61 protein-coding genes and 1 tRNA gene (1 of these 62 running past the window's edge) are annotated in these 54,986 nt (G+C 75.1%); 28 read left to right on the top strand and 34 right to left on the bottom strand.

The window, feature by feature from the left end:
- A protein-coding gene (locus ACYVI6_RS03250; RefSeq protein ID WP_460444993.1) for a VOC family protein crosses the window boundary here: on the bottom strand, positions 1-279 show its 5' portion. It extends 105 nt beyond the left edge of the window; only the first 279 of its 384 coding nucleotides appear in the window; it begins with the start codon at positions 277-279; its stop codon lies beyond the left edge, outside the window.
- Complete coding sequence (locus ACYVI6_RS03245) at positions 276-560, bottom strand: ArsR/SmtB family transcription factor (RefSeq protein ID WP_460444992.1); 285 nt, start codon at positions 558-560, stop codon at positions 276-278. Before ACYVI6_RS03245 ends, ACYVI6_RS03250 begins: the two co-directional genes overlap by 4 nt.
- A gap of 73 nt (positions 561-633) precedes the next feature.
- On the opposite strand from ACYVI6_RS03245, the gene ACYVI6_RS03240 reads away from it, so the two are divergent.
- Positions 634-1,227, top strand: a complete 594-nt coding sequence (locus tag ACYVI6_RS03240; protein WP_460444991.1) for a TetR/AcrR family transcriptional regulator — start codon at positions 634-636, stop codon at positions 1,225-1,227.
- Positions 1,228-1,272: 45 nt separating this feature from the next.
- On the opposite strand, the gene paaK is transcribed toward ACYVI6_RS03240, so the two are convergent.
- Both paaK and pcaF read right to left on the bottom strand, forming a co-directional pair.
- Positions 1,273-2,580, bottom strand: coding sequence for a phenylacetate--CoA ligase PaaK (gene paaK / locus ACYVI6_RS03235; RefSeq protein WP_460444990.1), 1,308 nt, complete (start codon positions 2,578-2,580; stop codon positions 1,273-1,275).
- Entirely contained in the window at positions 2,580-3,785 is a 1,206-nt protein-coding gene (gene pcaF, locus ACYVI6_RS03230; protein ID WP_460444989.1) for a 3-oxoadipyl-CoA thiolase, read from the bottom strand. The genes paaK and pcaF overlap by 1 nt, the downstream gene beginning before the upstream one ends.
- A gap of 76 nt (positions 3,786-3,861) precedes the next feature.
- Between pcaF and paaA the strand changes: the two genes are divergently transcribed.
- The 5 genes from paaA to paaE are packed head-to-tail and all read left to right on the top strand — an operon-like array spanning position 3,862 to position 7,708.
- A complete protein-coding gene (gene paaA, locus ACYVI6_RS03225) occupies positions 3,862-4,818 on the top strand; it encodes a 1,2-phenylacetyl-CoA epoxidase subunit PaaA (RefSeq protein WP_460444988.1) in 957 nt (318 codons plus the stop codon).
- A complete protein-coding gene (gene paaB, locus ACYVI6_RS03220; protein ID WP_460444987.1) occupies positions 4,811-5,173 on the top strand; it encodes a 1,2-phenylacetyl-CoA epoxidase subunit PaaB in 363 nt (120 codons plus the stop codon). Before paaA ends, paaB begins: the two co-directional genes overlap by 8 nt.
- A gap of 14 nt (positions 5,174-5,187) precedes the next feature.
- Positions 5,188-6,099 carry a 1,2-phenylacetyl-CoA epoxidase subunit PaaC gene (gene paaC / locus ACYVI6_RS03215; protein WP_460444986.1) on the top strand — a complete coding sequence of 304 codons (912 nt, stop codon included), beginning with the start codon at positions 5,188-5,190 and terminating at the stop codon, positions 6,097-6,099.
- A complete protein-coding gene (paaD, locus tag ACYVI6_RS03210) occupies positions 6,093-6,620 on the top strand; it encodes a 1,2-phenylacetyl-CoA epoxidase subunit PaaD (protein WP_460445017.1) in 528 nt (175 codons plus the stop codon). Before paaC ends, paaD begins: the two co-directional genes overlap by 7 nt.
- An 11-nt stretch (positions 6,621-6,631) precedes the next feature.
- Positions 6,632-7,708 carry a 1,2-phenylacetyl-CoA epoxidase subunit PaaE gene (gene paaE, locus ACYVI6_RS03205; RefSeq protein ID WP_460445016.1) on the top strand — a complete coding sequence of 359 codons (1,077 nt, stop codon included), beginning with the start codon at positions 6,632-6,634 and terminating at the stop codon, positions 7,706-7,708.
- Here paaE and ACYVI6_RS03200 read toward each other — a convergent pair.
- Both ACYVI6_RS03200 and ACYVI6_RS03195 read right to left on the bottom strand, forming a co-directional pair.
- Complete coding sequence (locus tag ACYVI6_RS03200) at positions 7,696-8,736, bottom strand: GGDEF domain-containing protein (protein ID WP_460444985.1); 1,041 nt, start codon at positions 8,734-8,736, stop codon at positions 7,696-7,698. The genes paaE and ACYVI6_RS03200 overlap by 13 nt on opposite strands.
- Positions 8,737-8,788: 52 nt before the next feature.
- Positions 8,789-10,075 (bottom strand): GAF domain-containing protein, encoded by a 1,287-nt coding sequence (locus ACYVI6_RS03195; protein WP_460444984.1) that lies wholly within the window; start codon positions 10,073-10,075, stop codon positions 8,789-8,791.
- 136 nt (positions 10,076-10,211) lie between these two features.
- Here ACYVI6_RS03195 and ACYVI6_RS03190 point away from each other — a divergent pair, with 136 nt between their 5' ends.
- Positions 10,212-10,733 carry a DinB family protein gene (locus tag ACYVI6_RS03190; RefSeq protein ID WP_460444983.1) on the top strand — a complete coding sequence of 174 codons (522 nt, stop codon included), beginning with the start codon at positions 10,212-10,214 and terminating at the stop codon, positions 10,731-10,733.
- A 56-nt stretch (positions 10,734-10,789) separates the two neighbouring features.
- Here the strand turns inward: ACYVI6_RS03190 and ACYVI6_RS03185 are convergent.
- A tRNA-Pro gene (locus ACYVI6_RS03185) sits at positions 10,790-10,863 on the bottom strand.
- Positions 10,864-10,958: 95 nt separating this feature from the next.
- On the opposite strand from ACYVI6_RS03185, the gene ACYVI6_RS03180 reads away from it, so the two are divergent.
- Positions 10,959-11,555 carry a GNAT family N-acetyltransferase gene (locus ACYVI6_RS03180; protein WP_460444982.1) on the top strand — a complete coding sequence of 199 codons (597 nt, stop codon included), beginning with the start codon at positions 10,959-10,961 and terminating at the stop codon, positions 11,553-11,555.
- On the opposite strand, the gene ACYVI6_RS03175 is transcribed toward ACYVI6_RS03180, so the two are convergent.
- Positions 11,471-12,211, bottom strand: coding sequence for a hypothetical protein (locus ACYVI6_RS03175; RefSeq protein WP_460444981.1), 741 nt, complete (start codon positions 12,209-12,211; stop codon positions 11,471-11,473). The genes ACYVI6_RS03180 and ACYVI6_RS03175 overlap by 85 nt on opposite strands.
- Position 12,212: 1 nt before the next feature.
- Complete coding sequence (locus tag ACYVI6_RS03170) at positions 12,213-13,148, bottom strand: metallophosphoesterase (RefSeq protein ID WP_460444980.1); 936 nt, start codon at positions 13,146-13,148, stop codon at positions 12,213-12,215.
- Positions 13,149-13,185: 37 nt separating this feature from the next.
- On the opposite strand from ACYVI6_RS03170, the gene ACYVI6_RS03165 reads away from it, so the two are divergent.
- Positions 13,186-13,644 (top strand): GatB/YqeY domain-containing protein, encoded by a 459-nt coding sequence (locus ACYVI6_RS03165; protein ID WP_460444979.1) that lies wholly within the window; start codon positions 13,186-13,188, stop codon positions 13,642-13,644.
- 12 nt (positions 13,645-13,656) lie between these two features.
- Here ACYVI6_RS03165 and ACYVI6_RS03160 read toward each other — a convergent pair whose 3' ends face one another.
- Entirely contained in the window at positions 13,657-16,143 is a 2,487-nt protein-coding gene (locus tag ACYVI6_RS03160) for a transglycosylase domain-containing protein (protein ID WP_460444978.1), read from the bottom strand.
- Positions 16,144-16,445: 302 nt separating this feature from the next.
- Between ACYVI6_RS03160 and ACYVI6_RS03155 the strand changes: the two genes are divergently transcribed.
- Entirely contained in the window at positions 16,446-16,772 is a 327-nt protein-coding gene (locus ACYVI6_RS03155) for a WhiB family transcriptional regulator (RefSeq protein ID WP_460444977.1), read from the top strand.
- Between the two features lie 65 nt (positions 16,773-16,837).
- Here ACYVI6_RS03155 and ACYVI6_RS03150 read toward each other — a convergent pair whose 3' ends face one another.
- Genes ACYVI6_RS03150 through ACYVI6_RS03125 form a run of 6 tightly spaced genes read right to left on the bottom strand, consistent with a single transcriptional unit; the run spans position 16,838 to position 22,918 of the window.
- On the bottom strand, positions 16,838-17,851 hold the full coding sequence (locus ACYVI6_RS03150; protein ID WP_460444976.1) for an SDR family oxidoreductase: 1,014 nt from the start codon (positions 17,849-17,851) through the stop codon (positions 16,838-16,840).
- 49 nt (positions 17,852-17,900) lie between these two features.
- A complete protein-coding gene (locus tag ACYVI6_RS03145) occupies positions 17,901-19,067 on the bottom strand; it encodes an ArsA family ATPase (protein ID WP_460444975.1) in 1,167 nt (388 codons plus the stop codon).
- Complete coding sequence (locus ACYVI6_RS03140) at positions 19,064-20,077, bottom strand: ArsA-related P-loop ATPase (RefSeq protein WP_460444974.1); 1,014 nt, start codon at positions 20,075-20,077, stop codon at positions 19,064-19,066. The genes ACYVI6_RS03145 and ACYVI6_RS03140 overlap by 4 nt, the downstream gene beginning before the upstream one ends.
- A 10-nt stretch (positions 20,078-20,087) precedes the next feature.
- On the bottom strand, positions 20,088-20,879 hold the full coding sequence (locus ACYVI6_RS03135; protein WP_460444973.1) for an alpha/beta hydrolase family protein: 792 nt from the start codon (positions 20,877-20,879) through the stop codon (positions 20,088-20,090).
- A gap of 27 nt (positions 20,880-20,906) precedes the next feature.
- Positions 20,907-22,331 (bottom strand): alpha/beta-hydrolase family protein, encoded by a 1,425-nt coding sequence (locus ACYVI6_RS03130; RefSeq protein ID WP_460444972.1) that lies wholly within the window; start codon positions 22,329-22,331, stop codon positions 20,907-20,909.
- Positions 22,328-22,918, bottom strand: a complete 591-nt coding sequence (locus tag ACYVI6_RS03125) for a phospholipase A2 (protein ID WP_460444971.1) — start codon at positions 22,916-22,918, stop codon at positions 22,328-22,330. The genes ACYVI6_RS03130 and ACYVI6_RS03125 overlap by 4 nt, the downstream gene beginning before the upstream one ends.
- A 205-nt stretch (positions 22,919-23,123) precedes the next feature.
- Between ACYVI6_RS03125 and ACYVI6_RS03120 the strand changes: the two genes are divergently transcribed.
- Genes ACYVI6_RS03120 through ACYVI6_RS03105 form a run of 4 tightly spaced genes read left to right on the top strand, consistent with a single transcriptional unit; the run spans position 23,124 to position 25,629 of the window.
- The gene (locus ACYVI6_RS03120; protein WP_460444970.1) at positions 23,124-24,338 is read left to right on the top strand and encodes a sensor histidine kinase; all 1,215 of its coding nucleotides are present in this window, start codon (positions 23,124-23,126) and stop codon (positions 24,336-24,338) included.
- On the top strand, positions 24,335-24,997 hold the full coding sequence (locus ACYVI6_RS03115) for a response regulator (protein WP_460444969.1): 663 nt from the start codon (positions 24,335-24,337) through the stop codon (positions 24,995-24,997). Before ACYVI6_RS03120 ends, ACYVI6_RS03115 begins: the two co-directional genes overlap by 4 nt.
- 9 nt (positions 24,998-25,006) lie before the next feature.
- Positions 25,007-25,162 (top strand): DUF4177 domain-containing protein, encoded by a 156-nt coding sequence (locus tag ACYVI6_RS03110; RefSeq protein ID WP_460444968.1) that lies wholly within the window; start codon positions 25,007-25,009, stop codon positions 25,160-25,162.
- Positions 25,159-25,629, top strand: a complete 471-nt coding sequence (locus ACYVI6_RS03105; RefSeq protein WP_460444967.1) for a RidA family protein — start codon at positions 25,159-25,161, stop codon at positions 25,627-25,629. Before ACYVI6_RS03110 ends, ACYVI6_RS03105 begins: the two co-directional genes overlap by 4 nt.
- Before the next feature lie 21 nt (positions 25,630-25,650).
- On the opposite strand, the gene ACYVI6_RS03100 is transcribed toward ACYVI6_RS03105, so the two are convergent.
- Positions 25,651-26,292: a MerR family transcriptional regulator gene (locus tag ACYVI6_RS03100; protein ID WP_460444966.1), complete on the bottom strand. Its 642-nt coding sequence runs from the start codon at positions 26,290-26,292 to the stop codon at positions 25,651-25,653.
- 203 nt (positions 26,293-26,495) lie between these two features.
- On the opposite strand from ACYVI6_RS03100, the gene ACYVI6_RS03095 reads away from it, so the two are divergent.
- The gene (locus tag ACYVI6_RS03095) at positions 26,496-27,272 is read left to right on the top strand and encodes an NUDIX hydrolase (protein WP_460444965.1); all 777 of its coding nucleotides are present in this window, start codon (positions 26,496-26,498) and stop codon (positions 27,270-27,272) included.
- Complete coding sequence (locus ACYVI6_RS03090; protein ID WP_460444964.1) at positions 27,269-28,063, top strand: MBL fold metallo-hydrolase; 795 nt, start codon at positions 27,269-27,271, stop codon at positions 28,061-28,063. The genes ACYVI6_RS03095 and ACYVI6_RS03090 overlap by 4 nt, the downstream gene beginning before the upstream one ends.
- A gap of 79 nt (positions 28,064-28,142) precedes the next feature.
- On the opposite strand, the gene ACYVI6_RS03085 is transcribed toward ACYVI6_RS03090, so the two are convergent.
- Positions 28,143-28,820 (bottom strand): Crp/Fnr family transcriptional regulator, encoded by a 678-nt coding sequence (locus tag ACYVI6_RS03085; protein WP_460444963.1) that lies wholly within the window; start codon positions 28,818-28,820, stop codon positions 28,143-28,145.
- A gap of 46 nt (positions 28,821-28,866) precedes the next feature.
- Positions 28,867-29,226, bottom strand: a complete 360-nt coding sequence (locus tag ACYVI6_RS03080; protein WP_460444962.1) for a hypothetical protein — start codon at positions 29,224-29,226, stop codon at positions 28,867-28,869.
- Positions 29,227-29,343: 117 nt separating this feature from the next.
- Between ACYVI6_RS03080 and nth the strand changes: the two genes are divergently transcribed.
- From nth to ACYVI6_RS03065, 3 genes are read left to right on the top strand one after another with little or no spacing between them, the layout of a single operon-like run.
- The gene (gene nth, locus ACYVI6_RS03075; RefSeq protein WP_460445015.1) at positions 29,344-30,081 is read left to right on the top strand and encodes an endonuclease III; all 738 of its coding nucleotides are present in this window, start codon (positions 29,344-29,346) and stop codon (positions 30,079-30,081) included.
- Positions 30,078-30,746 (top strand): NUDIX hydrolase, encoded by a 669-nt coding sequence (locus ACYVI6_RS03070; protein WP_460444961.1) that lies wholly within the window; start codon positions 30,078-30,080, stop codon positions 30,744-30,746. Before nth ends, ACYVI6_RS03070 begins: the two co-directional genes overlap by 4 nt.
- Complete coding sequence (locus ACYVI6_RS03065) at positions 30,743-31,936, top strand: MarP family serine protease (protein WP_460444960.1); 1,194 nt, start codon at positions 30,743-30,745, stop codon at positions 31,934-31,936. The genes ACYVI6_RS03070 and ACYVI6_RS03065 overlap by 4 nt, the downstream gene beginning before the upstream one ends.
- A 117-nt stretch (positions 31,937-32,053) precedes the next feature.
- Here the strand turns inward: ACYVI6_RS03065 and gndA are convergent, their stop codons facing one another.
- The 7 genes from gndA to ACYVI6_RS03030 all read right to left on the bottom strand — a co-directional run bounded on the left by gndA (position 32,054) and on the right by ACYVI6_RS03030 (position 37,475).
- The gene (gndA, locus tag ACYVI6_RS03060) at positions 32,054-33,520 is read right to left on the bottom strand and encodes an NADP-dependent phosphogluconate dehydrogenase (RefSeq protein WP_460444959.1); all 1,467 of its coding nucleotides are present in this window, start codon (positions 33,518-33,520) and stop codon (positions 32,054-32,056) included.
- An 86-nt stretch (positions 33,521-33,606) separates the two neighbouring features.
- Positions 33,607-34,527: an alpha/beta fold hydrolase gene (locus ACYVI6_RS03055; RefSeq protein WP_460444958.1), complete on the bottom strand. Its 921-nt coding sequence runs from the start codon at positions 34,525-34,527 to the stop codon at positions 33,607-33,609.
- Between the two features lie 25 nt (positions 34,528-34,552).
- Positions 34,553-35,011: a phage holin family protein gene (locus ACYVI6_RS03050; RefSeq protein WP_460444957.1), complete on the bottom strand. Its 459-nt coding sequence runs from the start codon at positions 35,009-35,011 to the stop codon at positions 34,553-34,555.
- 63 nt (positions 35,012-35,074) lie between these two features.
- Positions 35,075-36,349 carry a Na+/H+ antiporter NhaA gene (gene nhaA, locus ACYVI6_RS03045; protein ID WP_460444956.1) on the bottom strand — a complete coding sequence of 425 codons (1,275 nt, stop codon included), beginning with the start codon at positions 36,347-36,349 and terminating at the stop codon, positions 35,075-35,077.
- Positions 36,350-36,451: 102 nt separating this feature from the next.
- Positions 36,452-36,631 (bottom strand): hypothetical protein, encoded by a 180-nt coding sequence (locus tag ACYVI6_RS03040; protein ID WP_460444955.1) that lies wholly within the window; start codon positions 36,629-36,631, stop codon positions 36,452-36,454.
- 38 nt (positions 36,632-36,669) lie between these two features.
- Positions 36,670-37,164, bottom strand: a complete 495-nt coding sequence (locus tag ACYVI6_RS03035; protein WP_460444954.1) for a hypothetical protein — start codon at positions 37,162-37,164, stop codon at positions 36,670-36,672.
- Positions 37,161-37,475, bottom strand: coding sequence for an STAS domain-containing protein (locus tag ACYVI6_RS03030; RefSeq protein ID WP_460444953.1), 315 nt, complete (start codon positions 37,473-37,475; stop codon positions 37,161-37,163). The genes ACYVI6_RS03035 and ACYVI6_RS03030 overlap by 4 nt, the downstream gene beginning before the upstream one ends.
- A gap of 182 nt (positions 37,476-37,657) precedes the next feature.
- Here ACYVI6_RS03030 and ACYVI6_RS03025 point away from each other — a divergent pair, with 182 nt between their 5' ends.
- From ACYVI6_RS03025 to ACYVI6_RS03015, 3 genes are read left to right on the top strand one after another with little or no spacing between them, the layout of a single operon-like run.
- Positions 37,658-38,374, top strand: a complete 717-nt coding sequence (locus ACYVI6_RS03025) for a winged helix-turn-helix domain-containing protein (RefSeq protein ID WP_460444952.1) — start codon at positions 37,658-37,660, stop codon at positions 38,372-38,374.
- A complete protein-coding gene (locus ACYVI6_RS03020; RefSeq protein WP_460444951.1) occupies positions 38,371-39,753 on the top strand; it encodes a HAMP domain-containing sensor histidine kinase in 1,383 nt (460 codons plus the stop codon). The genes ACYVI6_RS03025 and ACYVI6_RS03020 overlap by 4 nt, the downstream gene beginning before the upstream one ends.
- On the top strand, positions 39,750-40,379 hold the full coding sequence (locus ACYVI6_RS03015) for a GerMN domain-containing protein (RefSeq protein WP_460444950.1): 630 nt from the start codon (positions 39,750-39,752) through the stop codon (positions 40,377-40,379). The genes ACYVI6_RS03020 and ACYVI6_RS03015 overlap by 4 nt, the downstream gene beginning before the upstream one ends.
- 7 nt (positions 40,380-40,386) lie before the next feature.
- On the opposite strand, the gene glpK is transcribed toward ACYVI6_RS03015, so the two are convergent.
- Positions 40,387-41,898, bottom strand: a complete 1,512-nt coding sequence (gene glpK, locus ACYVI6_RS03010; RefSeq protein WP_460444949.1) for a glycerol kinase GlpK — start codon at positions 41,896-41,898, stop codon at positions 40,387-40,389.
- A 103-nt stretch (positions 41,899-42,001) separates the two neighbouring features.
- Here glpK and ACYVI6_RS03005 point away from each other — a divergent pair, with 103 nt between their 5' ends.
- Together ACYVI6_RS03005 and ACYVI6_RS03000 are read left to right on the top strand one after the other, a co-directional pair.
- Positions 42,002-43,732: a glycerol-3-phosphate dehydrogenase/oxidase gene (locus ACYVI6_RS03005; RefSeq protein WP_460444948.1), complete on the top strand. Its 1,731-nt coding sequence runs from the start codon at positions 42,002-42,004 to the stop codon at positions 43,730-43,732.
- Positions 43,729-44,487, top strand: coding sequence for a YqjF family protein (locus ACYVI6_RS03000; RefSeq protein ID WP_460444947.1), 759 nt, complete (start codon positions 43,729-43,731; stop codon positions 44,485-44,487). The genes ACYVI6_RS03005 and ACYVI6_RS03000 overlap by 4 nt, the downstream gene beginning before the upstream one ends.
- 171 nt (positions 44,488-44,658) lie before the next feature.
- On the opposite strand, the gene ACYVI6_RS02995 is transcribed toward ACYVI6_RS03000, so the two are convergent.
- Together ACYVI6_RS02995 and ACYVI6_RS02990 are read right to left on the bottom strand one after the other, a co-directional pair.
- On the bottom strand, positions 44,659-46,329 hold the full coding sequence (locus tag ACYVI6_RS02995) for a RecQ family ATP-dependent DNA helicase (RefSeq protein ID WP_460444946.1): 1,671 nt from the start codon (positions 46,327-46,329) through the stop codon (positions 44,659-44,661).
- Positions 46,326-47,321: an aldo/keto reductase gene (locus tag ACYVI6_RS02990; protein WP_460444945.1), complete on the bottom strand. Its 996-nt coding sequence runs from the start codon at positions 47,319-47,321 to the stop codon at positions 46,326-46,328. The genes ACYVI6_RS02995 and ACYVI6_RS02990 overlap by 4 nt, the downstream gene beginning before the upstream one ends.
- Positions 47,322-47,418: 97 nt before the next feature.
- On the opposite strand from ACYVI6_RS02990, the gene ACYVI6_RS02985 reads away from it, so the two are divergent.
- Positions 47,419-48,027, top strand: a complete 609-nt coding sequence (locus ACYVI6_RS02985) for a hypothetical protein (protein WP_460444944.1) — start codon at positions 47,419-47,421, stop codon at positions 48,025-48,027.
- Positions 48,028-48,036: 9 nt separating this feature from the next.
- Entirely contained in the window at positions 48,037-48,453 is a 417-nt protein-coding gene (locus ACYVI6_RS02980) for a molybdopterin-dependent oxidoreductase (RefSeq protein WP_460444943.1), read from the top strand.
- Here ACYVI6_RS02980 and ACYVI6_RS02975 read toward each other — a convergent pair.
- Positions 48,446-48,949, bottom strand: coding sequence for a GNAT family N-acetyltransferase (locus ACYVI6_RS02975; RefSeq protein WP_460444942.1), 504 nt, complete (start codon positions 48,947-48,949; stop codon positions 48,446-48,448). The two genes, ACYVI6_RS02980 and ACYVI6_RS02975, sit on opposite strands and share 8 nt — an antisense overlap.
- A 99-nt stretch (positions 48,950-49,048) precedes the next feature.
- Here ACYVI6_RS02975 and ACYVI6_RS02970 point away from each other — a divergent pair, with 99 nt between their 5' ends.
- Positions 49,049-49,327, top strand: a complete 279-nt coding sequence (locus ACYVI6_RS02970) for a YtxH domain-containing protein (protein WP_460444941.1) — start codon at positions 49,049-49,051, stop codon at positions 49,325-49,327.
- Positions 49,328-49,379: 52 nt separating this feature from the next.
- Here the strand turns inward: ACYVI6_RS02970 and acs are convergent, their stop codons facing one another.
- Positions 49,380-51,356 (bottom strand): acetate--CoA ligase, encoded by a 1,977-nt coding sequence (gene acs, locus ACYVI6_RS02965; protein ID WP_460444940.1) that lies wholly within the window; start codon positions 51,354-51,356, stop codon positions 49,380-49,382.
- Between the two features lie 108 nt (positions 51,357-51,464).
- On the opposite strand from acs, the gene ACYVI6_RS02960 reads away from it, so the two are divergent.
- Entirely contained in the window at positions 51,465-52,079 is a 615-nt protein-coding gene (locus ACYVI6_RS02960; RefSeq protein WP_284288490.1) for a DedA family protein, read from the top strand.
- On the opposite strand, the gene ACYVI6_RS02955 is transcribed toward ACYVI6_RS02960, so the two are convergent.
- The 3 genes from ACYVI6_RS02955 to ACYVI6_RS02945 all read right to left on the bottom strand — a co-directional run bounded on the left by ACYVI6_RS02955 (position 52,076) and on the right by ACYVI6_RS02945 (position 54,885).
- The gene (locus ACYVI6_RS02955) at positions 52,076-53,716 is read right to left on the bottom strand and encodes a solute symporter family protein (RefSeq protein ID WP_460444939.1); all 1,641 of its coding nucleotides are present in this window, start codon (positions 53,714-53,716) and stop codon (positions 52,076-52,078) included. The genes ACYVI6_RS02960 and ACYVI6_RS02955 overlap by 4 nt on opposite strands.
- The gene (locus ACYVI6_RS02950; RefSeq protein ID WP_460444938.1) at positions 53,713-54,093 is read right to left on the bottom strand and encodes a DUF485 domain-containing protein; all 381 of its coding nucleotides are present in this window, start codon (positions 54,091-54,093) and stop codon (positions 53,713-53,715) included. The genes ACYVI6_RS02955 and ACYVI6_RS02950 overlap by 4 nt, the downstream gene beginning before the upstream one ends.
- Before the next feature lie 120 nt (positions 54,094-54,213).
- Positions 54,214-54,885 carry a hypothetical protein gene (locus tag ACYVI6_RS02945; RefSeq protein ID WP_460444937.1) on the bottom strand — a complete coding sequence of 224 codons (672 nt, stop codon included), beginning with the start codon at positions 54,883-54,885 and terminating at the stop codon, positions 54,214-54,216.
- Between the last annotated feature and the right edge of the window lie 101 nt (positions 54,886-54,986).

Raw genomic sequence — 54,986 nt, 5'->3', positions numbered from 1 at the left:
GCGCAGCCGCTCGAACTCGGCGCGCACGTCGGGCACCTCGAAGGACGTGAACGGGACGCCGTCGGCGACGAGCGCCGCCTTGAACGGCCGCGCCGCGGGGTGCTCGTCCGGCTCCAGCACCAGCTCCACGCCGTCGGGGTCCTCCGGTGACACGACGGTGAGCCAGCTGTGCTCGCCCATCGGCACCTCGGTCTTCTTCGTGAACCCGAGCACCTCGGTGTAGAACCGCAGCGCCTTGCGCTGGTCGTCGACCAGCACGCTCGTGACGGTGATCCTCATGCCCTCTCCTCCGGGTCGGTCAGCCATCGGTCGACGGCCGCACGCAACGGCGACGCGTCGAGGAAGTGCAGCTTCGTGCGGCCCTCGCGGCGGGTCGTGACCAGGCCGGCGCGCTCGAGCACGTCGAGGTGCTGCGAGACGGCCTGCCGCGTCGAACCGAGCCCGTGCCGCGTGATCAGCCGGCCGCACAGCTCGAACAGGGTCTGGCCGTCGCGCTCGTGCAGCTCGTCGAGCAGCGCGCGCCGGGTCGGGTCCGCGAGGGCCTTGTACACGTCGCCCACGGCCACACCATAGGCAAGCACGCGCTTGCCTGACAAGAGCCGGGTGCCGACGGGGCGTGGGATGATCGACGGCGTGAGCCTGCTGCCGTCCGGCGAACCCCGTCCGCGGTACGACCTCGAACGGTTGCTGGCCGTGGCGGTGCAGGTGTTCATCGAGCGCGGCTACGACGCGACGAGCATGCACGACGTCTCCGCGGCGTCCGGGCTGTCGAAGTCCTCGCTCTACCACCACGTCACCAGCAAGGAGCAGCTGCTGCGGCTGGCGCTCGAGCGCGCCCTCGAGCCGCTGCTCGCCAGCACCGAGGAACCCGAGGCGCTGCACGGCCGGGCGATCGACCGCCTGCGGCACCTGGTGCGGCGCGACGTGCAGGTGCTGGCCGAGCAGCTGCCCTACGTCACCCTGCTGCTGCGCGTGCACGGCAACACCGAGACCGAGCGCTGGGCCCTCGACCAGCGCCGCCGCTTCGACCGCATCGTCGCCGGCCTGGTGCAGCAGGCCGTCGACGAGGGCGACGTGCGCCCCGACGTCGACGCCCGCACCACCGCGCGCCTCGTCTTCGGCGTCGTCAACTCGCTCGTCGAGTGGTACCGCCCGGGCAGCGACCGAACCCCCGCCCAGCTCGCCGACCAGGTCGAGCAGCTCGTGCTGCGCGGCATCACCGCCTGACCGTCGCCCCTCGAAGGGTGCGTGCGCCACACGAAGCGGCCGGCCCTACCGCTTCGGGCGGTGGTCGACGATGCGGCGCATCTTGCCGAGCGAGCGCTCGACGCCGTCGGGGGCGACGACGTCGACGGCGACGGTGACGCCGATGCTGCTCTTCACCAGCTGGCGCAGCCGGGCGCCGGCGGCGTGGCCGGCCTCCGCCGAGACCCCCTCGCGACGCTCGACGAGCACGGTCATCGCATCGAGGACGCCCTCGCGGTCGAGCACGCACTGGAAGAACGGCGACAGCTCGGGGGTGCGCAGGATCAGCTCCTCGACCTGCGTCGGGAAGAGGTTCACGCCGCGCAGGATGATCATGTCGTCGGTGCGGCCGGTGATCTTCTCGATGCGGCGCATCGTGCGGGCGGTGCCGGGCAGCAGACGGGTCAGGTCGCGGGTGCGGTAGCGCAGCACCGGCATCGCCTGCTTGGTGAGCGAGGTGAGCACGAGCTCGCCCTCCTCGCCGTCCGGCAGCACCTCGCCGGTGAGCGGGTCGACGACCTCCGGGTAGAAGTGGTCCTCCCAGACGTGCAGGCCGTCCTTCGTCTCGACGCACTCGCAGGCCACGCCGGGGCCGATCACCTCCGACAGCCCGTAGACGTCGACGGCGTGCATGTCGAGCAGCTGCTCCATCTCGTGACGCATGTCGTTGGTCCACGGTTCGGCACCGAACACGCCGACCTGCAACGAGGTGGACGCCGGGTCGATGCCCTGCCGCTGCATCTCCTCGACGATCGCGAGCATGTACGAGGGCGTCACCATGATGACGTCGGGCCGGAAGTCCTGGATGAGCTGCACCTGGCGCTCGGTCATGCCGCCCGACACCGGCACCACGGTGCAGCCGAGCCGCTCGGCGCCGTAGTGCGCACCCAGACCACCGGTGAACAGTCCGTACCCGTAGGCGTTGTGCAGCACCATGCCCGCGCGACCGCCGGCGGCCCGGATCGAGCGCGCCATGACGTCGGCCCAGGTGTCGAGGTCGGCCTTGGTGTAGCCGACCACCGTCGGGCGACCGGTGGTGCCGGACGACGCGTGCACCCGCGACACCTGCTCGCGCGGCACGGCGAACATGCCGAACGGGTAGTTGTCGCGCAGGTCGGCCTTCGTCGTGAACGGCAGGCGCGCCAGGTCGCTCAGCTCGCGGACGTCGTCGGGGTGCACGCCTGCGGCGTCGAGGCTGCGCCGGTAGTGCGGCACGTGCTCGTAGGCGTGCCGCACCGACCACCGCAGCCGCTCGAGCTGCAGCGCCCGCAGCTCGTCGAGCGACGCCGTCTCGATCGGGTCGAGGTCACCCGGCCGCGGGGCGAGGTCGCGCATCAGGCGCGCTCCAGCACCAGCGAGATCCCCTGCCCCACACCGATGCACATGGTGACCAGTGCCCGGCGGGCGTCCCGCTCGCGCAGGTCGAGGGCGGCCGTGAGCGCGAGCCGGGCGCCGCTCATGCCGAGCGGGTGCCCGAGCGCGATGCCGCCGCCGTTCGGGTTCACGACGTCGGCGTCGTCGGGCAGGCCGAGCCGGCGCAGGACCGCGAGCGCCTGGGCCGCGAACGCCTCGTTCAGCTCGACGAGGTCGAGGTCGGCGACCGTCAGCCCGAGGCGACCGAGCAGCCGCTGCGTGGCGGGCACCGGCCCGAGGCCCATCAGGCGGGGCTCGACACCGGCTGCCGCGCCACCCACGACGCGGGCGAGCGGCTGCAGGCCGTACCGCTCGACGGCGGTCGCGGAGGCGACGAGCAGCGCGGCGGCGCCGTCGTTGATGCCGGCGGCGTTGCCCGCGGTGACCGAGCCGTCGGGACGGAACGCCGGCTTCAGCCGGCCGAGCGCCTCGAGCGACGTCTCGCGGGGGTGCTCGTCGACGTCGACCAGCACCGGGTCGCCGCGTCGCTGGGGCACCGGCACCGGCACCGTCTCCAGCTCGAAGCGACCACGGGCCCGCGCCGCCGCCGCGCGCTGCTGCGAACGAAGCGCGAAGGCGTCCTGGTCGGCCCGCGAGACGTCGTCCTGCTGCGCGACGTTCTCGGCGGTCTCGCCCATCGAGTCGGTGCCGTAGGCCTGTTCGAGGGCCCGGTTCACGAACCGCCAGCCGAGCGTGGTGTCGAACACCTGCTGGTCGCGGGCGAACGCGGCGGTGGGCTTCGACATCACCAGGGGCGCCCGGCTCATGCTCTCGACGCCACCGGCGACCACCAGGTCGGCCTCGCCGGCGACGACGGCGCGCGCGGCGATCGCGACGGCGTCCGCCCCGGAGCCGCACAGCCGGTTGACCGTCGTGGCCGGCACGTCGACCGGCAGCCCGGCGAGCAGCACCGCCATGCGGGCGACGTCGCGGTTGTCCTCGCCGGCCTGGTTGGCGCAGCCGAGCACGACGTCGTCGAGCCGCTCCCAGTCGACCTGCGGGTGCCGCCCGGTGAGCTCGCGCAGCACGTGCGCGGCCAGGTCGTCGGGACGCACCGACGACAGGGCGCCGCCGTAGCGGCCGATGGGGGTTCGGCAGCCGTCCACCAGGTAGGCGACGTCGCGCATCCGGGGCTCCTCGTCCGACGCAGGGATGTGGCAGACTCTACCCGACCGATCGGTCGGTTTCAGAGAGGTGTCGACGATGACGCAGGTTGCGGACTCCCCCGGCCACGCGCTGCAGGCCGCCTTCGACGCGACGATCGCGCACGAGCAGCGGGTCGAGCCGCGCGACTGGATGCCCGACGGCTACCGCCGCACGCTGGTGCGCCAGATCGCCCAGCACGCGCACTCCGAGATCATCGGCATGCAGCCCGAGGGCAACTGGCTGACCCGCGCGCCCTCGCTGCGGCGCAAGTCGATCCTCATGGCGAAGGTGCAGGACGAGGCCGGCCACGGGCTCTACCTGTACTCGGCCGCCGAGACGCTGGGCGCCGACCGCAACGACCTCACCGAGAAGCTGATCTCGTCGGCGCAGAAGTACTCCTCGATCTTCAACTACCCGACGCTGACCTACGCGGACGTCGGCACGATCGGCTGGCTGGTCGACGGCGCGGCCATCTGCAACCAGGTCCCGTTGTGCCGCAGCAGCTACGGCCCCTACGCCCGAGCGATGGTGCGGGTGTGCAAGGAGGAGTCGTTCCACCAGCGGCAGGGGTACGAGCTGCTGATGACGATGATGGCCGGCACCGACGAGCAGCGCGCCATGGTGCAGGAGTCGGTCGACCGCTTCTGGTGGCCGTCGCTCATGATGTTCGGCCCGCCCGACGACGAGTCGCCGAACTCGGCGCAGTCGATGGCGTGGGGCATCAAGCGGCACAGCAACGACGAGCTGCGGCAGCGCTTCGTCGACATGAGCGTGCCGCAGGCGAAGGCGCTCGGCGTCACGCTGCCCGACCCCGACCTGGTCTGGAACGCCGAGCGGCAGGCGCACGACTTCGGCGAGCCCGACTGGTCGGAGTTCATGCAGGTGGTCAAGGGCAACGGACCGTGCAGCGCGCAGCGGCTGGCCCGCCGCCGGCAGGCGCACGAGGACGGCGCGTGGGTGCGCGAGGCGGCGACGGCGTTCGCGCGCACGCAGCAGGCGGCGTCCCGTGGCTGAGCTCACCGCCGAGGGCGGGCACGGCGCCGTCCCGATGACGGGGGTGCCGGTCGAGCCGGAGCAGCGCAACGTCGACGCCGACTGGCCGCCGTACGAGGTGTTCGTGCGCGGCAAGCGCGGGCTGAACCACGTGCACGTCGGCTCGATCCACGCCGCCGACGACGAGATGGCGTTGCGCAACGCCCGTGACGTGTTCACCAGGCGCAACGAAGGGGTCAGCATCTGGGTGGTGCGCAGCGAGCACGTCGCCGCGTCGAGCCCCGACGAGAAGGACCCGTTCTTCGCGCCGGCCGCCGACAAGATCTACCGGCACCCGACGTTCTACGACATCCCCGACGACGTCCCCCACATGTGATGGACGGCCACGCGATGCACGACAGCGCCTACGAGGGTCTCGTCGAGGCCGAGGACGACGCCCGCTGGGCCTTCGGGTCGAGCTTCGACGACCCGCTCGCCGGGGTCGACACCACGCTGCCGGACGGCGTCGACGGCCCCGCGCTCGCGGCGTACTGCCTGATGCTCGGCGACGACGCGCTGGTGCTCTCGCAGCGCCTCGCGCAGTGGGCCACCCGCGGCCCCGAGCTCGAGGAGGAGGTCGCGCTCGCCAACACCGGGCTCGACCTGATCGGCCAGGCGCGGCTGCTGCTGGCCCGGGCCGCCGCGGCCGACCCCGCGTGCGTCCCGGTGCTGCCCGAGGGCTCGCCGGTGCCGGACGAGGACCGGCTGGCGTTCTTCCGCGACCAGTTCGGCTTCCGCAACGTGCACCTCGTCGAGCTGGAGAACGGCGACTTCGCCGTCACCGTGGTGCGTCTGCTGGTGTTCAGCGCCTGGCGGCTCGCGCTGCTCGAGCAGCTGCGCGGCTCGCGCGACGCGGTGCTGGCCGCCGTCGCCGAGAAGGGCGTCAAGGAGCTGCGGTACCACCGCGACCACGCGGCCCGCTGGGTGGTCACGCTCGCGGGTGGCACCGACGAGTCCCGTCGCCGCACCGTCGCTGCGCTGCAGGCGATCTGGCCGTTCCTCGGCGAGCTGGGCCGCACCCACCCGGTCGAGACGGCGCTGCTCGCCGCCGGCGTGGCGGCCGACCCCGCGCTCGCCTGGCAGCAGGCGTCCGCCGACCTCGACCTGGTGCTGTCGACGGCCGGGCTCGAGCGGCCGCAGACCCGCAGCGCCGGCACCGTGGGCGGCCGGGCCGGGCGCGACGGCGTGCACAGCGAGGCGATGCAGGCCCTGCTCGACGAGCTGCAGAGCGTCGCGCGCGCGCACCCGCTGGGGCGCTGGTGACCAGCGCGGTGCTGGCCGACGGGCGGCTCGACCGGGCGCGCGAGGTGGCCGCGACGGTCACCGACCCCGAGCTGCCGATGCTGACCCTGGCCGACCTCGGCGTGCTGCGGTCGGTCGAGCTCGACGGCGAGCACCTGGTGGTCACCATCACCCCGACCTACACCGGGTGCCCGGCCATGGCGACGATGCGCGCCGACCTGCTGGTCGCCCTGCGCCGCAACGGGTTCGACGACGTCGAGGTGCGCACGTCGCTGTCGCCGGCGTGGTCGACCGACTGGCTGACCGAGCGCGGACGCCGGGCGCTGGCCGAGCACGGCATCGCGCCGCCCGGCCCGGCCCGGCCTGCGTCGTCCGGCCCGGTGCCGCTGGTGCTGGGCACCCGCGCGCCGTCGGTCCGCTGCCCGCGGTGCGGGTCGCTCGACACCCGCGAGCTGTCGCGCTTCGGATCGACCGCCTGCAAGTCGCTGCACGCGTGCCGCGCCTGCGCGGAGCCCTTCGACCACTTCAAGGAGCTGGCGTGACCACCGAGGTGCTGAGCCCGGCACGGGCGGGTCGCGCCGCGTTCCACCCGCTGTCCGTGGCCCGCGTCGAGCGGTTGTGCGACGACGCCGCAGCCGTGACCTTCGACGTGCCGGCCGAGCTGGCCGAGGTCTTCGCCTTCCGGCCCGGGCAGTCGCTGACCCTGCGTCGCGACGTCGACGGCGTCGAGCAGCGCCGCTCGTACTCGATCTGCGCGCCGGCCGGTGCCGCCCCGCGGGTCGGCGTGCGCGTCGTCCCGGACGGCGTGTTCTCGACCTGGCTCGTCGACGGCGTGCGCCCCGGCGACGTGGTCGAGGTGCAGCCCCCGAGCGGTTCGTTCGTCGTCGACCCGCAGCTGGGCGGGCGGCACGTGCTGGTCGCCGCCGGCTCGGGCATCACGCCGCTGATGTCGATCGCCGCCTCGCTCCTGCAGCAGCCGGCGGCGCACGTGACGCTGCTCTACGGCAACCGACGCACCGACACGGTGATGTTCGCCGAGGAGCTGTCCGACCTGAAGGACCGGCACGGCAGCCGCTTCGACCTGGTGCACGTGCTGTCGCGCGAGCCGCGCGAGGTCGAGCTGTTCAGCGGGCGGCTCGACGCCGACCGGGTGCAGCGCATCCTGCGGGCGCTGGTGCCGGTGCCCGCCGTCGACGGCTTCTGGCTGTGCGGTCCGCTGGAGATGGTCGAGGACGTGCGCGCGGCGCTGCTCGGGCTCGGGGTGCCGGCCGAGCGGGTGCACGCCGAGCTGTTCTACGCCGGCGACGTGCCGCCCCCGCCGTCCCGGCACCTCGAGGGCGCGCCCACCGGGCCGACGAGCCGGGTGACGGTGACGCTCGACGGGCGCTCGACGACGCTCGACCTGCCGCGCGACGTGCCGGTGCTCGACGCCGCGCAGCGCGCCCGCGCCGACCTGCCGTTCGCCTGCAAGGGCGGGGTGTGCGGCACCTGCCGCGCGCGGGTCACCTCCGGCGAGGTCGAGATGCGGCGCAACTACGCGCTAGAGCCCTCGGAGGTCGCGGCCGGCTTCGTGCTGACCTGCCAGAGCCTGCCGCTGACCGACGAGCTGACCGTCGACTACGACGTCTGAGCGGTGAGGTCGGGCACCGGCTCGACGCGCACCCGGGCCCGGCCGGCACGCTTGGCGCGGTACAGCGCGGCGTCGGCCGCGGCGTACAGCTCGCGCGGGGTCGACCCGTGCTCGGGCGAGTGCGCCACCCCGATGCTCGCCGACAGCTCGACGCTGTGCCCCTCGACCTGCACCGGGTCCGCGAGCAGGCGCTCCAGCATGCGGTGGGCCGCGTGCAGGGCGTCGGCGCGCGAGGTGCCCGGCATCAGCACCGCGAGCTCGTCGCCGCCCATGCGGCTCACGACGTCGCCGTGCCGCACGCACGACAGCAGCTGCTGGCCGACGTGCACCAGCACCTCGTCGCCGACGGGGTGCCCGAGGGTGTCGTTGATCTTCTTGAAGTGGTCGAGGTCGACCAGCACCATCGCGGTGCCGGCGTCGCAGTCGCTGTGCGTGAGCGCCGCCTTGACCGCCTCGTCGAGCACGCGACGGTTCACCAGACCGGTCAGCGAGTCGACGGCTGCGCGCTGCTCGAGCCGGGCGAGCAGCTCGTCCTGCCGGCGGCCGGAGTAGACGAAGAGCGCGGCCAGGCTGACCGCGGCGATGTCGACGTACAGCGCGTTCGTCGCGGCCTCGATCGGGGGCAGCAGCCGCGAGACGACGAGGGTGTGGCCGGCGACGGCCAGCGCGGTGCACCCCCAGGCCGGCCCTGCCCGCAGCTGCGAGGCGGCGTAGATCACCGGGTAGAGCACGCAGACGGCGGCACCCGCGCTGGTGTCCTCGGTGACCAGGTTGAGGTAGCTGACGGCGGCCACCGCGAGCACCGGCACCGCGAGCCAGAGCGACGGCGCCCGACGTCCGACCACCGTGCCCAGCAGGGCCGTGGCGGCCAGCACCGCGACCGGGACGACGATGCTGGTCAGCACGTGCAGGCCGGTCTGCAGCGCCGCGGCGCCGATGGTGCAGGTGGAGGCGGCGCACGCCATCACCAGCGCGGTGCGGGCGGCAGCGCGCTGGTCCCTCGGGGCGCACCGCGTCCGCCAGCTCACGACCCTGTACGTCGGCGTCCGAGGCGGTCACCTGAACCCCGGCGCGCTCGCGTCAGCGGCGCAGCTCGGCGTCGAGCACCTGCAGGTGGGCCCGCACCTGCTCGCGACGTCCGGACGACGGCGGCAGCATCCGCTCGGCGGCCTGCCACGCCGTCCAGTCCATCCGGCCGTGCTCGGTGTCGGCGAACCGCAGCAGCGCGTCGGGGTCGTCGCCGTGCAGCAGCGCCGCCCGCAGGTCGTCGTGCAGCCGCTGGCGCATCCGCGACACCTCCGGCGCGTCCGACGTCGGGAGCAGCGGCCCGCGGTAGCGGTCGACCGCCGCACCCAGCCGTCCGGCGCGCAGCAGCCGCCGCACCTCGTCGGCGTCGCTGCGGCACGAGCCGTGCAGCCGGTACGGGCGCGAGCGCAGCAGGTCGGCGCCCAGCAGACCGCGCAGGCGGGCCACCTCCGCACGCAGCGTGACGGCGGCGACCGGGTGCTCGTGCAGCGCGGTCGCCAGCTGCTCGCCGGTCAGACCCTCGGGGTGCGCGGCCAGCAGCACCAGCAGCTCGCTGTGCCGCAGCGACAGCCGGGTGACGCCGTCGGCGCGGCGCAGCACGGCCTGGTCGCGGCCGAGCACCTCGGCGAACGGCGCGGCGGCGTCGACCGCCGGGTCGGCGGTCGGCAGCCCGCCCTGCAGCCGCAGCACCTTCAGCTCGCTCTCGACGGCCGCGACGGTCGCGCGCACCAGCTGCAGCGAGTGCGGCGCCACGACCTCGTCGCCACCGGTGAGGTCGAGGGCCCCGAGCACGGCGCCGGTGTCGGGGTCGTGGATCGGTGCGGCCGAACAGCTCCACCGGGTGACCTGCCGCGACAGGTGCTCGGCGGCGAAGATCTGCACCGGGCGGTCGAGCGCCAGCGCGGTGCCGGGGGCGTTCGTGCCGGCGCGGTCCTCCGACCAGACGGCGCCCTCGACGAAGTGCATCTGAGCTGCCGCCGCGCGCGCCGCCCGCTCGCCCTCGACCCACAGCAGGCGGCCGGCCGCGTCGCTCACCGCGACCAGCAGCCCGGCGTCCTGGGCGTCGTCGACGAGCAGCCGCCGGATGACGGGCATCACCGCCCCGAGCGGGTGGGCGCTGCGATGGGCCAGCAGCGCGTCGTCCACGAGGTCGACGGGGGCCAGCGAGCGCTCGGGGTCGAGGCCGCCCCGCACGCAGCGGGCCCACGACTCGGCGACGACGTCGCGCACCCCGGGCCCGGCCTCGCCGGTGGCGACGAACCGGTCGTGGGCAGCCCGCAGCCGCCGCTGGACCGCGCGCGGGTCCTGCCCCGCGCGCCAGGCCCGACCGGAGTCCGTCATCGCACCTCCCGGCGTCCGCCACCTGCAGGGTACGCACGGGGCGACCGCGCCGACCAGACGTCGACGCGCCCCTGACCGGTTGTCGGTGCCGGGCCCTAGGTTCGGCGCAGCAGCCAGCCGACCGCCGGAGGACCCCGTGACCGCAGCCGACCAGACCGAGCTCACGCAGGAGCGCCGCGACCTGCTCGAGAGCCTCGCGAAGCACCGGTACCTGTTCTGGGGCACGGTCGAGGGGCTCACCGACGAGCAGGCCGTCGCCACCCCGACCGCGAGCGAGCTGTGCCTCGGCGGGCTCGTCAAGCACGTGGCGTCCATCGAGCGGCAGTGGGCCGGGTTCCTCGTGCAGGGCCCGCCCGACCACGCGCCGACCACCGACGAGTACGCCTTGCACGCCGCGAGCTTCCGGCTGCTCGACGGCGAGACCCTCGAGGCGGTGCTGGCCGACGCGCGGGCAGCCGCCGCCGAGACCGACGAGCTGCTGCGCACCGTGCCCGACCTGGACGCCGCCCAGCCGCTGCCCCCGGCCCCGTGGAACCCGCCGGGCGCCACCTGGACGGCGCGCCGGGTGTTCGTGCACCTGGTGGCCGAGATCGCCCAGCACGCGGGGCACGCCGACATCCTGCGCGAGACCCTCGACGGCCGGAAGTCGATGGGCTGAGGCCCGGACGCACCGAGGGCCGGCCCCGCGATGCAGGACCGGCCCTCGGTGGACTGTCGGGGTGACAGGATTTGAACCTGCGGCCTCGTCGTCCCGAACGACGCGCGCTACCAAGCTGCGCCACACCCCGGCACTCGTTCCCCGGTGTCGGGGAGGAGCGGAGTCATCGTAGCCGAGTCGGCGGGGTGGTCCGTACCGGGTTGCCCAGCCGGTCATGATGGGCAGGTGGACGCGACGCTGCGGCCGGCCCGGCCGGACGACGGGCCGGCGCTCGACGACGTCTGCGTGCGCACCGGTGCGGCCGGTGGCGACGCTCGCGGCCGCGGCCCCGACGACGACCTGCTGCCCGACGTGTGGCTGCGGCCCTACCTGCTGCTCGAGCCCGAGCTCGCCTGGGTGGTCGAGGACGACGAGGGTCCCGGCGGGTACGTGGTGGGCACGGCCGACACCCGGCGGTTCGCCGCGCGCGAGGCCGCGCAGTGGCTGCCGGGCCTGCGGGCCCGACGGGCGCACCAGCTCGACGACCCGCGGGTCGCGCACGGCCTCGACCCGGCGCTGCGGCTGCACGAGCACGTGGATGCCTACCCGGCCCACCTGCACGTCGACCTGCTCCCCCGGCTGGCCGGCGGCGGCTGGGGCCGTCGGCTGATCGAGACCTTCGCCGCCGCAGCGCACGAGGCAGGCGCGGACGGCCTGCACGTCGGCGTCGACCCGGCGAACGTCGCGGCGCTCGGCTTCTACGAGCGGCTGGGGTTCGTGCCGCTCCCGTCGTCGTCCGGCCCGCTGCTGGGCGTCCCGCTGCCGCTGCCAGGCCGCGGCTGACGCGCCCGGCCGCGCCGCGTGGTGAACGGCCCCGACCAGCCGTCGTCGTCCGACGGCTCTCGTCGCTCGGTGCGGTGCCGCGACGGGACCCCCTCCCGGGACTGCAGCGGGGCGGGTGCGCCCGCACGCTGCGTCTCGACGGTGGTGCCGGCGCCCCAGGTCGCGTCGCCGACCAGCGACGTGGCCCACTCCACGCCGTGCCGCTCGGCCTCCGCCCGCAGCAGCTGCGCCGCCCGCCGGTTCGCCGTCCGGCCGAAGACGCTCGCGACGGCCAGGCGCGCCGGCGAGTTCGGGCCCGGCACCGCGTAGGGCCCGCCGCGCGGACGCACCACGAGCGCGTGCAGGTTCGCGCTCAGGAGACCGGTGCCGGCCCGCGACCACGAGACCGAGAGCAGGTCGTCCCACCGCACGGCGACCCCGCCGTCGGGCCGGTGCACCTCGATCGCGTCGTCGGTCAGCACGATGGTCTGCCGGCGACCCCGCACCAGCACGACGACCAGCACGACGGCCGGCGCCAGCGGGTACAGCACCAGCGCGGGCGCGCGGGCGCCACCCACCACGAGCAGCACGACCGCGACCGCCAGCAGCGCCACGACCCAGGCCAGCGCCAGCCGCTCGTTCGCCCGGCCGATCACGACGCCGGGCTGCTCGCCCACGTCAGTCCCGGGCGCGCAGGGTGAGCAGCGTCGCCTCGGGACGACAGGCGAAGCGCACCGGGGTGTACGGCGAGGTGCCGAGGCCGGCGCTGACGTGCAGCCACGCCGCGTCACGCGGTGCGGCCGCGCGCGGCGACACGGTGCCGGCACCCGGCCACCACCGGCTGAGGCCGCGGGCGCGACGGCGGTCGAGGTCGCAGTTGGTGACCAGCGCGCCGTAGCCCGGCACCCGCAGCTGCCCGCCGTGGGTGTGCCCGGCCAGCAGCAGCGTGGCGCCGTCGACGGTCAGCGCGTCGAGCACTCGGGTGTACGGCGCGTGCAGCACCCCGACGTGCAGGTCGGCGCCCTCGCCGGCGCCGTCGTCGGCGGGGTGGCGGTCGTAGCCCAGGTGCGGGTCGTCGACGCCGGTGAACCGCAGGCGCAGCCCGCCGACGTCGAGCACCCCGCGGGCGTTGTCGAGGTCGAGCCACCCGGCGTCCGTGAGCCCGCGCACGAGGTCGGACGTCGGCAGCCGTCGTCCGATGACCCGGCGCCCGTCCCGCGGCAGCAGGTAGCGGGCGGGGTTCTTCGGCTTCGGGGCGAAGTAGTCGTTCGAGCCGAGCACGAAGACGCCGGGCCGCTCGAGCAGCGGCTGCAGCGCCGACAGCACGCTCGGCACGGCGGCGGGGTGGGCCAGGTTGTCACCGGTGTCGACGACGAGGTCGGGTTCGAGCGCTGCGAGCGACCGGATGAACGCCGGCTCGCGGCGCTGCCAGGGCGTCAGGTGCAGGTCGGACAGGTGCAGCACCCGCAGCGGACGCGCCCTCGGGGGCAGCACCGGCACGTCGACGCGGCGCAGCAGGTAGGCGCGCGACTCGACCACCGCACCGGCGACGAAGGCCGTGCCCAGCCCCGCCGTTGCGGCACCGGCGGCGAGCAGTCGGGGCAGCGGGGCCATGGTGCGCGATCCTGCCACGGGCTGCGACGATGCGCGCATGGCGGACCTGAAGCAGACCCTGCGCGACGACCTCACCGAGGCGATCCGCGGCCGCGACGACGTGCGGGTCGCCACGATCCGCATGGTGCTGGCCGCCATCACGAACGAGGAGGTCGCCGGCGACGTCGCCCGCACGCTGACCGACGACGAGCTGCAGGTGGTGCTCCGCCGCGAGGCGAAGAAGCGCCGCGAGGCCGCGACCGCCTTCGCCGACGGCAACCGCCCCGAGCGGGCCGAGCGGGAGCGCGCCGAGCTCGCGGTGGTCGAGGGCTACCTGCCCTCGCAGCTCGGTGACGACGAGCTGTCCGCCCTGGTGCGCACCGCCGTGCAGGAGAGCGGCGCGTCCGGCATGCAGGCGATGGGCCAGGTCATGAAGACCGTGCAGGCGTCGGTCGCCGGCCGGGCCGAGGGCGGCCGGGTGGCCGCCGAGGTGCGCCGCCAGCTCAGCGCGGGCTGACGCCCATCCCGGCTAGCGCTGTCCGCCGCCGGGTCCGCCGTTGCCCTGGCCGTTGCCGGGGCCGCCCCCGTTGCCGTTGCCCTGGCCGTTGCCGTTGCCCTGGCCGTTGCCCTGGCCGTTGCCGTTGCCGTCGCCGCCCGGCTGCGCGGTGTTCGACGGCTTCGGCTTCTCCTGCTTCGGGCCGTCGCTCACCACGACGCCCACGTACGAGCCCTTGGCGACCCGAGCGCCCGAGCCCGGGCTGGTGCCGGCCACCGAGCCGGCGGGCGCGGACGAGTTCGTGTGCCCGGAGACGCTGGCGCTGAAGCCGGCGGCCTGCAGCCGGCCGATGGCCTCGCCCACGTTCAGGCCGTACGTCGAGGGCACCGACACGCGGTCGCCGTAGATGGTCTTGGAGTCGGCGCTCTCGAAGTCCTCGACCGGCTTCCCCTCGGACGCCTGTCGCATGAACGCGGACCAGATGGGCGCAGCCACGGTGGCACCGAAGACCTTGCCGTAGGAGCCCTTGCCTGTGTCGACGCCGCACATGCACTTCGCCTGGGTGGCCGGTCGGCCGAACCAGACGGCCGACGCCAGCTGCGGGGTGTACCCGACGAAGAAGCTGCTGGTCGAGTCGTTCGCGGTACCGGTCTTCCCCGCGGCGGGCCGACCGACCTTGGCGACCCCGCGCGCGGTGCCCTGCGACAGCACGTCCTCGAGCGCCGACGTCACGCCACGGGCCACATTCGGCTCCATGACCTCGGCGCAGTCGGCCTTCGGGGTCTTGATGTTCTTGCCGGCCAGCGTGCGGATCGAGCCGATGGCGACGGGTGAGCAGTACTCGCCGTCGGCGGCGAAGGCGGCGTAGGCCGCGGCCATGGTCAACGGGGAGACGTTGGCCGCACCGAGCGTCATCGTCGGGAACGGCCTGATCTCGTCCGAGAGCTTGCCGTCGTTGACCTCCGTGCTGGGCCGGGCCAGACGCACGCCGAGGGCGTCGACGACCGCCTTCACCTTGCAGATGCCCACCTTGGCCTCGAGGGCGACGAACCCGGTGTTCACCGAGCGGTAGGTGATCTGGTCGAGCGACTGCAGCCCCGACTCGTCGCCCTCGCTGTTGCCGGGGGCGTACCGGGCGCCGAGGTTGCCAGCGGGCCAGCACGCGGTGCTGTTGAAGTCGCTCGCGGGGAAGGGCGTGCCGTGCCGGGGAGCGTAGATGCGGCTCTGCAGCGGCATGCCCGACTTCAGGGCGGCCGCGAGCGTGAAGGCCTTGAACGTCGAGCCCGGCTGGAACCCACCGCTGCCGCCGTGGTTGTAGTCGGCTGCGTAGTTGAGGTCGGTCTGGCCCTTCTTGGTGTTGCGACCGTACGGCTGGCTCTGCGACATCGCGAGGATCTTGCCCGTGCCCGGTTCGACCACGGCCATCGCGGCCGCGACCTTGCTGGGGTTCTTCGCCGCGACCCGGTCCCTGATGGCCTGGTCGGCGGCCTTCTGAGCGTCCTTGTCGAGGGTGGTGCGCACCGTCAGGCCGCCCCGCTGGATGCGCTGCGCGGCCGCGGCCGGCGTCTTGCCGAGGATGCCGTCCTTCGTGAGCACCTGGTAGACGTAGTTGCAGAACAGCGGCGACTTCGAGCTGTCGCAGCCGTTGCCGGTGCGCGTGACCCTCAGCTTGAGCTTGGTCTTCTTCGCGGCGTCGTGCTGCTTCTGGGTGATGGCCCCGGTCTGCAGCATGCGCGCGAGCACGACGTCGCGGCGCTGGGTGGCCGCCTTCGGGTGCCGCACCGGGTTGAACGGGGTGGGCTGCTGCACGATGCCGGCCAGCAGCGCGGCCTGCGGCAGCGAGAGCTTCGCGGCCGGGATGCCGAAGTAGTGCCGGGCCGCGGTCTCGACGCCGTACGCGCCGTCGCCGAAGTACGCGATGTTCAGGTAGCCCTCGAGGATCTCGTCCTTGCTGAGCTTCTTCTCCAGGGTGATGGCGTACTTCGCCTCCTGGAGCTTGCGGGAGTAGTCCTTGCGGACGGCGGCCAGCGCGGCCTCCTCGTCGCCCGCGTAGATCGCGTTCTCCTGCAGCGTGAGCTTCACGTACTGCTGCGTGAGGGTCGACGCACCCTGCTGGTCGCCGCTGGCGTTGCTGACGACGGCGCGGGCCAGGCCGCGCGGGTCGACGCCGCCGTGCGTGTAGAAGCGGGTGTCCTCGATCGCCACCTGCGCCTTGCGCATGATCGGGGCGACCTTGTTCAGCGGCACGATGATGCGGTTCTCGCTGTAGAACGTGGCCAGCGTGGAGCCGTCGGCGTAGAGGATGCGGGACTGCTGCGAGAGCGGGCTCTGCTCGAGCTCGGCCGGCAGCGCGTCGAAGAAGCCGACCCCGCCGCGAGCGGTCGCGCCCACGGCACCGACGGCGGGCATGACCAGCCCGGCGCCGATGAGCCCGGCCACCACGGCCGTGGCCACGAGCGACGCGAGCAGGGTCACCATGCTGACCGCGCTGCTGCCGCGGTCGTCGTGGCGCTCGGACATGCAGGGGCTCCTCGGCGGGTTGCGACGGGCCGGAGCCCGCTGACCACTGCCGAGGGTAACCCGGACGGCTGACAGGACGGGCCGCTCGCCACGCTGCGCGAGGGCCGGTCACGCTGGGTCGAAGCGCGGGGCGCAGAGAGCCCGGCCGGGTGGTCAGGTGACTAGTCACTCGCGCTGGGCAAATGGCCGGTTCGGGTCATGGTCGCCCGTGTTCGCCGTCCGTACCGTCGTCTGTGGGGTTGGACAGGCGCATCGTCCCGATGGCGACGCGCTGTTCTCACGGGCACTGGGGAGCAGAGCAGATGAGCGAGATCGTGGCGGCCGGCTGGGTGCAGGACTGGGCGGCGCAGGGCGCCTGCGTCACCAGCGACCCCGACGAGCTGTTCGTGCAGGGCGCCGAGCAGAACCGCGTCAAGAGCGTCTGCATGGGCTGCCCGGTGCGCACCGAGTGCCTCGCCGACGCCCTCGACAACGGCACCGAGTTCGGCGTCTGGGGCGGCATGACCGAGCGCGAGCGCCGGGCCCTGCTGAAGAAGCGTCCGAACGTCGTCTCCTGGCGCCGCCTGCTCGAGACCGCCCGCGCCGAGCACGAGCGCAGCATCGAGACCAGCACGCCCGTCGCCGTCTGACGCACCGACCACCGAAGGGCCACCCGGGTTCCGGGTGGCCCTTCGTGCGTCCGTGGCCCTGACGGCTAGCGGCGGCGCAGCGCGCGAGCCGCCAGGGCGAGCGCCGGGACGGCGGCCGCCACCGCGCCGAGGACGCCGTGGTGCTGCGAGGCCCAGACCTGCGGCGAGCGGTCGGCGGCGCGGTCGTCGAACAGGCCGTGGGTGCCGAAGTCGCGGCCGTCGGGGCCGTCGGCGGGCTCCCACAGGTTGCTGGGGGCGTCGGACGGCGCGTCGTCCGGGGTCTGCTGCGCGTCGTAGCCGGTGCGGGCGAGGTAGCGGTCGAGCAGGCCGGGGGCGACGGCGTTGCCGAGCAGGGTGCCGACGGTGCTGCCGCCGACCCAGTACTCGCGGCGGCGGGGGTGGTCGGCGGCGAACACGACGGCGCGGGCGGCGACCTCGGGCTGGTAGATCGGCGGCACCGGCTGGGCCTGCTTCGGCAGGCGCGACAGCACCCAGGAGAACTGCGGGGTGTTGAGGGCCGGCAGCTGCACCATCGTCACGTGCACGTTGCTGCCCTCGTGCAGCAGCTCGACGCGCAGCGACTCGGTGAACCCCTGGATGGCGTGCTTCGCGGCGCAGTAGGCGCTCTGCAGCGGCACGCCCCGGTAGGCGAGCGACGAGCCGATCTGGACGACGGTGCCACGGTCGCGCGCCTTCATCCGCCGCAGCGCCGCGAGGGTGCCGTGCACGAACCCGAGGTAGCTGACCTCGGTGACCCGGCGGTACTCGTCGGCGGTCACCTCGTGCACCGGCGCGAACACCGACGAGAAGGCCGCGTTGACCCACACGTCGATCTCGCCGAGCTCGGCCTCGACCCGGGCGGCCGCGGCCTCGACGGCGTCGGCGTCCGAGACGTCGGTCGGCACGACCAGTGCCTGCCCGCCCGCGGCCTCGACGTCGGCGGCGGCGCCGCGCAGGCCGGTCTCACCACGCGCCAGCAGCGCGACCTTCGCCCCGCGGCTCGCGAAGGCGACCGCGACCGCGCGCCCCACCCCCGCGCTGGCACCCGTGACGACGACGACCTGCTGCTCGTGGCTCATGGGCTCAAGTCACCCGTGCTGGGCCGGACGTCGCAACCGGGGGGCGCGGTCAGCGACCGGCGAGGTCGGCGCCGATCTGCCGCAGCCCGTCGAGGTCGTGGACGTCGGAGGCGCGGGCGGCGACGCGCACCACCGGCACGTCGGGGTGGGCGCCGGTGAAGCGCTCGGCCATCGCGGCCTCCCGCTCGGCCACCCGCACGCGGTCGGCGTGCACCCGCAGCAGCTGCTCGGTGAGCCCGTGGCCCTTCTGCTCGGCGAGGGTCTCGGCCCCGCTGAGCGCCCGCGCCGACGACAGGTTCGCGCCCGACGCGTGCACCCGGTTGAGCACCAGCCCGGCGAGCGGCATGCCCTCGCTGGCCAGCCGGTCGACGAAGTACGCGGCCTCGCGCAGGGCGTCGCGCTCGGGGGCGGCGACGACGAGGAACGCGGTGCCGGGCGCCTTCAGCAGCTCGTAGGTGCGGTCGGCGCGCTCGCGGAACCCGCCGAACATGGTGTCGAGCGCGGCGACGAACGTCTGCACGTCGGTGAGCATCGAGGCGCCGAGCACCTTGGTCAGCGTCGACGTCACGAGGTTGACGCCGCCGGCGAACACCTTGAGGTACGCGCGGCCGCCGGCCTTGGCGGGCGCGGTGAGCAGCCGGATGAACCGGCCGTCGAGGAACGACCCGAGCCGCTGCGGCGCGTCGAGGAAGTCGAGGGCCGAGCGCGACGGCGGGGTGTCGACGACCACGAGGTCCCAGGTGCCGTCGCGGTCGGCCTGCGACCGCAGCTGCCCCAGCTTCTCCATCGCCATGTACTCCTGCGTGCCCGCGAACGAGCTGGAGAGCGCCTGGTAGAAGGGGTTCTCCAGGATCTGCGCGGCCTTGTCGGGCGTGGAGTGCCCTTCGACGATCTCGTCGAAGGTGCGCTTCATGTCGAGCATCATCGCGTCGAGCCGGCCGGCGCCCGAGAGCCCGGTGACCTCGCGCGGGGTGTTGTCGAGCTGCTCGATGCCGAGTGCCTGCGCCAGCCGCCGGGCCGGGTCGATGGTGAGCACGACGACCCGGCGTCCGCGCTCGGCGGCACGCACCCCGAGCGCCGCGGCGGTGGTGGTCTTGCCGACGCCGCCGCTGCCGCAGCAGACGACGATGCGGGTCGCGGGGTCGTCGAGCAGCGCGTCGACGTCGAGGCCGCCGGCAGCGACCCGCTTGCGGCCGCGGCGGGCCGGCGGGGTCACGCCATCCCCTGGGTGCGCAGCATCGCGGCCAGGCCGTACAGCGCGCCGAGGTCGACGCCGCCGGGCAGCGCCGGCACCTCGTAGACGGGTCGGCCGAGCGCGTCGACGCGGGCTCGCTCGCTCACCTCGAGCGCGCGCCGGGCGGCGTGCTCGGCGGCCTCGTCGAGCAGCCCCTGCACCAGCGGCTCGCTCACGCGGATGCCGGCGGCGGTCAACCCGGCCGAGACCTCCTCGCGGTCGAGCCGGCCCTTCGCGGCGGCGGCCAGCCGGCGCGCGGTGAGCACCGGCTCGCGGACGGCGTTCACCACCACCCCGCCCAGCGGCAGCCCCGAGTCGCTCAGCTCGGCGGCGGCGTCGAGCGTCTCCTGCACGGGCATCTCCTCGAGCAGCGTCACCAGGTGCACGACGGTCTGCGGCGAGCGCAGCAGGGTGGTGATCGAGTCGGCCTGGCTGCGGATCGGGCCCACGCGGGCCAGCGGCGCGGCGGCCGCGTTCACGTTGAGGAACCGCGTGATGCGGCCGGTCGGCGGCGCGTCGAGCACCACCGCGTCGTAGACGGGCCGGCCGTGCTCGCGGCGGCGCACCGCCTCGTAGACCTTGCCGGTCAGCAGGATGTCGCGGACGCCGGGCGCGATCGTCGTGGCGAAGTCGACCGCCCCGAACTTCTCCAGCACCGTGCCGGCGCGACCCAGCTTGTAGAACAGCTGCAGGTACTCCAGCAGCGCGGCCTTCGGCTCGACGGCCAGCCCGAGCAGCTCTCCGCCGCCGGCACCGACGGCGACGCGTCGCTCCTCGTACGGCATCTGCGGCACGTCGAACAGCTGGGCGATGCCCTGCCGCCCCTCGACCTCGACGAGCAGCACCCGGCGTCCCTCGGTGGCCAGGCCGAGCGCGAGGGCCGCTGCGACGGTCGTCTTGCCGGTGCCGCCCTTGCCGGTGACCACGTGCAGCCGCACGCCGTCCCAGTCGCGCTCCGGGCGCGCCGCGTCCGAGGCGGCCGGGGGTGGCATGGCGACGAGGTTACTTTCCAGCCTCGGCGGCTGCCCGACGGACCGACGCGATCACCTCCGGCCAGGCGGCCGACGACGGGTCGACGAGGTCCATGTGCTCGGCGTCGGGCAGCAGCAGCTGCTCCTGGCCGCTGGCAGCGGCGTACGCGTCGCCGACCGCGGGCGGCACGACGTCGTCGCGCCCGCCCTGCAGCACCAGCACCGGCACGCCGGGGGCGCCGAGCCGCGCCGGGTCGGCGGACGCGTACCGCTCCGGCACGTCGGACGGCGAGCCGCCGAGCAGCGCCTCGACCGCGCTGCTGCGCCCGTCGTCGCCGAGCCGCAGGTCGTACGCCACCGCGAGGTCGAGCACCCCGCCCAGGCTGATCGCCGCCACGACACCGGTCGGCACGCGGCCGCCGCCGACGGCCCAGCCGACGAGGTGACCGCCCGCGCTGTGGCCGACCAGCACCACGCGGTCGGTCGGCACGGCGACGCCCTCGGTCGCGGCCCCCGCCACCAGCGACGGCACGGCGTCGAGCGCGGCGCGCACGTCGTCGAGGGTCGCCGGCCAGCCGCCCGCTCCCCCGCTGCGGCGGTACTCGATCGCGGCGACCACGAACCCGTCCGCCGCGAGCGCCGCGCACTCCTCGCCGGTGTGGGTGCGGTCGACGCCGTCGCGCCAGAACCCGCCGTGCACCACGACGACGAGCGCGGCGCGCGGGTCGCCGGTGGGCCACCAGGCGTCGAGCACCTGGTCGGGCAGCGGGCCGTAGCGCAGCTCGGCGTCGGGGCGGGGGTGCTGGCGGTCGAGGAGGTCCACGCGGCCAGCCTGCCACCGGGTCTCGGGTCAGGCCGACGGCGGCACGCCCTCGCCCAGCGGTGCGACGACCGCCCGGGCCGCCGGCGCCGAGGTGGGGTCGGCGGTGGCGGGCGTCACCCGCAGCCAGCCGTCGACCAGCTCGGTCGTGTAGCGGTGGCCGACGCCGTCCGGCGTCCACCAGGCCGACATCAGGTCGGTGAGGCCCTGCCAGGCGCTGAGCCCGGGCACCCACGGCTGCGGCCAGTCGCGCGTGGGGCGGACGGCGAGGGCGGGTGACCACGCCGCGACCGGGTCGTCGGCGTGCCGCAGCGAGACCTGCGCGCGGTCGAGCCGCTGCAGCTCGGCCAGCCGCGCGCGGCCGTCGGACGGCACGCCGACCCACAGCCCGCCGTCGGTGAGCCGGTCGAGCTCGCCGCGCGGGGTGGCGCGCAGGGTGGCCAGCGCGCCCAGCGACTCGGCGAACAGCAGCACCCGCGGCCGGCGCTGCACCGGGCGGGCGTCGACCGCCGTCCGGACGGCGCGCAGCAGGGCGAGCGCATCGCCCTCGGCGTCGCCGGTGCCGCGCAGGTACCCCACCCAGCTCGGCTCGGCGGCGTACTGCACCGCGACCGTCGCGACGTCGCCGTCGTGCAGCACCTCGCTCGCCGCGGTGGCCGCCGGATCGACCCAGCCGCTGCCGGTGGGCACCGCGACCACCAGCACCGAGCGGTCGAGGGCGTGCACCGCCTGCAGCCGGGCGACGGCCAGGGCCGCTCGGGACGTCGCGTCCGGCGCCTCGTGCTCGCCCACGTAGACCCGCGCGGGCGCCGTGGCCGGGCGGCCGGTGGCGGCGGCGACCTGTTGCGCGTCGAGGCCGCGGCCGAGCCACCGCCGGCCCTCGACCCCCGTCGTCGACCTCGCCGGGGCGTCGGCCCGCGGCACCACCGGCGCGCACGAGGCGAGCGCCAGGCCGGGCACCAGCAGCAGCGGGACGGCGCGGCGCCGCGCCCCCCTCCCGGTGCCGAGATGCGCCCAGCGGTTCACCCGGAGGTCGCTCGGTGAACCGCTGGTCGCATCTCGGCGGGGGTGCGTGAGCAGCCGCCGGGCGCCGCGGCCGACGAGCACCCCCAGCCCCGCCAGCGCCAGGCAGCCGGCGACCGCGAGCGCCGTGACCAGCAGCGTCGTGAGCGGGTTCGGCGCCGCCATCGACGCGTCGTGCGCCACCTGCACGCCGCGCCACCAGACCAGGGCGGTGCCGCCGAGCAGCACGGCGAGGGTGCCGACGGCGTGCCGGGTGCAGTGCGCCGGGCGGGGTGCGCGTCGCACGACCAGGGCGGTGACCGCGAGCGCGAGCACCCCCGCGAGCGCCGACGACACGGCCTGCACCGCCACCGGGTGCGGCAGCAGCGCGGGCCAGGCGGCCGCGACGCCGGCGAGCGCGGCGGCGAGTCGGGGCCACGGCCGGGGGTTCACGAGCGCCGCCGTCCGGGTCGCACCGACAGCAGCACGAGCACGACGAGCGCGGCCAGCCCGGCGAGCAGCCAGCGCGCGACCGGCTCGACGACCGGCACGCCGTACCCCTGCCGCACCGAGTTCACGGTGACCGCGCCCGCGTAGACCGCCGCCATCACGTGGCAGCCGGCGTCGCGGGCGCAACCGCGGTGCAGCTCGTCGGCGAACGCGCGGTCGATCGCGAGGCGGGCCCAGGGGGCGAGCGGGCGCCCCGACCGGCCGGCCTGCCGCAGCAGGTCGTACCCCAGGTCGTGTCGCCGGCAGGCGGTGCCGAAGCCGTACCTGGTGTCGCCGAGCGGCGACGAGCAGCTGCCGTCGGCGCGCACCAGCTCGGTGCGCGCCGGGCCGGCGGCCACCACCGGCTGGTAGCCGAACGACCGCGAGAACCCCTGCGGCAGCACGACGTCCGTCGCCCCCGACGTCACCTGCCGCACCGCCCGCGCCGCCCCGACGTCCTGCGTGCGGCTGCTGCCGACGGCGGCCGCCGAGCCGCTCACCACCAGGAACACCAGCACCGCCGCGACCGGAGCCACCACCCTGCGCACCACGTCGACCTCCCCGACCGGCGGCCGACGTCCGGCCGCGAGGGGGCGGAAGGTAGGGAGCCGGTGGGTGCCGTCGCGTCCCGCTGCGGGGCCGTCCGCAGCCTGCTCCGCAGGGGTGCACGGACGGCGCGCGTCACCCCACGGGGGCAGACCGGCGTGGCTCCCCAGGGCGATGACGGGCGCGGCCCGGCGGTCCTACGGTGGCGGCGTGAAGAGGCCCCGCGTCCGGCTGCCCCGGCTGCCCCGTGCCCTCCGGCTGCAGCACCTGCCCCCGCGGCAGGTGCTCGTGCAGCTCGCGGTGTGGCTGCCGGCGCTGGCCGCCACGGCGATCGCGTTCGGCACGGCTGGCGAGACGTACGACGTCGCCCGCACCACGTGGGGGCCGATGCCGTTCGTCGGGGCGATCGTCGGGCTGCCGCTGCTCACCGTCGTGAGCCGGCCGCTCGTCGGGTGGGCGGTGTCGGCGGTGGCCGCCGTGCTGCTGCCGGCCGTGCTGCCGGTGGTCGACGCCGACCCGTGGCGCTGGCAGACGATGCACGGGCTGGTGCTGCTCGCTCTGCTGCTGGCGGTGTGCGCGCGCGAGCCGCTGCGGGCGGGGGCCGGCGCCTGGCTGGTGACGCTCGGCCTGTTCCTCTGGGGCACGAAGACCGACATCGCGGCGGCGTGGGTGGTGCCGGTCACCGTCGTCGCGGTCATCGGCTGGCTGGTCGGGCGCCTGGTGCGGGCGCGCCGGGCGCTCAGCGTGCAGGCCGAGGTGAGCAGCGCCGAGAAGGCCCGGCGGCTGGTGCTGGAGGAGCGGCAGCGCATCGCCCGCGACCTGCACGACGTGGTGGCGCACCACATGTCGCTGGTGGTGGTCCAGGCCGAGACCGCGCCGTACCGCGTGCCCGGGCTGGACGACGGCGCGCGCACCGAGCTGTCGCAGATCGCCGAGTCGGCGCGGGCCGCGCTGTCGGAGACGCGCGCGCTGCTGTCGGTGCTGCGCGACGAGGACGCCGACGCCGACCTGACGCCGCAGCCCGGCATCGAGCGCATCGGCGAGCTGGTCGACGGCGCGCGCCGGGCCGGCCTGCAGGTCGACGCCGACGTGCGGGTGCTGGTGCCGCTGCGGCAGGGCACGTCGATGGCGGCCTACCGGGTGGTGCAGGAGTCGCTGGCGAACGCGGCCCGGCACGCCCCGCGCTCGGTGGTGCGGCTGATGGTGCAGTCGGTCGACGACGGGCTGGAGGTGCTGGTGCAGAACAGCATCGGCGAGGGCGCCGCCGCCGACGGGCCGGCCGGGCACGGGCTGGTCGGCATGCGCGAGCGGGTGACCGCCGAGGGCGGGCGGCTCGAGGTGGGGCCGCTCGACGACGCGACGTTCCGGGTGCGGGCGCTGATGCCGGTCGCCACGGCGCAGGCGGTGCAGGCGGTGCAGGCGTGATCAGCGTGCTGGTGGTCGACGACCAGGCGATGGTGCGGCAGGGCTTCGCGGCGCTGCTGGCCGCGCAGGACGGCATCGAGGTGCTCGGCGACGCGGCGAACGGCGCCGAGGCGGTGCGCGCCGTGCAGCGCCGCACGCCCGACGTCGTCCTGATGGACGTGCGGATGCCGGAGATGGACGGCATCGAGGCGATCCGGCGGATCATGGCGCTGCCGCTGGCGGTGCACCCGAAGGTGCTGGTGCTGACGACGTTCGACCTCGACGACTACGTGTACGAGGCGCTGCGGGCCGGTGCGAGCGGGTTCCTGCTGAAGGACGCGCGGGCCGAGGAGCTGGTGCAGGCGGTGCGCGTCGTGGCCGCCGGCGACGGCCTGCTCGCCCCGACGGTGACCCGGCGGCTGATCGCCGAGCTCGCCCGGCGCCCGGCCGCCGCCACGGCGCGACCGGCGGTGCTGCAGACGCTGACGCCCCGTGAGACCGAGGTGCTCACGCTCATCGCCGGTGGCCTGTCGAACGCCGAGATCGCGTCCCGGCTCGTCGTCGCCGAGCAGACCGTGAAGACCCACGTCGGCCGGGTGCTCGGCAAGCTCGCCGTGCGCGACCGGGCCCAGGCCGTGGTGCTGGCGTACGAGTCGGGGCTGGTGCGACCCGGGCAGTAGGCTCCGCGCATGGCCAAGTGGGAGTACGCGACCGTGCCCTTGATCGTCCACGCGACGAAGCAGATCCTCGACCAGTGGGGCGAGGACGGCTGGGAGCTGGTGCAGGTCGTGACCGGCGAGCAGGGCAACCTCGTCGCCTACCTCAAGCGCGAGCGCGCGTCGTGAGCGCCGTCGAGGACCGCCTGGCCGAGCTCGGCCTGACGCTGCCGGACGTCGTGCCGCCGCTCGCGGCGTACGTGCCGGCCGTGCGCCAGGGCGACCTCGTCTGGACGGCGGGGCAGCTGCCGCTCGCCGGCGGGCAGCTCGCCACCACCGGCAAGGTCGGTGAGGGCGAGGGACTCGTCAGCCCCGAGCAGGCCAAGGACCTCGCCCGCACCTGCGCGCTGAACGCCATCGCCGCGGTGAAGTCGGCGATCGGCGACCTCGACCAGGTCGTGCGCGTCGTGAAGGTCGTCGGCTTCGTGGCGAGCGACCCCGCGTTCACCGGGCAGCCCGCCGTGGTGAACGGCGCCAGCGAGCTGCTCGGCGACGTGTTCGGCGACCGCGGCGTGCACGCCCGCAGCGCCGTCGGCGTGGCCGTGCTGCCGCTCGACGCGCCGGTCGAGGTCGAGCTCGTCGTCGCCCTCGCCTGACCCTCGCCCGATCCCGAGGGGTCAGCCGCCGGCGACCGCCGACGACAGCGCCAGCCGGTACGCGGTGGTCGCCAGCTCGACGGCCACCACCTCGGCGTCCTCGACGGCGGCGCCGCTGCCCCGGCTGGGCTCGCCGCGGGGGCTCGACAGCACCGTCGCGACGTCGGCGGCGACCAGCCGGGCCGCCCGGGCCGCGGCCTGGCAGATGCGGCTCACCACCGACGGCTCGTAGCCGAGGTCGGCGAGCTGGTTGGCCAGCGCGAGCAGCCCGGGGTCGGCTTCGTAGCCGTCCGCCGTCCGGCGTCCCATGCCGTGGGCGGCCAGCCAGGCCAGCAGCCCCGGCGCGTGGTGCTCGAGGTCGGCGACGACGCGCTCGCTGACGGCGACCCGGGGCCCCGCCGGCAGGTCGTCGCGCACCATGCGGGCCAGCTCGGTCTGCGCCACGCCGCGCTCGACCAGGGTCGCCACCAGGTTCAGGGTCAGCCCCCGGCTGGTCAGCGCCTGCACCAGCCGCAGCTGGGTCAGGTGGTCGTGGCTGTAGACGGCCACGCGCCCGCGCCGCCACGGCGGGCGAATCAGGCCGCGCGAGCGGTACGCGCGCACGTTGCGCTCGGTCATGCCCGCCGCAGCAGCGAGCTCGGGCAGGGTGTACTCACGACGCACCTCGGGTGCCGCCTCCTCACGTCGTGCGCCGCACCCCGGTGCGGCAGGTCGCCGCCGTCCAGCCAACGCGTGAAGCCCATACAGTCGACCGCGTGCTGAGACAGTTCGCCCCGGGCCCGCGGATCGCGGGTCACGCTACGGCCTTCGCGGCCGATGCGCCCGCGGCTGGGTCCGAGGGGGCGGTTCCCCGGCCCGCCGCGACGGTGGCGCTGCTGCGCGACGGCGACCACGGGCCCGAGGCGTTCCTGCTGCGGCGCAAGGCCTCCATGGCGTTCGCTGCGCGCATGCACGTGTTCCCCGGCGGCGGCGTCGACCCTCGCGACGACGACGCGGACGTGCCGTGGGCCGGGCCGCCCCTCGACGACTGGGCGCAGCGGCTGGGGGTCGGGCCGGGGACGGCCGCCGGGCTGGTGTGCGCCGCGGTGCGCGAGCTGTTCGAGGAGTCGGGCGTGCTGCTCGCCGGGCCGGACGCCGGTGCCGTGGTCGCCGACACGTCCGGGCCGGCGTGGGAGGCCGACCGGCAGGCGCTGCTCGACCGCGAGCTCGCGCTGTCGCAGCTGCTCGTGCGCCGCGGGCTGGTGCTGCGCTCCGACCTGCTCTCGCCGTGGGCGCACTGGTGCACGCCGGTCTTCGAGCCGCGGCGCTACGACACCTGGTTCTTCCTCGCCGAGCTGCCCGCCGGCCAGGTGGCCCGCGACGTCGGGGGCGAGGCCGACGAGGTGGCCTGGCTGCCGGCGTCCGACGCGCTGGCCGGGCACGAGCGCGGCGAGCTGACGCTCATGCCGCCGACCCAGGTGGTGCTCGAGGACGTCGCCGCGCTGCCCTCGGTGCGGCAGGCCCGGTCGGTGGCGCGGGTCCTGCAGCGCGTCGTGCCCTGGCTCGCCGCCCGGCCCGGCGACGAGCCCGTCATCCGCGTCGACCTCGACGGGCACGGCGGGGGCCGGCCGGGTCCGGCGTCCGGGCTGGAGGTGCTGCGGTGAGCGGGGTCTGGGCCGGCGGGGAGGTCTCGCGGGTCGCGGTCTGCGTGCTCGCCCCCAACCCGGGCCCGATGACCCTCGACGGCACGAACACGTGGGTGCTGCGCGACCCCGGCACCGCGCACGCCGTCGTCGTCGACCCCGGGCCGCTCGACCTCGGCCACCTGCAGTCGGTGCTCGACGCCGTGCTCGCCCGCGAGGCCACCGTGTCGGACGTCGTCGTCACCCACGGGCACCACGACCACACCGACGGCGCCGCGCGGCTCGCCGAGCTGGCCGGCGGGGTGCCCGTGCACGCCGTCGACCCCGCGCACCGGCACGGCGGCGGCCACGGGCTCGACGACGGGTCGCGCGTCGGGGCGCTCGGCCTCGAGGTGGTCGCGACGCCCGGCCACACCGCCGACTCCGTCTGCCTGCTGCTGCGGGCACCCGGCGAGCACCTGCTGCTCACCGGCGACACCGTGCTCGGCCGCGGCACCACGGTCGTCGCCCACCCCGACGGCGCCCTCGGCCCCTACCTCGCGTCGCTGCACCGCCTGCGGCAGCTCGGTCTCGACGGCCCGCTGCGGGTGCTGCCCGGGCACGGACCGGTGCTGCCCGAGGCGCTGCCGGTGCTCGACGCCTACCTCGCCCACCGCGAGCAGCGCCTCGAGCAGGTGCGCGCCGCCCTCGCCGCCGGCGACACCACGCCGGAGCAGGTCGTGGCGAGGGTGTACGCCGACGTCCCGCCCGACGTGCAGGGCGCCGCGCTGCAGAGCGTCCGCGCGCAGCTCGACCACCTCGCCGGCACCTGACCCTTGCGCACCCCAGCCCGGTCTGCGCACCTCAGCCCGCTCGGCGGGGCCCGACGAGCGGGCTGACGCGCGGAAAGGGCTAGCGGGCGCGGCGGCGCAGGCGCTCGACGTCCATGAGGACGACGGCACGGGCCTCGAGCCGCAGCCAGCCGCGGGAGGCGAAGTCGGCGAGCGCCTTGTTGACGGTCTCGCGGGAGGCGCCGACGAGCTGGGCGAGCTCCTCCTGGGTGAGCTCGTGCGCGACGAGGACGCCGTCGTCGGCGGGGCGGCCGAAGCGGGTCGACAGGTCGAGCAGGGCCTTCGCGACGCGGCCGGGGACGTCGGAGAAGACGAGGTCGGCGAGCGAGTCGTTGGTGCGGCGCAGCCGGCGGGCGAGGGCCTGCAGCAGCACCTGGGCGACCTCGGGGTGGGCCATGAGCAGCGGGTTGAGGTCCTCGTGGCCGAGCCCGATGAGCACGGTGTCGCCGACCGACGTCGCGGTGGCGTTGCGCGGGCCGGGGTCGAAGAGCGACAGCTCACCGAACATCTCGCCCGGGCCGAGCACGGCGAGCAGGTTCTCGCGGCCGTCGCTGCTGGTGCGGCCGAGCTTCACCTTGCCCTCGACGATCACGTAGAGCCGGTCGCCCTGGTCGCCCTCGGCGAAGAGCTCCTCGGCGCGCCCCAGGCTGACCTCGGTCATGGACTGGCGCAGCGTCGCCGCGGCCTCTTCGTCCAGGGCCGTGAACAGGGGCGCCCTGCGCACGATGTCGTCGTCCACGGCCCACAGTCTGCCCTACCGGCCAGGTCGGCGGCAGCCGTCGCGATCAGGCCGGGGGCACCGGCAGGCAGCGCGCCGGGTCGACGGTGTACCGGGCCACCAGCTCGCGGGTCGCGGCATCGAGCTCGGCCTGCACCTCGCGCGCCCTCGACTGCAGGATCCGGGCGGAGCCGGCGAGGTCGGCGAGCAGCTCGGGGCCGAGCACGTCGGGCACCGCCTCGAGGGCTGCCCGCACCGACGCCGGCACCTCGTGCACCTCGGCCCGGACGCCGGTCAGCCGCGCCACCTCGAGGTCGCTGCGGGCGACGACGAGCCGACGCAGCCACGACAGCCGCGTCACCTCCTGCGAGAGGCGGTGACGGCGTTCGCGCAGCTCGTCGAGGTCGGTGGTCGCATCCGTGCTCACGGGCTGGTCATCGATCCCGGCGGGCACCCGCTTGAGCGGTCCGGGCACCGACTCACCCGACCGGCTTCGCCCAGTCGGACGCCGTACGCTGACCCGGTGCCGACGCCACCGGAGCCCGTGCGAGCCGCCGTCCGGAAGGCCGCGGCCCCGGTGGAGGGCGTCGCGCTGACCCGCCGGGCGCGCAAGACGTACAAGCTGCTGCACGAGCTGTACCCCTACGCGCACTGCGAGCTGGACTTCGAGAACCCGTTGCAGCTGCTCGTCGCCACGGTCATCTCGGCGCAGACGACCGACGTGACGGTCAACAAGGTGACGCCGACGCTCTTCGCCCGGTACCCCGACGCGGCCGCGCTGGCCGGCGCCGACCGCGACGAGATGGAGGCGATCCTCAAGCCCACCGGGTTCTTCCGCGCCAAGACCGACAGCGTCATGAAGCTCGGCGCCGCGCTCGTCGAGCGCTTCGACGGGCAGGTGCCGCCGCGGCTCGCCGACCTGGTGACCCTGCCGGGCGTGGGCCGCAAGACCGCGAACGTGGTGCTGGGCAACGCCTTCGACATCCCGGGCATCACCGTCGACACGCACTTCGGCCGGCTGTCGCGCCGCTTCGGCTGGACCGAGCAGGACGACCCGGTGAAGGTCGAGCACGAGGTCGGGGCGCTGTTCCCGAAGCGCGACTGGACGATGTTGTCGCACGTGCTGATCTTCCACGGCCGGCGCACCTGCCACGCCAAGAAGCCGGCCTGCGGCGCGTGCCCGGTCACCAAGCTGTGCCCGGCGTACGGCGTGGGCGAGACCGACCCCGAGCGCGCGAAGAAGCTGCTGAAGTACGAGCGGGCCGCCGAGGCGCTGCAGTGACCGACGCCGTCGCGCCCGTTCCGGCCGACTGGCTCGAGCGGTTGCGCGCCCTGCCCGGCTCGGTGCGCGCCGAGGACCTGTCGAGCTTCACCCCGCCCCCGGAGGGCGGCCGCGAGTCGGCGGTGCTGGTGCTCGTCGGGCAGGACGACGACGGCCGGCCGGACGTGCTGCTCACCGAGCGGGCGGCGGACATGCGCTCGCACCCCGGGCAGGTGTCGTTCCCGGGCGGCTCGGCCGACCCCGGCGACGGCGGCGACCCGGTGGCGACGGCGCTGCGCGAGGCGCACGAGGAGACCGGGCTCGACCCGGCCGGCGTCGAGGTGCTGGGTGTGCTGCCCGCGCTGTTCCTGCCGCCGAGCGGGTTCGTCGTGACGCCGGTGCTCGCCTGGTGGCGGGCGCCGTCGGCGGTGCGGGTGGTCGACCCCGCCGAGTGCGCGGCCGTCGTCCGGGTGCCGGTGGCCGAGCTCGTCGACCCCGCCAACCGCTCGCGCACCCGCCACCCGAGCGGCTACACCGGCCCCGTCTTCGAGGTGCGCGACCTGTTCGTGTGGGGGTTCACCGCCGGGCTGCTGTCGCAGGTGCTGTCGCTCGCCGGCCTCGACCGCCCGTGGGACACCTCGCGCTTCGTGCCGCTGCCCGAGCACCACGTGGGCGCCCGCCGGTGATCGACGTCGTCCTCGTGCTGGTGCTGGTGCTGTACGCCGTGTCGGGGTACCGCCAGGGGCTCGTGGTGTCGGCGCTGTCGCTGGTCGGGTTCCTCGGGGGCGGTGCGCTGGCGATGTGGCTGCTGCCCGACCTGGTGGCCCGCTGGTTCTCGCCCGAGCGCGTCGACCTGCGCCGGGTGCTCGTGGTGCTGGTCGGCGTGCTGGTGCTCGCCACGCTCGGGCAGGGCATCGGCTCGGCGATCGGACGCCGGGTGCGCCGCCAGGTGCGGGCCCGTCCCGCCCGGCTGGTCGACGCGCTGCTCGGCGCCGCCGCGACGGTGCTCTCGGTGTGCCTGCTGGTCTGGCTGCTGGCCGGGGCGGTGCGCGGTGGCGCCTCGCCGTCCCTCTCGCGCGCCGTCGGGCAGTCGAAGGTGGTCGCCACCATCGACGCCGTCGCACCGTCGAGCAGCGCGCAGGCCTTCGCGGGCTTCCGGCAGCTGCTCGACGCCGAGGGCTTCCCGCGGGTGTTCGAGGGCTTCGGACCCGAGCGCATCCGCGCCGTCGAGCCACCAGACCCGCGCGTCGCCCGCACCGACGGCATCGTGCGCGCCGCCCGCTCGGTCGTGAAGGTCACCGGCACGGCGTCCTCGTGCAGCCGGTCGCAGGAGGGCAGCGGGTGGGTGCTGCAGCGCGGCCTCGTCGTCACCAACGCCCACGTCGTCGCCGGCGTCGGTCGCCCGCAGCTGCGCGTCGGCGGCACCGGACCGTCGTACCCGGCCCGCGTCGTGGTCTTCGACCCGGTGCGCGACCTCGCCGTGCTGCGCGCCCCCGACCTCCCGGCTCCGGCCCTCGAGCCGGCTGCCGAGCTCGACCGCGGTGACGGCGCCGTGGTCGCCGGCTTCCCGCTCGACGGGCCGTACCGCCTCGACAGCGCCCGCGTCCGCGAGGTCGTCACCGCCCGCGGCGAGGACATCTACGGCGGACGCGGCTCGGTGCGCGAGATCTACTCGCTGTACGCCCGCGTGCAGCCCGGCAACAGCGGCGGCCCGCTGCTCGACGCGGCCGGGCACGTCGTCGGCGTCGTCTTCGCCAAGAGCCTCGACGACGACACCACCGGCTACGCGCTCACCCTCGACGAGGCCCAGCCGGTGCTGCGCGCCGCCGCCACCGCGACGTCCCCCGTCTCGACCGGTCGCTGCGCCGCCTCCTGACCCCCCGCCCCTTTCCGCCGCTCAGGCCGCTTTCCGCGGCTCAGCCCGCTCCGAGACCTGCTCGGAGCGGGCTGACGTGCGCACACCGGGCTGACGCGCGGAAAGGGGGGTGGCGGTTCAGGCGGGGTGCTCGGTGCGGTCGCCGGACCAGTCGGTGTGGAACGAGCCCGGGCGGTCGGTGCGCTCGTAGGTGTGGGCGCCGAAGAAGTCGCGCAGGCCCTGCACGAGCGCGGCGGGCAGGCGGTCGCGGCGGACGGTGTCGTAGTAGGCGAGCGAGGCCGCGAAGGCGGGCACGGGGACGCCGGTGCCGACGGCGGTGGCGACGGTGCGGCGCCAGCCGTCCTGGGCGCGAGCGAGGTCGTCGGCGACGTCGGGCACGGCGAGCAGGGTGGCCGGGCCGTGCTCGGCCCACGCGCGGCGGATCCGCTCGAGCAGCCGGGCGCGGATGATGCAGCCACCGCGCCAGATGCGGGCGACCTCGGCGACGTCGACGCCCCAGCCGTTCGCGTCGCTGGCGGCGCGGATGTGGTCGAGGCCCTGGGCGTAGGCGACGACCTTCGAGGCCCACAGCGCCTGCCGGACGTCGTCGACCAGCCGGTCCACGTCGTCGACCTGCCCGCCGCCCGGTCCGCGCAGCACACCGCGCGCGGCCTCGCGCACGGTGGTGTGGCCGGACGTCGAGCGCGCGAACACCGCCTCGGCGATGGCGTTCACCGGCACGCCGAGCTCGAGGGCGAGCTGCACGGTCCAGCGGCCGGTGCCCTTCTGCTCGGCGGCGTCGGCGATCACGTCGACCAGCGGCTGCCCGGTGGCGGCGTCGACCTGCTGCAGCACCTGGGCGGTGATCTCGATGAGGAACGAGTCGAGGTCGCCCTCGTTCCAGTCGCGGAAGACCTCGGCGATGCGGTCGACCGGCAGCCCGGCCGTGCGCAGCAGGTCGTAGGCCTCGGCGATGAGCTGCATGTCGGCGTACTCGATGCCGTTGTGCACCATCTTCACGAAGTGCCCGGCGCCGTCGGGGCCGATGTGCGTGCAGCACGGCTCGCCCTCGACCTTCGCGCTGATGTCCTCCAGCAACGGTCCGAGCACGGCGTACGCCTCGGCCGAGCCGCCGGGCATGATCGAGGGGCCGTTCAGCGCGCCCTCCTCGCCGCCGCTGATGCCGGCGCCGACGAAGTGCACACCCTTGCGCTTGTACGAGCGTTCGCGGCGCTGGGTGTCGAGGTAGTGGGCGTTGCCGCCGTCGACCAGCACGTCGCCCTCGTCGAGGTGCTCGGCGACGGCCTCGAGCGTCAGGTCGGTCGCCTCGCCGGCCTTGACCATCACGATCACCTTGCGCGGCCGCGACAGGCTGGCCGCGAAGCCCGCCAGGTCGGACGACGGCACGAACCGCCCCTCGTGGCCGTGCTCCTCGACCAGCCGGTCGGTGCGCGCCTGCGTGCGGTTGAACAGCGCCACCTCGTGGCCGTGGTGCGCGAGGTTGCGCGCCAGGTTCGCACCCATGACGGCCAGCCCCACGACGCCGATGTCGGCCGTGCCACCGCCCTCGTGGACGGGCTGCTCCTGCTGCGCCTGCTCGGTCACTGCTGCCTGCTCTCGGTCGTCCGGTTCCCCGACTGCACGGGTCAGCGTGCCAGGCCAGGGGGCCAGGACCCTAGCGGGGGCGTCGATCAGGGCAGGTCGGCCAGCCAGTCGAGCAGCAGCGCGGTGACGTCGTCCGGCGCCTCCTCCGGCACGAAGTGGCCGATGTCGGGCAGCTCGTGGAAGGCGTACGGCCCTGCTGCGTAGCGGGACGACGAGCGCGCGGTGTCGGTGAGGATGGCCGGGTCGAGCGCGCCGTGCAGGTGCAGCACCGGCACCTGCACCGGCTGGTCGACCGCCGCGCGGAACCGGCGGCCGTCGGCCCGCGGCACCGAGCGCACCACCCAGCGGTAGTACTCCATCGCGCTGTGCGCCACGAACGGCACCCGCATCGCCTCGGCGTACGCCCGCTCGACCTCGCGGCCCGCGTCGTCCGGCGTCGGCCAGCCGGGACCCCCGCCGCCGTGCAGGATGCGGGTGACCAGGGCGCCGTCGCGGGTGAGCGCGCGCTCCGGCAGCACCGGCAGCTGGAACGGGAGCACGTAGGCGCTGGCCGCCCGCTGCGCGTTCGACCGCCGCACGGCGCGGCTGAACGCGAGCGGGTGCGCGATCGACATCGGCGCGACGGCACGGGTCACCGACGGTTGCAGGGCGGGCATCGACCAGGCGACCCAGCCGCCCCAGTCGTGGCCGGCGACGACGGCCTGCTCGGCGCCCAGCGAGCGGACGACGGCCGCGACGTCGGCGGCCAGCGTGATGGTGTCGTAGCCGCGGGGCGGCTTGTCGGAGGCCCCGTAGCCGCGCAGGTCCATCGCGACGGCGCGGTACCCGGCCTCCGCGAGCGCCGGCAGCTGGGCCCGCCAGCACCACCACATCTGCGGGAACCCGTGCAGCAGCAGCACCATCGGGCCCTCGCCGGCCTCGGCGACGTGGAAGCGTGCGCCGTTGGCCGACACGAAGCGGTGCTGCCAGGGGCCCTCGTGCAGGACGGCGGTGGCGTCGACGGTCACGCGCCGACGCTACCGACCCGCAGCGTCAGCGCGTGTGCGGCTTCGCCTGCTTGAGCGTGTCGACGGTCTCCTTGGTGGTGCGCACCGTGCGCTCGGGCGGCCCCACCTTGCTGATGCGGGACTTGCCGAGCAGCGCGGCGACGGCGCCGATCACCAGCAGCACCACGGCGACGATCAGGAACGCCAGCCACGGCGACAACCCCGCGGCCACCAGGCCGTACGCGGCGGCGATGAGCAACAGGACGAGGGCCAGGAAGGCCAGCACGCCGGCGACGGCGAACATCGCGGCACCGGTGCCGGCGGCCTTGACGTCGGCGGTGACCTCGGCCTTGGCGAGGGCGACCTCCGAGCGGATGATGCTCGACAGGTCGCGCGAGGCGTCGGCCACCAGCTGGCCGAGCGTGCGCTCGGGCTCGGTGGCGTCGGCCTGCACGGAGAGCCGCTCGGTCGCGCCGACGCTCGTGGATCCGGACGGTGCGGTCATCGTGCCCTCCCAGGGCGGAGCGTGCGGTCGCGTTCGTGCAGCAGCGTATTGGCCCGGCGGGCATCACGCCCGTCGGTGCACGTCCGTCACCGCGTCGCCGTCGCGCGGCTCGTCGCCGGCGGTGCGCCGGTGGGTGCGGGCGCGCAGCCGCAGCACCACGACGGCGAGCAGGGCCGACAGCACCGACCCGCCCAGCACCCCCGCCTTGACGTGCTCGTCGGACGCCGTGCCGTCGCCGAACGACAGCTCGGCGACCAGCAGGCTCACGGTGAAGCCGATGCCGGCGAGCAGCGACAGCCCCACGACGTCCGGCCAGGCGAGGTCGTCGTCGAGCTCGGCACGCGTCAGCCGCGCCACCAGCCAGGTGCCGCCGAGCACCCCGACGAACTTGCCCACCACCAGGGCTGCCACGACGGCGAGCGCCACCCGGTCGCGGACGGCGTCGCCGAGACCGCCGCCGACGAGCGTGACACCGGACGCCGTCAGCGCGAACGCGGGTACCGCGAAGCCCGCCGACACCGGGCGCCAGGTGTGCTCGTGGCGCTCGGCCGGCGATCGCTGCTCGCCCGGACGGCGGCGCACCGGCACCGTGAAGGCGAGCAGCACCCCGGCCACCGTCGGGTGCACCCCGGAGGCGTGGACGAGCCCCCAGGTCGTCAGCGCGAGCGGCAGCAGCGACCACCAGCGCCCCCGCCGCGTCTGCGCCAGCAGGCCGAACAGCGCCAGCGGCACCAGGGCCAGCAGCAGCGCAGGCAGGTCGAGCGCCGAGGTGTAGAAGATCGCGATGATCGTGATGGCGACCAGGTCGTCGACCACGGCGAGGGTGAGCAGGAACGACCGCAGCGCGCTCGGCAGGCCGGACCCCGCGACGGCGAGCACCCCGAGCGCGAAGGCGATGTCGGTGGCCGTCGGGATCGCCCAGCCGCGCAGCCCCTGCCCGTCGCCGCCGGCCACCACGGCGGTGTAGACCAGCGCCGGCACCACGACCCCGCACAGCGCCGCGGCCACCGGCAGCGCCGCCCGGGCCGGGTCGCGCAGGTCGCCGACCACCAGCTCGCGCTTCAGCTCGAGGCCGGCCACGAAGAAGAACACGGCGAGCAGGCCGTCGGCGCACCACGACGCGAGGTCGAGGCGCAGGTGGAGCGCCGCCGGGCCGAAGGTCAGGCCGCGCAGCGACTCGTAGGCCGCGCGCCACGGAGAGCTGGCCCAGGCGACCGCCACCACGGCGGCGACGAGCAGCACGGTGCCGCCGACGGTCTCGGTGCGCAGCGCCTCGCGCAGTCGCCGGGCGCCTGCCCGGCTCGGGGTGCGGGCGAGGAGCCTGCGGGGGGTCGGCACGTGGGGGGTCCCGTCGTCGCGCGGGTCGCCCCGCTGCTGACGCGTGCGCCCTGCGCGCCCGCGGCCGACCAGACTTCCCGGCTCACCGAGGTGAAGCGTACTTCAGCCGACGGCCACCGCGAGGTCGCTGGACGCCGCGACGATGTCGTCGAGGTCGGCCAGGCGGGCCCGGGCGAGCGCGGCCGAGACCACGTCGTGGTCGGCCTCGGCGGCGGCGAGCTGGGTCGCGGCCAGCCGGCGCTGCACCTCGACCTCCTCCAGGAACGACGTGCTGCAGGGCATCTCGGCCTCCTCGTGGTGCGGGCGGGTGGAGCGAGGGGTCAGACGGCGGTGCGGACGACGAGCACGCCCGAGCCGGGGTTGTCGCGGCCCAGCAGCCGGTCGAGGACGCGGGCCGGGTCGAAGCGGGGACGTCGCGACTCCTGCACGAGCTGGTCGGTCCAGGCGCGCGAGCCCTCGCGGGCGGTGAGCGCGTCGATGGCGTCGGCGCTCAGCAGCAGCAGGACGTCGCCGGGTGCGAGCACGGCGTCGCCGGAGCCGGGCAGGTCGGGCAGCCGGCGCAGCCCGACGTCGGTGCCGAGCACCCCGGGCGGCGAGGCGGGCGCGTCGACGCGAACCCAGCCGTCGGCGTCCAGCAGGGCCTGGGTGCTCCAGGTGGTGCCGGCCTCGTCGGCGACGTCGACCAGCAGGTGCCGCGGCGTGGTCGAGACGCGGACGGCGCCGGTGCGGCCGCGGCGCACGGCGACGGTCCAGCCGGGGGCCGACAGCACGGCAGGAGTCAGCGCCCAGGCCGGCGCGGTGGCGACGGCGCTCACGCGCGCACCGCCGGCTCGAGCTCGAGCACCGACTGCAGGCCGGTGCGCTGCAGCAGGTCGAGGTGCTCGCGACGGGCGCCGCGCAGCACGACGCGCACCTGCCGGGCGGCGCACGCGCGGCGGGTCCAGAGCAGCGCGCCGACCACCGTGGACGACAGCCGCTCCACCCCCGAGACGTCGACCACCAGCACGCTCCGGCCGCCGCTCATGGCCGCCCCGAGGGACGACCGCAGCCGGGGCAGGCCGCCGCCGACGAGGTGGTCGTCGAGCACGACCACCGCGACGTCCTCGGCTGCTGCGAGCTGGCTCACGGGGAGGCCTCCGTCTCGGGGTGGGGCGGGTGCGGCGGCGACGACGCTGTCGCCGCCCGACCACGATGCTGGTGCGCCCACATGGAGAAGACGTGTGCGAGACCTTTGCGGTTGCATGACGACCATGGGTCGCTGCACCACGGGCCGCACGCCGTGGCGCGATCCGCTGGCACGATGCGCGCATGGCCCCGCGACTGCTCGTGCTGGAGGACGACGACGGCATCCGCGCCTCGCTGACCCTGGCCATGGGCGACGAGGGCTTCGACGTCGACCCGCACGCGGGGGCCGAGACGGCGCTGGCGTCGGTGCTGGCGCACGGCACCGACCTGATGGTGGTCGACCTGATGCTCGGCGGCCTCGACGGCTTCACGTTCATCCGGCAGGTGCGCACGCACAGCCACGCGCCGATCATCGTGCTGTCGGCGCGCACCGGCACCGACGACATCGTGCACGCGCTCGAGGCCGGCGCCGACGACTACGTCACCAAGCCGTACGTCGTCCGCGAGCTGGCCGCTCGGCTGCGGGCGCTGCTGCGGCGTCCGGCGCCTGCCTCGGCCACGGACGGTGCTGCCCCGGTCCCCGAGGCGCCGGGCAGGGTGCTCGACGCCGGTCAGGACCTCGTGCTCGACGTCGACGCCGGCGTCGTGCGCCGCGGCGGCGAGCAGGTGCACCTGACGCTCACCGAGTTCCGGCTGCTCGTCGAGCTGGCCGAGCACGCCGGGCGGGTGCTGAGCCGACCGGTGCTGCTGCAGCGGGTGTGGGACCAGGGCTTCTTCGGCGACGAGCGGATCGTCGACGTGCACGTGCGGCGGCTGCGCACCAAGGTCGAGCGCGACCCGGCCGACCCGCGGCTCGTCGTCACGGTGCGCGGGCTGGGCTACCGGCTGGACCGCTCGTGAGGCGCGGCCGCACCCTCGGGCTGCGGGGCTCGGTGGTGCTCACGTACGCGGCCGGGGCGCTGCTGGTGTCGGTGGTGCTGGCGCTGGGGTCGTTCCTGGTGGTGCGGCACTCGCTGCTCGACGCCCGGCAGCGGCTGGCCACCCGGCAGGCGTTCGCCGACGCCGCCTCGGTACGGGCGGGGCTGCTGACCGCGGGCCGCCAGGTGAGCGACCTGCTCGGTGAGGTGTCGCCGCCGGCCGGCAGCACCCCGCTGGTGCGGCGCGACGGCACCTGGTTCTACGCCGCGCTGAACCAGGCGCCGAGCGCGGTGCCGGGCGACCTCGTGCGCCGGGTCGACGGCGGTGGCGCCGGCTGGGCGTGGTCGACGCTGCAGGGCGAGCCGGTGATCGTGGTCGGCGTGCCGCTCGGCGGCACGGGCGCGTCGTACTTCGAGGTGTCGTCGGCGCGCGACGTCGACGACTCGCTGCGGGTGCTGCGCGCGGCGCTGGCCTCGTTCGCCGCGCTGACCACCGTGGTCGGCGCGCTGCTCGGCCGGGCCGCGGCCCGCCGGGTGATGTCGCCGCTCGACGCGGTGGCCGGCGCGGCCGCGCGGATCTCCGTCGGCGACCTGTCGACGCGGCTGGCCGACACCGACGACCGCGACCTGGCGACGATCGTCGGCTCGTTCAACACGATGGCCGAGCGGCTGGACGACCGGATCCGCCGCGACACCCGCTTCGCCGCCGACCTCGGCCACGAGCTGCGCTCGCCGCTGACGACGCTCATGACCAGCGTCGACGTGCTCGAGCGGCGGCGCGGCGAGCTGTCGCCCCCGGCGCAGCAGGCGCTCGACCTGGTGTCGGTCGAGCTCCAGCGCTTCCGCCGCTCGCTCGAGGACCTGCTCGAGCTCGGGCGCCTCGACGCCGGCGTCGACCCGACGCAGCTGGCCGACGTCGACCTCGGCGAGCTGGTCACCCAGGTGGTGCTCGCGAGCCACCGCTCCCCCGACCTGGTGCGGGTGCTGCCCGGCGGGCCCGGTGCGCTCGCCGTGGTGGGCGACAAGCAGCGGCTCAGCCGCGCGGTGGTCAACCTGCTCGAGAACGCCGAGCTGCACGCGGGCGGCGTCGCCGGGGTGCGCGTCGAGCGGGTCGGCCGGTTCGTCGACGTCCTGGTCGACGACGAGGGGCCGGGCGTGCCCGACGCCGACCGCGAGCGGATCTTCGAGCGGTTCTACCGCTCCGGGTCGCGCGGCTCCACGCGCGGCACCGGCCTCGGGCTCAGCCTGGTGGCCGAGACCGTGCAGGCCCACGGCGGCAGCGTCTGGGTCGCCGACCGGCCGGGCGGTGGCAGCCGGTTCGTGATGCGGCTGCCCACCGAGCCGGCGCGGGTCCCGGCGTGAGCGGGGCGCGGCGGCTGGCCGCGGCGGTCCTGGTGCTCGGGCTCGCCGGCTGCGGCGTGCCCGGGCCGGGTGCCGCGACGGAGGTCGCCGACACGGCCGTGCCGTACGGGCTGGTGCGCACCCCGACGGCGAGCGCCACGGCGACCGGCTCGGTGGTGGTGCGCCCGCGCGAGTTCTGGCTGCGCGAGGACGACACCGTGCAGGGCGTGCGGGTGGCCGTCGGGGGCGGTTCGACGCCCGAGCAGGTGCAGCAGCTGCTGCGGCTGCTGGTGGCCGGACCGACGGCGGCCGAGCGGGCCCGCGGCCTCGGCACCGCCATCAGCCCGACGTCCGGCCTGGCGCTGCGCGGCCTGCGCGACGGGGTGGCCGACGTCGAGGTGGGCGACGAGGGCGCCCAGCCGGTGCCCGACCGGCTGCCGCTGGCCGTCGGGCAGCTCGTGCTGACCCTGACGTCGGTGCCGGCGGTGACCGGCGTCCGGCTGGTGCAGGACGGTCAGGTCGTGCCGGCCCCGCTGCCCGGTGGCGCCACGACCACCCGGCCGCTGCGCGCCCTCGACTACGACGAGCTGCGCCGGCCGCGCGCCACCGTCGCCACGACGCCCACCCCCGCCGAGCCGACGTCCTGACGCCGGGTCAGTCCTCGTCGTCGTCCGCCCAGTCGAGGGTGCGCTGGACGGCACGCTGCCACCGCCCGCAGAGGTGCTCGCGCCGGGCGGCGCCCATCGACGGCTCCCACCGGGTGTCCTCGGCCCACTGCTCGGCCAGCTCGTCGGTGCCCGACCAGAACCCGACCGCGAGACCGGCCGCGTACGCCGCGCCGAGGGCCGTCGTCTCGGTGACTCTCGGGCGCACCACCGGCACGTCGAGCAGGTCGGCCTGGAACTGCATGAGCAGCTCGTTGCCGACCATGCCGCCGTCGACCCGCAGCTCGGTGAGCGCCACCCCGCTGTCGGCGTCCATCGCCTCGACGACCTCGCGGGTCTGGAAGGCCGTGGCCTCCAGCGCGGCCCGCGCGACGTGGCCCTTGGTGACGAAGCGGGTGAGGCCCACCAGCACGCCGCGCGCGTCCGACCGCCAGTGCGGGGCGAACAGGCCGCTGAACGCCGGCACGAGGTACGCGCCGCCGTTGTCCTCGACCGTGCGCGCGAGCTGCTCGACCTCGGCCGCGCTGTCGATGATGCCGAGGTTGTCGCGCAGCCACTGCACCAGCGACCCGGTGACCGCGATCGACCCCTCGAGCGCGTAGACCGGCGGCGCGTCACCCAGCCGGTAGCAGACGGTGGTCAGCAGACCGTTGTCGCTCATCATCTTCTCGGTGCCGGTGTTCAGCAGCAGGAAGTTGCCGGTGCCGTAGGTGTTCTTGGCGGTGCCCGGCGCGAAGCAGGCCTGGCCGAACGTCGCCGCCTGCTGGTCGCCGAGGATGCCGGCGATGGGCACGCCGCCCAGCACGCCCCGCTCGCGCACCGTGCCGTACACCTCGGACGACGACGCGATCCGCGGCAGCATCGACGTCGGCACGCCGATCTCGGCCGCGATCCCCTCGTCCCAGTCGAGCGTGTCGAGGTCCATCAGCAGCGTGCGCGAGGCGTTCGTGACGTCGGTGACGTGCAGCCCGCCGTCGACGCCGCCGGTCATGTTCCACACCAGCCAGCTGTCCATCGTGCCCATCAGCAGGTCGCCCGCCTCGGCGCGCTCGCGGGCGCCGTCGACGTGGTCGAGCACCCAGCGCACCTTGGGCGCCGCGAAGTACGTGGCCAGCGGCAGGCCGGTGGTCGCCTTCCAGCGGTCCGGCCCGACGTCGCCACCGAGCTCGCGGCACAGCCGGTCGGTGCGGGTGTCCTGCCAGACGATCGCGTGGTGCACGGGCTCGCCGGTGGTGCGGTCCCACACGACCGTCGTCTCGCGCTGGTTCGTGATGCCCACGGCGGCGATCTCGCTGGTCGGCACGTCGGCGGTCGACAGCGCGTGCGCCACCACCTCGCGGGTGCTCGTCCAGATCTCCGTCGCGTCGTGCTCGACCCAGCCGGGGCGGGGCAGGATCTGGCGGTGCTCCTGCTGCGCGACGGCGGCCACCGCGCCGTCGTGGTCGAACAGGATGCAGCGCGTGCTGGTGGTCCCCTGGTCGATGGCGGCGACGTAGCTCACGGGCGCAGGTCTACCGCGTGACGGCGATCGCGCCAACCGCCGGGCCGGGCGTGGCGGGCGGCGGCTACCGTGGGTGGTCCGGTCGGTTCCGAGGAGGACACCCGTGGCGCTGCAGTCGTTCGCGACCCGTCTGGGCCCGCACGAGCGGGCCGCCGCGTGGCGCGCGCTGGGCGAGCAGCAGCTCGACGTGCTCGTGGTCGGCGGCGGCGTCACCGGCGCCGGCGTGGCCCTCGACGCCGCCACCCGCGGCCTGCGCACCGGGCTCGTCGAGGCCCGCGACTTCGCCAGCGGCACGTCGTCGCGGTCGAGCAAGCTGTTCCACGGCGGCCTGCGCTACCTCGAGCAGCTCGACATCGGGCTGGTGCGCGAGGCGCTGCGCGAGCGCGAGCTGATGCTCACCCGGCTGGCCCCGCACCTGGTGCGGCCGGTCTCGTTCCTCTACCCGCTGACCCACCACGCCTGGGAGCGGCCGTACGTCGCGGCCGGGCTCGCGCTCTACGACCAGCTCGGCGGCGCGCGCTCGGTGCCCCGGCAGAAGCACCTCACCAGACGCGGTGCGCTGCAACGGTTCCCGGGCCTGCGACAGGACGCGCTGGTCGGTGCGGTGCAGTACTACGACGCGCAGGCCGACGACGCGCGCCACACGTTCACCGTCGTCCGCACCGCCGCCCACTACGGCGCCGTCGTCCGCAGCTCGACCGAGGTGGTCGAGATGCTGCGCGAGGCCGACCGCGTGGTCGGCGCGGTGGTGCGCGACGTCGAGACCGGCCAGACGCAGCAGGTGCGGGCGAAGGTCGTGGTGAACGCCACCGGCGTCTGGACCGACGACCTGCAGCGGCTGGCCGGGGGCCGCGGCCGGTTCCGCGTGCGGGCGAGCAAGGGCGTGCACCTGGTGGTGCACCGCGACCGGATCGCCGGCGAGGTCGGGCTGATCCTGCGCACCGAGAAGAGCGTGCTGTTCGTCATCCCGTGGGGGCAGCGCTGGATCATCGGCACCACCGACACCGACTGGACGCACGACCTGGCGCACCCCGCGGCCACCGCCGCCGACATCGACTACGTGCTGGAGCACGTGAACGCGGTGCTCTCGACGCCGATCACCCGCGACGACGTGCTGGGGGTGTACGCCGGGCTGCGACCGCTGCTCGCCGGCGAGGACGCCGACACCAGCCAGCTGTCGCGCGAGCACGCGGTCGCCCGCCCGCAGCCGGGCCTGGTCTCGGTCGCGGGCGGCAAGTACACGACGTACCGGGTGATGGCGGCCGATGCGGTGGACGCCGCCGCGGCCGACCTGGGCACCGGCGTGCCGCCGTCCGTCACCGAGCACGTGCCGCTCGTGGGCGCCGAGGGCTTCGCGGCGATGCGCAACCTCACCGGCGAGCTGGCCCGCGAGCACGGGCTGCCGACCTGGCGGGTCGAGCACCTGCTCGGGCGCTACGGCTCGCTGCTCGGCGAGGTGCTCGAGCTCGGCCGCGACGACCCCTCGCTGCTCGAGCCGGTGCCGTCGGCGCAGGCCTACCTGCGCGCCGAGCTGCGGTACGCGGCGACCCACGAGGCGGCGCTGCACCTCGACGACGTGCTGGCCCGCCGCACCCGGATGTCGATCGAGACGCGGCACCGCGGGGTGGACGCGGCGCAGGAGGCCGCCCGGCTGGTCGGCGACGTGCTCGGCTGGGACGGCGACACCGTGGCCGCCGAGGTCGCGTCGTACACCGCCCGGGTCACGGCCGAGCGGCGCTCGCAGCAGCTCGACGACGACGCCGCCTCCGACGCCGCCCGGCGCGAGGCGCCCGAGTCGCGCCCCGGCCTGCGGCACGTGACGGCGACCCGGTGACCGGGCTCGACGACGCCGTCGAGGCGGTCAGCGGGCTGACCACCCGCCCGGTGCGCACCGCCTGGCTGCACCAGCACTGGCTCGACCTGTCGTTCGTGCACTGGGCTGTCGACCCCGCTGTCGTCGCACCCCTGCTGCCGCAGGGCATCCGGCCCGACGTGCACGAGGGCGCGGCGTACGTCGGGCTGATCGGCTTCCGCATGGTCGGGCTCGGCTTCGGGCCGGACGTCGGGGTCGGCGGCGTGCCGTACCTCGGCACGTTCCTGGAGACGAACGTGCGGCTCTACGGCGTCGACCACCTCGGACGCCGCGCGGTCGTGTTCCGCTCGCTCGAGGCGCAGCGCCTGCTGCCGGTGCTGTTCGCCCGCGTCGCGCTGCGGCTGCCGTACACCTGGGCCCGCATGCAGCTCGACGTCGACCGCGACGTGCTCGACTACCGCACCGTCCGGCGCTGGCCGGCCCCGCGCGGCGCGTCGTCCCGCACGAGGGTGCGCGTCGGCACCCGCATCGTGCAGCCCACCCCGCTCGAGGACTTCCTCACCGCGCGCTGGGGCCTGCACACCCGGGCCTGGGGCCGCACCCTGCACCTGCCGAACGAGCACGACCGCTGGCCGCTGCACAGGGCCGAGCTGCTCGACCTCGACGACGACCTGGTGGCCGCCGCCGGCCTGCCCACGCCGCTCGGCGAGCCCGCCAGCGTGCTCTACAGCCCCGGCGTCGGCGTCCGCTTCGGCGGCCCGTCCGTCGTCACCTGAGCCGCACACCTCGGCCGCCGTTCGCGAGCCTCGTGAAGTGGGCTGCCGCACCGTTCGATGGGCGTGCACGCTGCTGGAACGGCGCACCGGCCTCGGGGAGCACGGCAGCGCCCCACGACCCGAAGCACTCGGACGGCGCCCGGACGGCCGCGGCGGGCCGCCCGGCGTCCGTCAGGCCTCGGCGAGCAGCCCGAGCTCGAGCACCATCGGCGTGAGGGTCTTGTAGCCGACCTCGTCGAAGGCGACGACCAGCTCGTGCTCGTCGACCGAGAGTACGGTGCCGGTACCGAACTCCTTGTGCCGCACGGGTTTGCCGGCCAGGTCGGCGTGCTCGCCGCTCGACTCGACCTCAGGCTCGTCGAGCACGACGCGGTCGTCGTTGTCGCACGTCTCGCACGGCGCGTCGTACGGCTCGCCGAAGTAGCCGAGCAGCTCGGCGCGACGGCAGCGGGTGGCCTCCGCGTAGTGCCGCATCGCCTCGATCCGGCTGGCCTGCACGGCCTGGCGGCGGCGCTCGGCCTCGCGCGCGTCCCTGCTGGCCTGGGCGAGCGACGTCTCCCCCGACTCGTGCAGCGGCACGACGACGTCGCCGTGCAGCTCGACGACGCCGGTGTCGGCGAGCCGGTCGAGCACGCGCTGCGCCTGCCGCACACCGAGCTCGGCGCGCTCGGCCAGGTCGGCGAGCGGGATCTCCTGCTCGGTGCGGGCCAGCACCGCGAGCACCTTGTCGACGCTGGCGCCCTTGACCTTCGAGCCGGCTGCGAACAGCTTCGACAGCCGCAGGTCCGCGGGGCTGTAGACCAGCACCGCGGACGCCGGGTCGCCGTCGCGCCCGGCCCGGCCGAGCTCCTGGTAGTACTCGTCGAGGCTGCCCGGCGCACCGGCGTGGACGACGGCGCGGATGTCGGGCTTGTCGATGCCCATGCCGAACGCGCTGGTGGCCACCACCACGTCGAGCCGGTTCGACAGGAACGCGTCCTGCACCTCCGCGCGGTCGGCGCCGCCGAGGCCCGCGTGGTAGTGCGCGGCCTCCAACCCTTTGTCGCGCAACGCCTTCGCGAGCTTCTCGGTGTGCTTGCGGGTGCGGGCGTACACCAGCGCGGGCAGCTCGCCGCCCTGCACTTCGTCGACGACGAGCGCGTCGGCCGTCGCCTTGTCGGACGTCTTGGTGCCGTGCCACGAGTGCACGGCCAGCGTGATGTTCGGCCGGTCGAACCCAGCCACCACCACGGCCGGGTCGTGCATGTCGAGCCGCTCGATCACCTCGCGCTGCACCTGCGGCGGCGCCGTCGCGGTGAGCGCCACGACGGTCGGGTCGCCGACCAGGTGCCGCACCTCGGCCAGCGCGAGGTAGTCGGGGCGGAAGTCGAAACCCCACTCGCTCACCAGGTGCGCCTCGTCGACGGCGAGCAGCGTGACCGGCCGCGGCGACGAGGTCAGCAGCTCGCGCACCGGCTCGCGCACCAGCTGCTCGGGCGACAGCAGCAGGAAGTCGAGCTCACCGGCGCCCAGCGCCCGCTCGGTCTCGTGCCGCTCGGCGGCCGGCAGCGTCGCGTTCAGCTGCGCGCTGCGCACGGGGTGCCCGTCGTGCTCGCGCTCGCTGAGGCCGCGCAGCTGGTCGTGCTGCAGCGCCACGAGCGGCGACACGACGAGCGTCAGCCCGCCGAGCGCGAGCCCGCCCAGCTGGTAGATCGCGCTCTTGCCGCCGCCGGTCGCCAGCACCACGAGGGTGTCGCGGCCCGCCAGCAGCTCGTCGAGGGCGGCGCGCTGGGCCGGTCGCAGGCCGTCGAGCTCGAGGACGTCGCGCGCCAGCTGCTCGACGTCGGGGTGCTTCGGGCTCATGCGTCGATGGAGCTCATGTCGGGGTACCGGTCGCCCTGCACGGCCTCGACCGGCACGGCCTCGGCGAGTGCCGCCAGGTCGTCGGCGGTGAGCTCGACGTCGGCCGCGCCGAGGTTGTCGCGCAGGTACCGCTCACGGCGGGTGCCCGGGATCGGCACGACGTCGTCGCCCTGCGCGAGCACCCAGGCGAGGGCCAGCTGCGCGGGGGTGACGCCCTTGCGCCCGGCAAGCTCGCGCACGGCCTCGACGAGCCGCAGGTTCTGCTGCAGCGCGTCACCCTGGAACCGCGGGTTCTGCCGACGGAAGTCGCCGGCGTCGAGGTCGTCGGTCGAGGTGATCGTGCCGGTGAGGAACCCGCGGCCCAACGGGGAGTAGGGCACCAGGCCGATGCCGAGCTCGCGCAGGGTCGGCAGCACGCCGTCCTCGACGTGCCGGGTCCACAGCGAGTACTCGGTCTGCACGGCGGTCACCGGGTGCACGGCGTGCGCGCGCCGGATGGTGTCGGGCGACGCCTCCGACAAGCCGATGCGACGCACCTTGCCGGCCTGCACGAGCTCGGCCATCGCGCCGACGGTGTCCTCGATCGGCGTCTTCTTGTCCACGCGGTGCTGGTAGTAGAGGTCGATGTGGTCGACGCCCAGCCGCTGCAGGCTGGCGTCGCAGGCCTGCCGCACGTAGTCGGGCGAGCCGTCGATCCAGCGGTTGCGCGGGTTCTCCGGGTCGCGCACGTTGCCGAACTTGGTGGCGATCAGCACCTGGTCGCGCACCGGCCCGAGCACCCGGCCGACCAGCTGCTCGTTCGTGAACGGTCCGTACATGTCGGCGGTGTCGAACAGCGTGACGCCGAGCTCGACGGCGAGCCGCAGCGTGCGCTCGGCCTCGTCGGCGTCGGTGTCGCCGTAGAACTCCGACATGCCCATGCACCCCAGGCCGAGGGCCGAGACCTCCAGGTCGCTGCCACGTGCCGGGTCGCCGAGAATCCGTGTCTGCATGGAGGCAGCCTGCCCGCGCTCGCGCCGATCCGCTCGGGTTGGCGCGTACCGTCGTGCCGTCGAGCTCAGCGACCACCCAGCGCACCGAGGGGACGACGTGCCGGACGCCCGCCGGACCAACACCGCGCTGCTGTGGCTGCTGGTGTCGGCGCTCCTGACCGGCGCGGCCGTCGACGGGTTCGGGACGCCGCTCGTCGGGCGCTGGGTGGTCGTCGGCCACGGCGTCGCCGGCATCGGGCTGCTGGTGCTGTCGCGCCCCAAGCACCGGGTGGTGCGCCGCTCGCTGGACCGCCCGCGCCGCCGTCCGGGCAGCCGCTGGTCCCTGGTGCTGCTGGCGCTCGTGCTGCTGACGGTGGCCACCGGGCTGCTGCAGGCGTCCGGGCTCGTCGAGCGCCTCGGGCCGGTCACCGTGCTGCAGGTGCACGTCGTCGGCGGCGTCGCGATCGTGCCGGTCGCGGCGCAGCACTGGCTGCGCAGACGGCGTCAGCGCGTCGTCCGCACCACGCAGGCGGGGGTGCGGTCGGGCCTGCCGACCCGGCGCGGGCTGCTGCAGGGCACGGCGATCGCGGTCGCGGCCGGCAGCGCGTGGGCCGCCTCGGAGGCCGGGCTCGCCGTCGCCGGCGCGCCCGGCGCCGCCCGCCGGTTCACCGGGTCGCACGAGACCGGGTCCGGCGACCCGGGCCAGCTGCCGGTGACCCAGTGGTGACTCGACACCGTGCCGGCGCTCGACGTGGCCACCTGGCGGCTCGACGTCGGCGGTCGGCTGCTCGACCTCGACGCCGTCCGCGCGCTGCCGCTCGACGACGTCAGCGCCGTGCTCGACTGCACCGGCGAGTGGTGGTCGCAGCAGACCTGGCGCGGCGTGCGGCTCGACCGGCTCGTCGACCTGCGCGGCGCGCGCAGCATCGAGGTGCGCTCGGCCACCGGCTACGGGCGGCTGCTCCCGGCCTCCGACCTGCGCCGCACCTGGCTGGCGCTCGAGTGCGGCGGGGCACCGCTCGGCGCCGGCCACGGCGCACCCGCCCGGCTGGTCGCGCCCGGCCGGCGCGGCTTCTGGTGGGTCAAGTGGGTCGTGGCCGTCCGGCCGAGCGACACCCCCTGGTGGGGGCAGTCGCCCTACCCCCTCACCTAGCCGGGCGCTCGAAGAGCAGCTCGAGGCCGTCCTCCTCGTCCCACTGCTCGCCCGCCGGCTCGAAGCCCTGGCGCCGCACCATGGCCAGCGACGCCGCGTTGTCCGGGCTGATCGAGGCGCGCACGACCTGCACCGCCGGCTCTCGGGCGGCCCAGGCCAGCAGCTCGGTGAGCAGGGCCGTGGCCAGACCGCGGCCGCGGTGCGGGGGCTCGATCTCGTAGGCGACCTCGACCATGCCGCGGTCGTCGGGCCCGCCGTGGAACCCGCCGGCGCCGACCGCCACGCCGTCGGCCAGCGCGGCCCGGGCGATCCAGTGCGCGTCGTCCGGGTGGTCCTGCAGCTGCGCGAGCCGCATCCGCCACAGCCAGGTGGTGGCGTCGGAGGTGAACCACGGGGTCAGCGGCGCCCCCGTGATCTCGACGGCGCGCGGCAGGTCGCCGTCGACGAGGGCGGTGAGGGCGGCTGGAGGCAGGGGCACGAGGCGGAGCGCTGGCACGCGCGGATCCTGGCAGCGCCGCGGGTCGGGTGTCGACGCGTTTGCGGAGTCGGCGAAACCCGCGAGACTGGAGGCCGACCGCACGAGGAGAGGACCACCATGAAGAACAGGCTGCTGCTGCTCGCCGGCGTGGGTGTCGGGTACGTGCTGGGCACCCGTGCCGGGCGCGGCCAGTACGAGAAGCTCAAGGGGCAGGCCAAGGAGTTCTGGGGCAACCCCACCGTGCAGGACCAGGTCGCCAACGCGCAGCGTGTCGTCCGCGAGCAGGCGCCCGTGGTGCAGGAGAAGGTCGTCGACGTCGCCAAGTCGGCCGCGTCGAAGGCCAAGGAGCACGTCCCCGCGGGCAGCCGCGACGACGACCCCACCATCAACATCTGACCGACGCGCACCCGAGCGCCCCTCCACCGCACGGTGGAGGGGCGCTCGTGCGTCAGTCCTCGGCCGGGGCCGTCGTCATGCCCTGCTGGATGAGCTCCATGACCGTCGAGTCGGCGAGCGTCGTCACGTCGCCCACCTCGCGCCGCTCGGCGACGTCGCGCAGCAGCCGGCGCATGATCTTGCCGCTGCGGGTCTTGGGCAGCTCGGCGACCACCATGATCTGCCGCGGCCGGGCGATCGGGCCGATCTCCTGCGACACGTGGGCCTTGAGCTCGGCCACGATGTCGTCGCCCTGCTCGGCGTTGCCGCGCAGGATGACGAACGCGCACACCGCCTGGCCGGTCGTGTCGTCGGCGGCGCCCACCACGGCGGCCTCGGCGACCTTGGGGTGCGACACCAGCGCCGACTCGATCTCCGTCGTCGAGAGCCGGTGGCCCGACACGTTCATCACGTCGTCGACCCGGCCGAGCAGCCAGACGTCGCCGTCGTCGTCCTTCTTGGCGCCGTCGCCGGCGAAGTACCGGCCCGGGAACCGCGACCAGTACGTCTCCCGGTAGCGCTCGGGGTCGCCCCAGATGCCGCGCAGCATCGACGGCCACGGCTCGCTCAGCACCAGGTACCCGCCGCCGCCGTCCGGCACCGGGTTGCCGGCGTCGTCGACGACATCGGCCACGATGCCGGGCAGCGGCACCTGCGCCGACCCCGGCTTCGCCGCCGTGACGCCGGGCAGCGGGCTGATCATGATCGCGCCGGTCTCGGTCTGCCACCAGGTGTCGACGACCGGCGTGCGGTCGCCGCCGATGACCCGCCGGTACCAGATCCACGCCTCGGGGTTGATCGGCTCGCCCACGCTGCCGAGCACCCGCAGCGACGACAGGTCGTGGGCGGCCGGCAGCTCGTCGCCCCACTTCATGCAGGTGCGGATGGCCGTCGGCGCCGTGTAGAGGATCGTGACGCCGTAGCGCTCGACGATCTCCCACCAGCGGTCCTTGCCCGGGGTGTCGGGGGTGCCCTCGTACATCACCTGCGTCGCGCCGTTGGCCAGCGGACCGTAGACGACGTAGCTGTGGCCCGTCACCCAGCCGACGTCGGCGGTGCACCAGTAGACGTCGCGCTCGGGCTGCAGGTCGAACACCGCGCGGTGGGTGTACGCGGCCTGGGTGAGGAAGCCGCCGCTGGTGTGCAGGATGCCCTTCGGCTTCCCGGTGGTGCCCGAGGTGTAGAGGATGAACAGCGGCTGCTCGGCGTCCATCGGCTGCGCCTCGTGCTCGGCGGCGGCCTGCTCGACGACCTCGTGCCACCACAGGTCGCGGCCCTCGGTCCACTCGACCTCGCCCTCGGTGCGGCGCACCACCAGCACGTGCTCGACGCTCGGGGCGCCCTTGGCGAGCGCGCCGTCGACCGCGGGCTTCAGCGGCGAGGCCTTGCCCTTGCGGTAGCCGCCGTCCGCCGTCACGACCAGCTTCGCCTCGGCGTCCTCGATGCGGCTGCGCAGCGCGTCGGCGCTGAACCCGCCGAACACCACGCTGTGCGCGGCACCGATGCGCGCGCAGGCCAGCATCGCGACCGCCGCCTCGGGGATCATCGGCAGGTAGATCGCGACCCGGTCGCCCTTGGTGACGCCGAGGCCCTCGAACGCGTTCGCCGCCTGCTGCACCATCGTGCTCAGCTCGGCGTAGGTGATCGTGCGGCGGTCGCCGGGCTCGCCCTCGAAGTAGATGGCCACCCGGTCGCCGTCGCCCGCCTCGACGTGCCGGTCGGTGCAGTTCGCGGCCACGTTCAGCTCGCCGCCGACGAACCACCTCGCGAACGGCGCCTCGCTCCAGTCGAGCGTCTCGGTGAAGTCGGTGCTCCACGTCAGCAGCTCGCGCGCCTGCTCGGCCCAGAACCCCAGCCGGTCGGCGTCCGCCCGCTCGTACAGCTCGGCCGTGGCGACCGCGCCCGCCGCGAACTCCTCGCTCGGCGGGAAGCGCCGCTCCTCGCGGCTGAGGTTCTCGAGGCTGGCGCCGGTGCCCTGCTCGCTCGTCATGACCTGCCCTCTTCGTCGACGACGTCGTCCGGCGCCGAGCGTATTGCGCCGCGCTGGGCGCCACCAGGGCGGACGGCGCCGGGCGGGGGCCGTGCCAGACTCCCGCCGGTGACCCAGGTGCTCGAGCCGCTGCTGCAGGCGCCGACCTGGACGGTGCTGCTCGTCGTGGGGCTGATCGTGTTCGCCGAGGACGCGCTGTTCGTCGGCTTCGTGCTGCCCGGCGAGACGGCGGCGATCCTGGGCGGCGTCGCGGCCCGGCTCGGCCACGTGCCGCTGCCCGCGGTGCTGGTGACCGTGGTCGCCGCGGCGATCGTCGGCGACAGCGTGGGCTACGAGGTGGGCAAGCGGTACGGCCCGCGGCTGCTCGCGCACCGCAGGCTGGAGGCGCGCCGCGAGCGGCTCGACGCGGCGCAGGCGCTGCTGGCCCGGCGCGGCGGGGCCGCTGTGTTCCTCGGGCGCTGGACGGCGTTCTTCCGCGCGGTGATGCCCGCGCTGGCCGGTGCCGTGGGCCTGCGCTACCGGCGGTTCCTCGCGTTCAACGCCGCCGGCGGCCTGGCCTGGGGCGTCGTCGTGGTGGTCGCCGGGTACCTCGCGGGCGCGTCGTACCAGCGGGTCGAGCACCTCGTGGGCCGCGGCGGCGGCATCGCGTTCGTCGCGATCGTGCTGGTGGCGGTGGTGGTGTGGCGGGTGCGCGAACGCACCCGCCACACCACTCCGTCCTAGTGCTGCGTCGCCTGCTCGGCACCCGCGCCGGTCAGCGACCGCACCTCCATCTCGGCGTACTTCTGCCGGCTGGAGCGCTCGCGGCTGGTGAGGGTGCCGATGATCCCGAGCAGGAACCCGATCGGGATCGAGACGATGCCCGGGTTGTCGAGCGGGAACCAGTGGAAGTCGACCGACGGGTCGGTGATCATCGACAGGTTCTTGGCCGGGTCGAGCGGGTTGGGCTTGCCGCTCACCACCGGTGAGAACGCGATGAGCACCAGCGCCGTCAGCAGGCCGCCGTACATCGACCACAGCGCGCCGCGGGTGTTGAACCTGGCCCAGAACAACGACATCAGGATCGTGGGCAGGTTCGCGCTCGCCGCGATCGCGAAGGCCAGGGCGACCAGGAACGCGACGTTCTGGCCGTTGGCGAAGATGCCGCCGACGATCGCGACCGCACCGATCACCAGGCTGGCCCGCCGCGCGATCTTCACCTCGGCGTCCGGCGCGACGTCGCCGCGCTTGATCACGTTGGTGTAGATGTCGTGGGCGAACGAGGCGCTGGCGGTGATCGTGAGCCCCGCGACCACGGCGAGGATCGTGGCGAAGGCCACGGCCGCGATGATGCCCAGCAGCAGGGTGCCGCCGAGCTCGTACGCCAGCAGGGGTGCGGCCGAGTTCACCTTGCCCGGTGCGGCGTTGATGGCCTTCGGCCCGACCAGGGCGCCGGCGCCGTACCCGAGCACCAGGGTGAACAGGTAGAAGATCCCGATCACCCAGATCGCCCAGACCACGCTGCGCCGGGCCTCCTTGGCCGAGGGCACGGTGTAGAAGCGCATCAGCACGTGCGGCAGGCCCGCGGTGCCGAGCACCAGGGCGAGCGAGAGCGACACGAAGTCGAGCTTGCTGGTGTCGGTCTTGCCGTACTGCAACCCGGGCGCGAGCACCTTGTCGCCCTTGCCGCTCGCGTCGGCCGCCGAGCCCAGCAGGTCGCTGATGTTGAACCCGTACTTCGCCAGCACCCAGATCGTCATGACGCCGGCGCCGATCACCAGCAGCACGGCCTTGACGATCTGCACCCAGGTGGTGCCCTTCATGCCGCCGATCAGCACGTACAGCACCATGATGATGCCGACGACGGCGATCACCAGCCGCTGCCCGTTGACGTTGCTGATGCCCAGCAGCAGCGCCACCAGGCCGCCCGCCCCCGCCATCTGCGCGAGCAGGTAGAAGAAGCTGACGACGAGCGTCGAGATCGCGGCGGCGGTGCGCACCGGGCGCTGCCGCAGCCGGAACGACAGGACGTCGGCCATGGTGAAGCGGCCGGTGTTGCGCAGCAGCTCGGCCACCAGCAGCAGCGCCACCAGCCACGCCACCAGGAAGCCGATCGAGTAGAGGAAGCCGTCGTACCCGTTGAGCGCGATGGCCCCCGCGATGCCGAGGAAGCTCGCCGCCGACAGGTAGTCGCCGCTGATCGCGATGCCGTTCTGCGGACCGGTGAACGAGCGACCGCCCGCGTAGAAGTCGGCCGCGCTGCGGTTGTTGCGGGACGCCCGGAACACGATGCCGAGCGTGACGAGCACGAACAGCGCGAAGATCGTGATGTTGACCGCGGGGCTGCCGACGGTGTCGGCGGCCAGCACCTGGCTGCTCATCGGACGCTCCCCTCGTCGGGGCGGCCGTGGGCGAGCACGCGCTCGCCCAGCTCGGCGGCCGCGGTGTCGAACGACCGGTCGGCCCAGCGGGCGTAGGCCATGGTGATCGCGAAGGTGCTGACGAACTGCAGCACCCCGAACAGCAGACCGATGTTCACGTTGCCCACGACCTGCTTGGCCATGAACCCCGACGCGTACGTCGAGAGCAGGACGTAGAGGAAGTACCAGACGAGGAACAGCGCGGTCATCGGGAAGACGAACCGGCGGAAGCGCGCACGAAGCTGCGCGAACTCGGGTGTGGCCTGGATGGTGGTGTACCCGGTGTCGTCGCCGTGCGTCGCGGGATCGACCGGGCCCGGGTCGTGGGTGGTGCTCACGAGTCCTCCTCGACGTCGTGCAGCCGCGGCACCGGCCGGGTCGGCCTCGGCGCCGTGCGGGCCACTATGCCGAAATGTGCGCATCCTGTGAACGTCCCGGACGGCGTGGCGCGGCGCGTCCTACAGGGGCCGCCGGCCGTCCACGCAGGACGACGCCAGCTCGATCCGGCGTCCGCTGCCCTCGATGCGCACCTGGTGCACCACGTCGTCGGCGGTGCGCACCGGCAGCGTCACCGTGCGGTCGCCATCGAAGGCGCAGTCGACCAGCACCACCATCGCCACCGTGACCGGGCCGGTCGTGCGCGGCGGCACCGCGCCGTCCTCGCTGGAGGGCCGCACGAGCGGCCGGTCGCGCGTCGCGTTCACCCCGAAGTCGCTGCCGACGACCGACACCGGCAGCGGCCCGGCGTTCGTCACCTCGACGTTCAGCAGCGCCGTCTGCCCGGCCGAGCCGCGGTACACCGAGACGTCGGTGGCGTACGCCAGCACGGCGAGCGTCGAGGCGTCGGCCGCGGCCTGCACCCGCAGGGCCTGCCGGTGCGCCGAGCGTGCGCCGACGTAGCCGCCGAGCACCGCACCCAGCCGCAGCGCGACGAGCAGGGCGACCAGCACCCGGCGCGGGGGCAGCCGCCGGACGACGGCTCCGACCACGGCGCTCGCGGCGCGGGCCTGCGGCGGCGGCGGGGGCTGCTCGAGGGTGTCGAACGGGACGGGCTCGACCGCGCCGTGCGCCGGCAGCGGGCCGGACGCCGGCGGCCGGCCGCTCCCGTCGTCCAGGACCTCGGTGCCCACCGGCACATGGTCGCACCGCCCTGGGTAGGGTCGGCGCTCGTGAGCCGCGACCTGCTCGGCCGGCTGGCGGCGCTGCGCGGCGAGGAGGACGCCGTCGAGCG

It is taken from the genome of Angustibacter aerolatus, from assembly GCF_054776675.1.
This window is presented reverse-complemented; position numbering and strand designations above follow the sequence as displayed.

Excerpts from the sequence above, each read along its gene's own strand:
- paaK (WP_460444990.1), bottom strand. The coding sequence starts at position 2,580 with ATGCGCGACCTCGCCCCGCGGCCGGGTGACCTCGACCCGATCGAGACG.
- pcaF (WP_460444989.1), bottom strand. The coding sequence starts at position 3,785 with ATGCGCGACGTCGCCTACCTGGTGGACGGCTGCCGAACCCCCATCGGC.
- paaA (WP_460444988.1), top strand. The coding sequence starts at position 3,862 with ATGACGCAGGTTGCGGACTCCCCCGGCCACGCGCTGCAGGCCGCCTTC.
- paaC (WP_460444986.1), top strand. The coding sequence starts at position 5,188 with ATGCACGACAGCGCCTACGAGGGTCTCGTCGAGGCCGAGGACGACGCC.
- ACYVI6_RS03195 (WP_460444984.1), bottom strand. The coding sequence starts at position 10,075 with ATGACGGACTCCGGTCGGGCCTGGCGCGCGGGGCAGGACCCGCGCGCG.
- ACYVI6_RS03170 (WP_460444980.1), bottom strand. The coding sequence starts at position 13,148 with ATGGCCCCGCTGCCCCGACTGCTCGCCGCCGGTGCCGCAACGGCGGGG.
- ACYVI6_RS03165 (WP_460444979.1), top strand. The coding sequence starts at position 13,186 with ATGGCGGACCTGAAGCAGACCCTGCGCGACGACCTCACCGAGGCGATC.
- ACYVI6_RS03160 (WP_460444978.1), bottom strand. The coding sequence starts at position 16,143 with ATGTCCGAGCGCCACGACGACCGCGGCAGCAGCGCGGTCAGCATGGTG.
- ACYVI6_RS03155 (WP_460444977.1), top strand. The coding sequence starts at position 16,446 with ATGAGCGAGATCGTGGCGGCCGGCTGGGTGCAGGACTGGGCGGCGCAG.
- ACYVI6_RS03150 (WP_460444976.1), bottom strand. The coding sequence starts at position 17,851 with ATGAGCCACGAGCAGCAGGTCGTCGTCGTCACGGGTGCCAGCGCGGGG.
- ACYVI6_RS03140 (WP_460444974.1), bottom strand. The coding sequence starts at position 20,077 with ATGCCACCCCCGGCCGCCTCGGACGCGGCGCGCCCGGAGCGCGACTGG.
- ACYVI6_RS03110 (WP_460444968.1), top strand. The coding sequence starts at position 25,007 with ATGGCCAAGTGGGAGTACGCGACCGTGCCCTTGATCGTCCACGCGACG.
- ACYVI6_RS03050 (WP_460444957.1), bottom strand. The coding sequence starts at position 35,011 with ATGACCGCACCGTCCGGATCCACGAGCGTCGGCGCGACCGAGCGGCTC.
- ACYVI6_RS03040 (WP_460444955.1), bottom strand. The coding sequence starts at position 36,631 with ATGCCCTGCAGCACGTCGTTCCTGGAGGAGGTCGAGGTGCAGCGCCGG.
- ACYVI6_RS03025 (WP_460444952.1), top strand. The coding sequence starts at position 37,658 with ATGGCCCCGCGACTGCTCGTGCTGGAGGACGACGACGGCATCCGCGCC.
- ACYVI6_RS02995 (WP_460444946.1), bottom strand. The coding sequence starts at position 46,329 with ATGAGCCCGAAGCACCCCGACGTCGAGCAGCTGGCGCGCGACGTCCTC.
- ACYVI6_RS02990 (WP_460444945.1), bottom strand. The coding sequence starts at position 47,321 with ATGCAGACACGGATTCTCGGCGACCCGGCACGTGGCAGCGACCTGGAG.
- ACYVI6_RS02970 (WP_460444941.1), top strand. The coding sequence starts at position 49,049 with ATGAAGAACAGGCTGCTGCTGCTCGCCGGCGTGGGTGTCGGGTACGTG.
- acs (WP_460444940.1), bottom strand. The coding sequence starts at position 51,356 with ATGACGAGCGAGCAGGGCACCGGCGCCAGCCTCGAGAACCTCAGCCGC.
- ACYVI6_RS02955 (WP_460444939.1), bottom strand. The coding sequence starts at position 53,716 with ATGAGCAGCCAGGTGCTGGCCGCCGACACCGTCGGCAGCCCCGCGGTC.